The organism is Shewanella goraebulensis (assembly GCF_030252245.1).
GTDB lineage: Bacteria > Pseudomonadota > Gammaproteobacteria > Enterobacterales > Shewanellaceae > Shewanella > Shewanella goraebulensis.
Window position 1 is genome coordinate 2,883,576 of the sequence record NZ_CP126972.1, and the last position, 57,671, is coordinate 2,941,246.

Below are 57,671 nucleotides of genomic sequence, written 5' to 3' on the forward strand. Positions count from 1 at the left end.
AATAACAGCTGGGATCGCGGCGAACAAGCCCATAGCTGTTGCAATCAAGGCTTCAGCAATACCTGGTGCAACCATGGTAAGCGTGGCATTTTCAACGGCGCCAAGAGCAATAAACGAGTTCATGATGCCCCATACTGTTCCGAACAAACCAATATACGGACTTGTTGAACCTATGGTCGCTAATAAAGGAAGGTGTGTTTCTAAACGTTCAACTTCACGAGATAAACTGACTCGCATAGCACGGGTAGTGCCATCCATGACAGCTTCAGGTGATTTACTGTTGGCTTGGCTTAAACGTGAATACTCTTTAAACCCTGCTACAAATAAAGCTTCAAGTCCTGAAACACCTTCACTGCGAGCAGATAATTCTTTATACAACTTGTTGAGATCAACTCCTGACCAAAATGTATCTTCAAATTTGATAGCTTTAGCCCGAGCGCTATTTAATAACTTTCGACGCTGAATAATGACAGCCCATGAGGCAATAGATAAGCATAATAAAGTCAGCATCACTAACTTAACGAGAACACTTGCCTCTAAAAAAAGACCGATAAAAGAAATTTCAGCTTGCACGGTTGAACTCCTGCACAATATTTAATGGGATAGCTCTTGGTCGCATACGTGATAAAGCGATACAGGCAACAATAATAGTGCCCTCACAATAACAGTCGCCTTTGTCATCAAGCAATCGCTGTTTAAACACCAAAGAGGCTTTTTTTAATTCTATGACCTGTGACTCTACAAATAAGTTCTGTTCGAATCTTGCTGCAATGCGAAAATCTAATTCTGCATGCTTAACAACAAAAGCAATATCATCCGTTAATAACTCACTTTGAACGACACCCATAGATTTTAACCACTCGGTTCGGGCGCGCTCGAAGAAGTTTAAATAGTTAGAATGATAAACTACTCCACCAGCATCGGTGTCTTCGTAATAAATTGAAATAGGCCATGTAAACATAATTTGCGATTGTAAATTTTGCGTAATAAAAGATGGCTTACTATACCGAGTACCACAACGCTTGTGAATAAAAGGACTCGGGAAAGCAGGCTTTATTTTATGGTTCAACGCTTAATTTGCCATTAAAAAACGGCTTTTTCAGGCTTAATACAAAGAAATGAAGAAAGTTTAATGTTAACCATTGAAAAGTTTACATTCTATTAACCTTGATAAGTAAACAAACTGGTAGGACAGTGCCGAAATAACCACCAAATTTTGTTACTCAGCCTTTAGTTTGAATTTCATGGGCACCAAATGCTGTTTTTATACTTATATTGCTTATAGAGTCGAGCAAATTAATTCCTTTCATTTATATTTACTTTTTTAGAATAGATTGATTCACCGTAGTCCAGACCCCTTCTTCAAAGTCTTTCTTTAGCGACCACTCACCTCTTAAAAAAACACTAGCTAAAAAAACAGTAACGTTAGTAAAACAAGGCATTTAATCAGCATAATTTATAAACTAATCTTCCATATCAGTTTTGGATAAGATTATTTATTGCATATATTTTTACTTAAAGCCTGCCCCAATTTATTGATGACTTCTCAGTCCAACAGTAAAACTCACTAACACCTCCATTTATTGAGTAGTTAATAGTCAAAAAAGCTATTTAGCATTAATTATACTCATCCTAGTCAAGTTGACATGTTGAACTAGATTCCGTTATCTAAAACCAAAAGGTGATAAACATCACTATTTAAGTTAATCACCCGATATCATAGGCTTATAGAAGATAAATTTATTTTATTATTTTAGTTTTTACTGTACATAAGCTGACTTTTAACAATTGTATATCATTACTTAAAACGCTTAAATCGACTAAATATGCACTCACCATGCTTATAAAGTATGTTTTAATCCACTTTACTCACTTAAGCGTGATTACACTATAATCGAACTCAATAATTCAGATTAGTTTTACTAATGATAAATTGAAATTTTTCTAGTTTGTCAATCTAGAGCAATCTCTCTAATATGTATCTTGTTTTCAGGACATAGCTAATTTAGTTATTGAAAACCAAGAACTCCAAGATGATGTACCCCAATACCTCATCTTATCCCTGGTTCTTATGCTTGACTTCCTTCCTTGAATTTGTGAATACAAATTGTTTGGCCCGCTTACTTTAAGCGGGCTTTTTTTTATCTAAAAATTTACCCTTTAAAACCATTTAAAATCTACCGATGCTTCAAGCATAAAAAATGGCTTAGCTCATAAAGCTAAACCATTATCGCAGTTCTATTACCATCAAAAGTAACACAAACCATATTAAGGTCATCAACTTACTAACACCGGGATAAGTAACATCAAAATCAGCATCAACCAGTTGTCAGTTAACCTTCCTTATGACTAATCTTAAATGCTTTTAGAAATCTTAATCACAACTCGGCGGTTACGGGCTCTTTCTTCCATTAAGTTATTAGAAGCAACATGTCGCCTTTCACCATGGCCGGTTTTATGAATACGGCTTTCTTCAATGCCGCTAGCCACTAGAATGTCCGCAACAGAGTCCGCACGACGTTCAGAAACCCGCTGGTTAGTCGAGCGTCCACCATAACTGTCGGTATAAGCGTCCACGAAAATCAATTCAACATCAGAGTCATATGATAAATACTCTTTTACGCGATTAAGTTGCTGTTTAGAGAAACGGGTTAAATTAGTACCGCCCTCTTCATAATTTAATACTGTAAATGCAATATCGTCGAAGCCGTAAGGTAATAATGTCGATAAACATGAGCGAAACTGTCTATATTGGCCACCAAAATTTGCTGCCGATAAACCTACTGCCACTTTATCTGCCTTGTTATACCAATCAGCATAATAAAAAGTAGGCTGCATCCCCTTACTTAATTCCGATAGCATTGACCAGGCTGCTTGTTTAGGTACTTCGCCATTAAATTGCTTTTGATACTTAAGTTTAGTAATTGCTTTTTCATTAACGCCTGGACGCCATTGAGGGGCTTTGCTGATAAGCTCGGCATTAGTGACTTGATCAGGTTTATTCCACATATCTAAGGTAAAGTTTAGATTCAAATCTTTACCCGCTTTACTCGTAAAAACGGCTCTACCGTAGTCAGGGATATCATGCTCTAGTCGGCATTCAATCGGACTATTTTGGCTAATGCGCCACATTGAATCATCTAAAGACGCAACATAGTGCTGTAAATCTGCTTGCACAGAAAACACACACCCTAAGCTTGATAATAGAATTGCTTTACGCCACATAAAAACACCCTGTCAGATAGTCACATTTCTGTATCGGCAAAGTTTTATTATTCTTTAGCAGAGAAATCGCACAATCAAACATGACACTGAGCCACAGTTTTAGCATAATAGCCGACATATTAGAGAATGAGGTTTTTAATGAGCGATATCTGCGACGCAAACAAATTCAAACACCGCTTTAGAGGCTACTTTCCTGTTGTTATCGATGTCGAGACCGCAGGTTTCAATGCCGCAACTGATGCGTTGCTAGAAATAGCTGTCACCACCCTTAAAATGAATGATGATGGTTTTATTGAACTTGATAAAACCCAACACTTTCATATTGAGCCTTTTGAAGGTGCAAACCTTGAACCTGAAGCATTAGCGTTTAATGGTATCGATCCAACTAATCCTTTACGTGGCGCTGTCGATGAAAAGCAAGCGTTCCTAGAAATTTTCAAGCATGTAAAGAAAGCACAAAAAGCGGCTGACTGTCATCGCTGTATCATTGTGGCTCACAATGCTGCATTTGATATTGGCTTTGTTAATAAAGCCATTGAACGCAACGACTTAAAACGTTCTCCATTCCACCCATTCGCAACTTTCGATACCGCAACGCTAGCCGGATTAGCTATCGGCCACACCGTACTTGCTAAGGCATGTAAAATGGCAGGAATCGACTTTGACAATAAAGAAGCGCACTCAGCCTTGTACGACACAGAACGAACTGCAGAATTATTCTGTTATATCGTCAATAAGTGGAAAACTTTGGGCGGTTGGCCAATGGTGAGTGAAGAAGTTGATGAAGTAGAAGTAAAAGAAGCGTCAGAGAGTTAGCACCAATTCAATGCACTTTTAAAAGACACAAAAAAAGCTGCCTAGGCAGCTTTTTTAATATCTAACAAAAGCGATTAAAGCTTGTCAGAGTTATCTTTTAGGTAAGAAGCAACACCTTCAGTCGTTGCAGTCATTCCTTTGTCGCCTTTTTCCCAACCAGCAGGACAAACTTCACCGTGCTCTTCGTGGAATTGTAACGCATCGATCATACGTAGCATTTCGTCAACGTTACGTCCTAGTGGTAAATCGTTAACCACTTGATGACGAACTTGACCTTCTTTGTCGATTAAGAAAGATGCACGGAAAGCAACACCTGCTTCTGGATGCTCAACGTCGTATGCTTTACAGATTTCGTGCTTAACGTCAGCAACTAGTGTGTAGTTAACTTCACCGATACCGCCTTTATCTACAGCAGTATTTCTCCAAGCGTGATGAGAGAACTGAGAATCGATTGAAACACCGATAACTTCAACGCCACGTTTAGTGAACTCTTCAATACGGTGATCAAAAGCAATCAACTCTGAAGGACACACGAAAGTGAAATCTAGTGGGTAGAAGAAAACAACTGCTGACTTACCTTTAATCGCGGTAGATAGATTGAAACTATCAACGATTTCACCAGTACCAAGAACCGCTGCGGCAGTAAAATCTGGGGCCGGACGGCCTACTAATACGCTCATTTTATATCTCCATCTATGGATTGAAAAAAACTTAAAAACAATGCCTGTTAATCTGAGTAGCATTATACCCAAACTAAAGCATTATGCGAGACAGCTCACACAATTGCTTCAACTTGAAATGAATCTGTATCTTGGATAATTGCGATATACCTTACCCCTAATTGATTAAAGAAATAAGTCCTTTAAGATGAAATATGTTTTACCTGCTGAAAAAACAGTCCACTTGTCGATAAGAAAAAGGCAAATGAATAATTTGCTTTATACAAAAGATTATATTCAACATAACGACAGGCCTTGTTACATCAATGAAAAACCCTCCTTACATGAATACACTTTTTGTAAACTGAATAGAGATAAACTGGACATGACGTTTGATACGGACAAGAATGACTTCACTATGTCTATCTAATAACAAAACTAAATAAGAAAAAATTAATATGAATGCGGTCGTAATTGCTGTCACCTTAATGCTTGCATTAAGTCTCATGCGTGTGAATGTTGTCATCGCACTAACTGTAAGCGCACTTGTTGCAGGGTTAGTTGGAGGCTTAGATATTCATCAAACCATCGCAGCCTTTAATGATGGTCTTGGCGGCGGTGCACAAATTGCTTTAAGTTATGCCTTACTTGGCGCCTTTGCTGCCGCTTTATCGCATTCTGGCTTAACCACACTCATTTCTCACAACATTATTAAAAAAGTGGGTAAAGAACCAAATAGCACCAACACATTAGTTGTGCGTTGGTTATTACTTGCTTCCATTTTATTAATGGCAATAAGTTCGCAAAATATTCTGCCAATCCATATTGCGTTTATTCCAATTTTGATCCCGCCATTACTGCATGTATTAAGCAAACTACAAATCGATAGACGCTTAGTTGCTTGTATTATCACTTTTGGTCTTGTTACCACTTATATGATTTTACCGATCGGCTTTGGTGGTATTTTCTTAAATGATATTTTATTGGCTAACTTGAACAACAATGGTCTTGAAGCAGTTAAAGAACAAATTCCAACCGCTATGCTTCTACCTGCGCTAGGAATGATTACTGGCTTATTAACAGCAGTGTTCATTACTTACCGTAAACCACGAATTTATGAAGCGAAGGATATTGTTGCAGACCAAAGTGAAGAAGTGGGAATTAACAAAAAGACCATAATCATTTCGCTTGTGGCTATCATTGCAACGTTAGTGGTTCAATTACAAACTGACTCAATGATATTCGGTGCATTAACAGGTTTCATCATCTTCCGTTTCTCAGGCATTATTAAACCTGATGTCAGGCAAGATATGTTTAACCAAGGTGTATTGATGATGGCCAATATTGGTTTCATCATGATTGCAGCAGCGGGTTTTGCTGCGGTAGTAAAATCCACTGGTGAAGTCAGCACCCTTGTTACTTCGTTAGGCGACATTATTGGTGACAATAAAGCCTTAGCAGCCTTGCTCATGCTGGTTGTAGGGTTATTAATTACTATGGGCATTGGTTCTTCATTCTCAACCATTCCAATTATCGCTACCATTTATGTACCATTAGCACTCACCTTTGGCTTTTCAGTTGCAGCAACAATCGCATTAGTGGGTACAGCAGCAGCTTTGGGTGATGCAGGCTCACCTGCTTCAGATTCAACCTTAGGCCCAACAGCAGGTCTAAATGCTGACGGACAGCACGATCATATCCGTGACAGTGTTATCCCGACCTTTATTCACTACAACATTCCGCTTATCGGCTTTGGCTGGATTGCAGCAATGGTACTTTAGTAGTCGATAGCATTATCAGTCTTGAACAATATGAAGTCGTAAATACTGATTAAGACCCAATAAAAAAGGAGCCAACGGCTCCTTTTTTATTATCGGTTTACTAAATTTATTTAGTACCGAAAATCTTATCCCCAGCATCACCAAGACCCGGTAAAATATAACCCTGCTCATTTAAGCAGTCATCGATTGATGCTGTATATAGTTCGATATCTGGATGTGCAGCTTCTAAAGCCTTAATACCTTCAGGCGCAGCAACTAATACCAGTGCTTTTATTGACACACAGCCACGCTTTTTAAGTAAGTCGATAGTCGCAATCATCGAACCGCCTGTTGCCAGCATAGGATCGACCACAATCGCCACACGCTCATCAACATTGCTAACGAGTTTGTCAAAATATGGAACTGGTTCTAAAGTTTCTTCGTCACGGTAAATACCGACAACAGAAATTTTAGCACTAGGCATATGCTCTAATACGCCATCCATCATCCCCAATCCTGCTCGAAGAATAGGGACAACTGTCACCTTCTTACCTTTGATCTGTTCAATCTCAACAGGGCCGTTCCAGCCATTAATAGTGACAGTTTCTGTTTCAAAGTCTGCTGTTGCTTCGTACGTTAATAAGCTACCAACTTCTGTGGCTAACTCACGAAAACGTTTAGTACTGATTTCAGCTTCACGCATTAAGCCTACTTTATGACGAATTAACGGGTGTTTTACTTCAACGACTTTCATTTTTGCACTCCTGATGATGAGATATTTTTCGCAAATTGTTCAAATTCTAGTTTATTTATTCTCTTTATAAAACATAAAGTTTCATAATTGCAGCCAATCTCACGCTAAACAGCTAAAAGCATTACAGAAAACTGTTTTCATAATCGGATAAAGCTAAATCATGACTTTCGACGCCTACCACAAGCTGATAGAATAGCGCCGCATAAAATCCCATAAAACGATGTACCCTAGAGGATCCTCCGTGAGCACTCCTACACCACTTAGCTACAAAGACGCTGGCGTTGATATCGATGCTGGTAATGCATTAGTCAATAATATTAAATCTGCGGTAAAACGCACTCACCGTCCTGAAGTAATGGGCAACCTAGGTGGTTTTGGCGCTCTTTGCGAATTGCCAACTAAGTATAAACACCCAGTATTAGTCTCTGGTACTGACGGTGTTGGAACCAAGTTACGTTTAGCCATTGATTACAAAAAGCACGACACTGTTGGTGTTGATTTAGTTGCTATGTGTGTAAATGACTTAATCGTATCTGGTGCTGAACCTTTGTTCTTCCTAGATTACTACGCAACTGGCAAGTTAGATGTTGAAACTGCCACTTCAGTTGTTAACGGTATTGCTGAAGGCTGTCATCAATCAGGTTGTGCATTAATCGGTGGTGAAACTGCTGAAATGCCTGGTATGTATGAAGGTGAAGATTACGATTTAGCGGGTTTTTGTGTTGGTGTCGCTGAAAAAGAAGCTATCATCGACGGGACTAAAGTTAAATCTGGTGACGCACTTATTGCACTAGGTTCAACTGGCCCTCACTCAAATGGTTACTCTTTAGTACGTAAAGTATTAGAAGTAAGCAAGGCAGATCCTCAACAAGATCTTGCTGGTAAACCGCTTATCGAGCATTTATTAGAACCTACCAAGATTTATGTAAAGCCTTTACTTAAGTTGCTTGAGCAAACTGAAGTTCATGCAATGGCGCATATTACTGGTGGTGGATTCTGGGAAAACATCCCACGCGTATTACCTGACGATTGCAAAGCAGTTGTTAAAGGCGACTCTTGGCAGTGGCCTGTTGTTTTCGACTGGTTAATGGAAAACGGCAACATAGAGCAGTTTGAAATGTACCGCACCTTTAACTGTGGTGTAGGTATGATTATTGCCCTTCCTGCTGAAAAAGTAGAGTCAGCACTTGAACTACTTAAAGCTGAAGGTGAAAACGCTTGGTTAATCGGTGAAATTGCAAATCGTCAAGGTGACGAAGAGCAAGTGGAGATTAACTAGATGTCTGAATGCTGCCGCGTTCTTGTTCTTATCTCAGGTAACGGTACTAACTTACAAGCCATTATTGATGGTTGTGATGATAACCTTAACGCTGAAGTTGTTGGTGTTATTAGCAACAAACCTGATGCTTACGGACTTGTCCGTGCTCATCATGGTGAAATCAATACAAGTTGTGTTATCGCCCGTAAGGATGAAAGCCGCCAGCAATATGACATGCGTTTACAGCAAGCCATTGAGCAGTATCAGCCAGATTTAATTGTGCTTGCTGGCTTCATGCGTATTTTATCTGATGAGTTCGTTAGTCAATATATGGGTAAGATGATCAATATCCACCCTTCTTTATTGCCTAAATATGCAGGGCTGCATACTCATCAAAGAGCATTAGATGCCAAAGATACTGAGCATGGTGCGAGTGTTCACTTTGTCATTCCTGAACTGGATGCTGGGCCTGTTGTATTGCAGGCTAAAGTCCCTGTTTATGAAGATGATACAGTAGAAACCTTATCTAGCCGTGTTCATGAACAAGAGCATGCTATCTACCCGCTAGTGGTAAAATGGTTTAGCTTAAACCGATTAAAAATGGTGGATAAAAAAGCCTATTTGGATGACCAACTTATTGGTATTCACGGTTACGCACCTGATTAATTTGTTTAATAAAGCTTAAAAATTAAAAATCTCGCCTTGGCGAGATTTTTTGTTTTTATCGATTCAAACTGACCTAACAGGTTGAAATCATAAATTAGCGAACGGGTAAATCCATTCCGGCAAACATCTCATCAATCAGTTGTTGGTCCCGCAATGCTACCGCCTTCTCTACGACATCACGAGTTAAGTGCGGCGCAAAGTTATACATGAAGTCGTACATATAACTACGTAAAAAGCTACCGCGTCTAAAGCCAATTTTTGTCGTGCTATGGGCAAATAAATGTCTCGCATCAATTGCCACTAAGTCTTTATCAATCACTGGATCAATTGCCATTGAAGCGATAACACCGACACCAAGTCCTAATCTCACATAGGTTTTAAGTACATCAGCACTGGTGGCACTGAATACGACTCTTGGCTCTAGCTCAGCCTTCTTGAATGACTTTTCAATTTCAGATGCTTTGTCGAAACCAAATACATAAGTTACCAATGGAAACTCAGCCAAATCTTCAATAGTCAGGTTTTTACGATTAGCTAACGGATGATCTCGGGTAACAACAATCGAACGATTCCAGTGATAACAAGGTAACATAATTAAGTCTGAGTATAGGTGCATTGCTTCTGTTGCAATTGCGAAATCAGCATCACCTCTTGCAGCTTGCTCACTAATTTGCGAAGGCGTCCCTTGATGCATGTGCAAGTTCACTTTTGGGTAGCGCTTAATAAAAGGCTTAATGACTTGTGGAAGCGCATAACGGGCTTGTGTATCAGTTGTCGCAATATTGAGTTCACCTTGATTAGGTTGGGTATACTCTTCTGAGACTTTTTTAATACTTTCAACTTTACCTAAAATATCATTGGAAATATCGATCACTAATTGGCCAGCTGGTGTCACATGAGTTAAATGCTTACCACTGCGGCCAAAGATTTGTATCCCCAGCTCATCTTCAAGCATTCTGACTTGTTTACTGATCCCTGGCTGCGAGGTGTAAAGGTCTTCTGCTGTTGCTGAGACATTTAAATTGTGTTTTACCACTTCTGCAATATATCTTAGTTGCTGTAATTTCATGTTACTACCTTCGTGTTGCACCAGATGTGAATCAGTTTTATTTACTAGAAACTTTCGATAGAAACTAAACTGTTCAAATAAAACACAACCAAAACAGTTTATGAAAGATTTCGTTATAGCTAAATGTTATAGACGATCTAAATTATTAAATCAAATAGTAATAACGAGTTTGAGAATTTTGCATGTTATTGGCCTCTAATGGTAACCTTGCGGACTCAGTCCAAAGTTATAGCAATTCTTAACGATTTGAATGACTTTTTATACGACACTGTTCGTGTCTTGCGCTAAGATATAAACTACAAATTTAATAAAAGTGGTAACAAACCACTCTGCTGTTAATTATTGAACGGAAACCATATGACCTTTACCTTGGTATTGATACTGTTAGGTGCACTTTTTATTCTGATCATTGGTATTAGTGTTATTCAGCAACAAAAAGAACGTGCTGAAGCAGAACGTAGAATGGAATTAAAACGCCATAGAGCTATCATTAATGAAACCGAAAACGTTTTATCTAACACAGGCTTGGCATCATTTCCTAGCAGTGTAATTTTAGTGCTTTACAAGCGGATTAATGAAGCGCTTGAAATGTCCCTAACCCATCTTGAAAATCAACCACAACAAGCGGATTACCAACGTCGCTTAGTCGATATCCAAACTCAAATCACGACTTTAAGCTCTAGTCCATCACAAGCTTTAGCGATTGAAAACTTTCGCTTACCGGACAATGACAAGCAAATTTTAGAATTAGTACAGATGCTCAAGAAGCTTAAAGCTATTGTTAGAGCTGAAAACAACAAAGGTAAACTAGACCCGCAAGTGTTTGCTGAAGCAGAAAACCGTATAGATAGCTACCAATTGCGCATTAATGTTGAGTCAATGCTTTCACGTTCACGCGCTGCTAACTCGCTAAAACAATTTGGTTCATCTAAACAAATGGTGTCCAAAGCACTAGCAACATTGCAGGCTATTAAAGCTAAAACACCTAATGACCCTTTCATTAGTCGTAAAGTTGAAGAAGCGAAAGAGTTGTTAGAAGAGATTGATTCTCAGCAGAAACAGTTGAACCCTCAAGCGGTCAAAACACCTAAAGATGACGAAGATGATATCGATATGCTATTCCAACCTAAGAAGAAATGGTAAAGCGCTCATTAGGTTTTTCAAGCATATAAGTTGATTATTTAATTAAAGCCTCGAAAGAGGCTTTTTTGTATTTGTGAAAAAGTATGTAATTACTTAACAATAGATTGAATGGGTCTAACTGATGAGTCACTTTGGCTAAGTATCTATTTGGTACCCTAGTATGTTAAATGAGCCTACGAGTTAATCTTGAAAGGCACAAATCATTGATTTAATATTTTTACCTTTAGAAACAAAGATATACATCGGATCCCAGCTAAAAATCAGAAACAAAAATGGGACCCTTAGGTCCCATTTAAATTTAAAGCTTAATCAAATTAAGAGGCTTTTTTCTTGACCGCTTTTTTTGCTGGCTTTTTCTTAGTAGATTCGCTTACCCACTTGCCACCAATAAACTTCGAAGACCAACCTGTCGCTTTGCCATCAACTTCAGTCGCAACATATTGCTCCTTAGTTTTACGGCTAAATTTAACGGCGGCTTTATTACCATCATCATCTGTAACCGGGGCATCAGCTAGGTACTGATATTTTGGCCATAGTTGGTCACGGTAATGCACAAGCTCTTCAACTAACGGTGCACGAGTCTCACGGGATTTAGGGAATGTACTTGCAGCTAGGAAAATACCTGCAGCGCCGTCACGTAAAACGAAATGCGCGTCAGACTTTGTACATTTTAAATCAGGTAAGAAGATCGGATCTTCTTTTGGCGGCGCTGCTTCACCGCTCTTAAGCAGCTTACGAGTATTTTTACACTCTGTATTAGTACAGCCAAAGTACTTACCGAAGCGACCATTTTTAAGTTCCATATCATTGCCGCATTTATCACACTCAATGATTGGGCCTTCATAGCCTTTAATCTTGAACTGTCCCGCTTCGATTTCGTACCCTTCACACGTTGGGTTATTACCACAAACATGCAATTTACGGCCTTCATCGATTAAGTAGCTGTCCATTGCTGTGCCACATTTACCACAACGATGTTTGGCGCGAAGAGCATCAGTTTCAGCATCTTCATTATCACTAACCGCTTCTTCACCAGGCGTTAAGTTCATTGTCGTCTTACAACGTTCTTTCGGCGGCAATGCATAACCTGAACAACCTAGGAATACACCGGTTGTACCTGTGCGGATCCCCATTGGACGGCCACAAGTAGGACATTTAATGTCTTCAGCAAGTACCATCTCATTGAGACGCATACCACCTTCTTCAGGATCTAACTCAGCATTTTTGAGCTGCTTAGTTAATTCAGCATAGAAACCATCAAGTACGGTTTTCCACTCTAACTTACCTTGAGCTACGTCATCGAGCGTTTGCTCCATGCTAGCAGTAAAGTCAAAGTTCATAATGTCGCTAAAGCTTTCAACTAGGCGGTCACTAACGATTTCACCCATCTTTTCAGCGAAGAATCGACGGTTTTCAACTTTGACATAACCACGATCTTGAATCGTAGAAATAATCGTTGCATAGGTTGATGGACGACCGATACCGCGTTTTTCAAGTTCTTTGACCAATGATGCTTCACTAAAGCGCGCTGGCGGTTTAGTAAAATGCTGTTTCGGCAATAGCTCATTAAGGTCTAACACATCACCTTTATCTAAAGGTGGTAAAGTGTTGTCTTCATCATTCTTCTTACCCATTGGTGGCTGAACTTTAGTCCAACCATCAAAACGTAATGTGCGACCACTGGCTTTTAATTCGTAATCACCTGCGGTAACAGTAAGACGAGTTGCATCATATTTGGCAGGCATCATCTGACAAGCAACAAATTGTCGCCAAATGAGCTCATAAAGACGCTGAGCGTCTCTTTCCATATCTGTTAAAGATGCTGACTGTACGATGACGTTTGACGGCCTGATAGCTTCATGCGCCTCTTGAGCACCTTCTTTGCTACCATAACGTAATGGTTGTTCAGGTAAATACTTCTTACCGTACTCTGAACCAATCATGTCACGCACGCCTTCAACGGCTTCTTTACTTAAGTTTGTAGAATCGGTACGCATATAAGTAATATGGCCCGCTTCGTACAAACGTTGCGCCATCATCATGGTCTTCTTAACACCGAAACCAAGTCGCGTACTCGCAGCTTGTTGCAGTGTAGAAGTAATATATGGTGCAGAAGGTTTGCTTGATGTCGCTTTGTCATCACGACCAGTGACAACAAACTTGGCATCTTTTAATGCATCTAGTGCAACTTGAGCTTGAGCTTCATTAATCGGGCTAAATGCCGCTGATTGAAACTTGGCAACTTGCATTTTAAGCTTTTGCTGCTGTGAAGTAGCTAGGTCAGCATGAACATCCCAGAATTCTTCTGGCACAAATGCTTTAATCTCGCCTTCACGTTCAACCACTAGACGCACTGCAACCGATTGAACTCGACCAGCAGATAAACCGCGCGCTACTTTTTTCCAAAGTAATGGTGACACCATGAAACCCACAACGCGATCGAGGAATCGACGAGCTTGTTGTGCATTAACCATATTGGTATCAAGAGCTGAAGGCTCACTGAAAGCATCTTGGATAGCAGATTTGGTAATTTCGTTAAAGACAACTCGTTGATAACGAGATTCGTCACCACCAATGATCTCTTGTAAATGCCAAGCAATTGCTTCTCCCTCTCTATCCAAATCGGTTGCGAGATAGATGTGGTCGGCTTTTTCAGCAAGCGCTTTTAATTCTTTAACGACTTTTTCTTTACCAGGTAATATTTGGTATTTAGCGGCCCAGCCTTTTTCAGGGTTAATTCCCATACGAGCCACTAACGCACGTTTATCACGTTGTAGCTTATACTTGGCTTTCTCTTCAGGGGCCATTTTCCTAACTTCAGCAGGCGTTTTAGTCGCAACCTTGCTGTCAGGCGATGATGATGTAGGCAAATCACGGATATGACCTACACTCGATTTAACGATAAATTCTTTACCAAGGTATTTATTAATAGTCTTGGCTTTGGCCGGCGATTCGACAATAACTAGCGATTTACCCATAGTTTAATTTGCGCCAAAAAGTCTCTGATAGATTAAATTGGTTCCATATATAGAGTGTTGAGACGAATGTTTCAAGTAAATACCTCTAATATGTGTCCAGCGAGCCATTTTTTAATCAATTATAAAAAATGAAAAAAAATAATATTGCGTTAATTAAAAGTAATATTTCATTATTTATGGTCTAGCAAGTAAAAGTTGTGCATGTTTAGTCACTTTTTCAATTTTTGAGACCAAAGTCACCGCTTGTTAAGGCCTATTTCATCAGTATACTGGCTGTATTCTTGCAGTACCTAGCAGCAAATGAACTCATTTTCATAACAATATTTCATAACAATAATAAATATTTTTTAAGGATAATAAATGAAGCACTTCGAAGCGAACTTTGATGGACTTGTCGGACCAACCCACAATTATGCAGGTTTATCTTTTGGTAATGTAGCCTCATATAGCAACGCTGCGCAAGCTTCAAATCCAAAGTCTGCCGCGAAGCAAGGACTGAAAAAAGCAAAAGCACTTGCTGACTTAGGTATGATTCAAGGAGTATTAGCCCCTCAAGAACGTCCTGACCTTCACTCTCTTCGCCGTATGGGTTTTGCAGGTTCTGACGCTGAAGTACTAAACCAAGCCGCTAAGCATGCTCCTGCTTTATTAAATGCCTGTTGCAGTGCATCATCAATGTGGACTGCAAATGCGGCCACAGTCTCACCGAGTGCTGATACTCGCGATGGAAAAGTGCATTTCACACCAGCAAACTTGGTCGATAAGCTGCACCGCAGCATTGAGCCGTTAACGACAGGTAATATTCTAAAAGCGACATTTAAAGATGAGCGTTTTTTTAAGCATCATCTGCATTTACCTGAACACGCAAGTTTTGGTGATGAAGGCGCAGCCAATCACACTCGCCTTTGCCAAGATTACGGCCACTCAGGTGTAGAGCTATTTGTTTACGGACAAGAAGCAACTAATCCGAATGCAGTTAAACCGACTAAATACCCAGCTAGGCAAACATTAGAAGCGTCACAAGCTGTTGCTCGCTTGCATCAACTAGATGAAGAAAGCAGCGTCTTTATGCAGCAAAACCCAAGCGTGATTGATCAAGGTGTATTTCATAACGATGTGATTTCAGTTGGTAACCAAAATGTATTGTTCTATCACGAACAAGCTTTTTTAAATACTGAAGCCAAATTTGAAGAAATCCGCAGCAAGATGAACACCGATGTGCACTTTATTAAAGTCGCAACGGATCAAGTTTCAATTAACGATGCTGTTAAGAGTTATTTATTTAATACTCAGATTATTACCCTACCAAACGGCGAAATGGCGATTATTGCACCTACTAACTGTCAAGAGAACCCAGCGGTATTTGCTTACCTCAATGAGCTGGTGACTTTAGGTACGCCTATTAAACAAGTACAGTATTATGATGTGAAACAAAGTATGCAAAATGGCGGCGGCCCTGCTTGTTTGCGCCTGCGGGTTGCAATGAGTGAATTAGAAATATCAGCCGTTAATCAAAACACATTAATGAATGATGCATTATTTAATCGACTAAATGTCTGGGTAGATAAACATTACCGCGACAGTTTAGAAGTAAAGGACTTAGCTGACCCACAATTAATAATTGAATCACGCACCGCGTTAGATGAATTAACCCAGATTTTAAAATTGGGCAGTGTTTATCAATTCCAAAAGTAAATAATACTTCTTTTAATAAGCATAAAAAATGCCGCTCAATGAGCGGCATTTTTATATCTAACTATTGTCAGTTATAGAATGTTAATTCCGATAGCTATTACTTCAGTAAGCACTCCATTAGGAGTTTCAGTAGTTACAGAGAACACTCCTGAATTTGGCTCATCTTCACCTTTAAGTGAAACCGCAAAGTTGCGACCACCATTATGGTTAGAACTAGGCCATGTAATCGTAGAAGTACTAGTCACTGACCCTGCTGAAGCTTTAAACGTTACTGTAGTGCCTGCTGGTAATTGCTGGTTATGCAAATCAGATAATGTGAAATAAACAGTTGCAGCTCCTTTGCCCGTTATCACTATCGGACTATTTCCGTCATGTACACCATCATCAACAATTAATATTTCTGAAGGTAGTGTCGCCACGGCAGTGCTTCCTGACATGACAATAACAATACTACGTCTCACGAAAAGAGATTTAGAATCACTCACTCCATCGGCACATCCTGCGTGAACAGGATCTGAACAAAGCACACCATTATATAAACCATCTGCTTTGTCAAAAACGGTATTGACGTTGAAATCAATCAATTCTTCTAATGAGCCACCATCAAGACCTTTTAAAGCATCATCAGCTTGAGGGTTGAAAACTGTATCTTCATTGTAATCATTAAACGCATCATCTAGATCAAATTTCTCACCAGTGACATCCGTACCAGTTAAAAACTCATTCATTTCATCGGCATCAAAGCGACCATTACCATTTAAATCTGGGAATGATTCTTCACCAATAGCAGTGGCTGTAATAGTTGCTCGACCGCCATACGGTTGTCCATAGTAGTTACCGTAAACAATATTATCAGCTAAACAAGTAGGATCTTCCGATTTATCAGACAGCTTATAGCACTTTTGACTTTGAACTGGGCTTAAGATTTGGTTGCCTAAAGCATCATAAAAGCTTTTGCCTTCGGGGCGTGGAAGTTGTGAAGTCCATTTAACTGAACAAACGCCATTAACCGTTTGACATGCATCTTCAATAGAGCCACCTTCCGTTGTAAATGAAACCGTAGTTCCATCAGGCACAGGGTTATTAAAAGCATCAGCCATACGAGCAGTGACTTCGACTTCAGTTCCTTCTCTATTCCAGCCTTCAGCGTTATATATAGTTGAAGATAGGGAAAAACTGTCTTGATCAGGAATACCTGTAGAAACTACTAATTGACTAGATTGACTTGAAATAACAGGAGATGACCCCTGAATAGTACCTGTAACTCGAACAGATGTTGCGACTGTACCTGTTGTCACAACAGTTTGAACAATACCTTCATTATTGGTGGTAGCAGTAATTGGATCGATTGAAATGCCACCGACAACAGTATTTAACGAAAAATCTACAGCTTGGTTAGCTACGACATTACTATTTTTATCAAGAACTTGAAACTTCACCACTGATGATTCAATACCACCGGTACCTAAAATTCCAATATTTTCAGGCTCAGCTGATACAAACACAATACTGCCAATATCAGACTGTAAAACATTGATAGTTGCAACAGCTGATAAACTGATACCACCCGCATTTGCAGTTACATTAATCTGATCTTCCCCAACACAACCTTGTGCTAGATAAGTAGATGTGGCAACGCCGTTTGAAGATGAAACTGGAGAACTTAATTGAGCCTGTGCAGGAACCTTTGTCGCACAAGTCGATGAAAAATTCACATCAATAGGTTGTGTGAATGGATTACCTTCCTCATCTTGTATAAGAACAGTAACTGTTGCTGTGCCACCTGCAGATAAATCAGAAGTGCTGACTTCAGCTACTCCCTCAGTAAAAGGAGAACCGCTTCCCATCACAACATTTGTTGCTCCGACAACAACAATCGCTTCGCCTTTCTCACCGGTAGAAAGTGATGCGGTAACTGTTCCTGCCCCTAAAGAGCTACCTGCATAAATATCTACAGATGCTTGATTCTCACCATTTGTTACCGCTGAAGTTATTGGCAAGTCACCAATTTCAGAACTAAACGAAACAATCGTTGGCTTGCTGATACCAGTTACTGTAGCAACTAAAACACCTGGAACAAGTGTACTAATCGTTTCAACTTCTTCACCAGCAGCATTATATAACTTGAGACTTACTTGGGATCCACCGCCCGCTTCACCACCATCGCCAAGCATAGTAAATGCAACAGTACCAGCTTCACCAGATGCGATACTGGCGGTCACAGAACCTGAGCCTGCAATTTCAGCTGAAAAGAGGTTAATAGTTGCAACGCCTTCTGAATTGGTTACAGCTGTTGCAGTTGAAACATCAAAAGAACCTAATTCTTGATTGCTCAACTCAAAGGTAACTAACTCACCAGAGACTGCGCCATTTATTGAACTTTTAACCGTAGCGGTTAATAGTGCTCCGGTAGTTGCATCTACTACTTCATCGGATGCGACTGAAGAAACCAGTTCAACTGTAAAAGTTTCAGTCGGAGTCGTTCCCCCACCACCGTCATCTGAAATGCTTCCTCCACCACTACAAGCGAAAAGAAAAATTGAACTCAAAAGCGCTAAAAATAGTCTTTGTGCTGACCTCATTGTCAGTCTCCCTGTTACATTAAAATCGTACTTAAGATTTATAATAGTTACTTATATCGTGATATTACACAAAAATCTGGTAACTTTTTTGTTACTCTACTGTTTTATTCGGCATTTTTCCTTAAAAACTTTAACTTTTACACCGTTTCATAAGATTTATTTTCCTGCTAGGCTTTAAAAGATAAATATAAAAATCATTAAAAATCGATGATTGAGATTGGAAGGAAGTAGTTTTGAATAAAAATAGTAAGCTTGGTTTAACAAGCAAAATCCTCATAGGTATGGGTGCGGGTATTCTTCTCGGATTAATTCTGAGAAACGTATTTCCAGAAAGCCTTTTTGTAAAAGACTATATAACCGAAGGCATTTTACATGTTGTCGGAACAATATTTATTTCAAGTTTGAAAATGTTAGTTGTACCACTCGTGTTTGTATCACTGGTTTGTGGTACAAGTTCATTGAGCGATCCTTCTAAATTAGGGCGACTAGGCGGTAAAACCATTGCCTTTTATATGTTCACCACTGCAATTGCACTCACCGTTGCAATCACACTCGCTATTATCGTTCATCCTGGTAATGCGTCACTTGCCACTTCAGCAATGGAATTCAGTGCCAAAGATGCACCAAGCCTTTCTGAAGTAGTGATTAACATTGTGCCGACTAACCCAATTGAAGCTATGAGCCAAGGCAACATGCTGCAAATTATCATTTTTGCAGTCATCTTTGGTTTTGCCATTTCTCATATTGGTGAACGCGGCGCTCGTGTATCCGCGCTATTTAATGACTTAAACGAAGTCATCATGCGTGTAGTAACGCTAGTAATGCAACTTGCACCATACGGTGTCTTTGCTCTAATGGCTAAGTTAAGCTTAACTCTTGGACTAGAAACCTTAGGCAGTGTGGTTCAATACTTCTTCTTAGTCATTTTCGTGTTGCTCGTACAGGCATTGGTGGTTTACCCAACACTGTTGAAAACATTTACAGGCCTTAGTCCGTTCATGTTCTTGCGCAAGATGCGTGATGTTCAGCTATTTGCTTTCAGCACCGCGAGTTCAAATGCGACGTTACCTGTAACGATTGAAACATGTGAACACCGTTTAGGTGCTGACAATAAAGTCGCTTCATTTACTCTGCCTTTAGGTGCAACCATCAACATGGATGGCACTGCTATCATGCAAGGTGTTGCAACGGTATTTATTGCCCAAGTATTTGGTATTGAATTAGGTCTTATGGATTATGCCTTAGTGGTTGTAACCGCAACCTTAGCCTCTATCGGTACCGCTGGTGTTCCTGGTGTTGGTCTAATCATGCTTGCCATGGTACTTAACCAAGTTGGTCTTCCTGTTGAAGGTATTGCACTAATTATTGGTGTAGACCGTCTATTAGATATGATCCGTACAGCAGTAAACGTCACCGGTGACTCAGTAGCTACTGTCGTGATTGCTAAATCTGAAGGCGAGTTCAACGAAGAAATCTTTAATAACTCTCAAGCAGGTAAAGTTGGCTCAAGCTTTGAAGACCAAGTTAAAAATGCTTAGTTAATAATTTGTATTTTATGCGAATAAAAAGGCGCCTTGATGGCGCCTTTTTTATTTATGAGATAACCTAACGTTTCTTATTTTATACATCGCTAATATCAATTCTCTTATTTCAGTATCTTTATAACCTAACACTTCGGAATTAAAATGGACTTTACCTTACTTTCAACACTCGCCGTAATACATTGCTTGGCACTTATAAGTCCAGGCCCAGATTTTGCCATTATTGTAAAAACATCTACCCAGCAAAGTCGCCAGACTGCGTTGATGTGCGCTGCGGGCATTAGCGCCTCTATATTAATCCACAGTTTACTGTCGCTTTTGGGTATCAGCATTATGATAAAGCAATCTGAGCTGGCATACTTTACGGTACAAATTATTGGGGTGAGTTACCTTGCGTGGATGGGATTTGGGGCCTTAGCCTCTGCAGTAAAATCTTTTCAAAATAAATCGGAGCCTTCTGAAGTACTGCAAACACGTTCTGCTAAAGCTAATATTAGTTTCGATGCTATAACGCCTGCTAAAGGCTTTAAAATCGGTTTATATACTAATTTACTCAATCCTAAAGCGCTGATTTTCTTTATTACTATATTCACAGTACTGGTGACACCTGAAGTTACTGCATCAACCAAAATAGCTTCGGCCAGCTTATTGTTTATTTTATCGCTAATTTGGTTTTGCTTTTTAGCCTTAATACTGACTAAACCAGCAATACAAAATAAAATGAGTAAAGGAAGCAATATCATCGATGCAATAACAGGAGTGATATTCATCGGGGTGGCACTCACCATATTACTAAGTCTGATACAGCAACTGCTTGTCTCATAAGTCAATTACTATTACAGTCAGTTAAGGTTAAGCATTATTACTTTATTATCTACCTATAGCAGGTAGTTAACTGGTGAGTTAGAAAAGTTAACTAGACAATATTTAATAAGCTTTAAAATCATATTTCTAATTTTATAGCGATAACACCAAAGAGTATTTTATGAGAATTTTGGTAATAGAAGACGACCCTATCTTATCCCATCACTTGAATGTGCAATTATCTGATTTAGGTAATCAAGTTCAGGTTGCCTTAACAGCAAAAGAAGGGTTTTATCAGGCTACGAACTACCCTATTGATATCGCTATAGTCGATCTAGGCTTACCCGATAAAGACGGTATGAGCCTCATCTCAGACATACGTAATGCTGGCGTCAAAGCGCCGATTTTAATTTTAACCGCCCGGGTAAATTGGCAAGATAAAGTAGAAGGCTTAAATGCTGGAGCCGATGATTACTTAGTGAAACCTTTTCAAAAAGAAGAGCTAGTAGCAAGATTAGATGCATTAGTAAGGCGAAGCGCAGGCTTTGTAAAACCCACCATCAGTAGTGGCACACTGCAACTGGATTTAGCAGCCAAACAAGTGAGCCTAAATGATGAGAACATGGAAGTGACTGCTTTTGAATATCTCATTTTGGAATATTTGATGCGTCATTGCCACGAAGTCGTTGCTAAACAACGTTTACTGGACGTAGTTTATGGAGATAAAGAAGGCGATCCGAATACCATTGAGGTTATGGTCAGCCGTATTCGTAAGAAACTCAGCAAAGGTGGGATTGAAAACCCTATCGCCACTATTCGCGGCCAAGGATATAAATTTAATCTCCCATGCAGTTAAGATTTAAGCTCAAAAAGCGTCTGTTAACACGGATGTTCATTACCTCACTTTCTATCATTGCATTGGTGGGGTTTGGGCTTGCTTGGTCAGTGACCATCCTTCATGCCCAGAATAGTTATAATAAGGAAACTTCGCAGCTCATCGCAGAAATGCCACAAATCGCTGCCGAACTAAGAGAATACGATCTCATCCCAGCAGACAATGGTTGGCTTAAAGAAAATAACAAACAAAAACGCTATATGATGGCGAGTTGTACCCAGACCTTTGATGAAGTGTGGATTTCTACATTAGCCATAGACAGCGGTTTGGATAACATTTGTCAGCGCTTTGAATCAATAGCAGACACAAACCCGCCATATTACCTCACGATGTCAGATGAAAAGTCCTACTTTGCTTATATGCTGCCAGTTGAACTTAATCAAACTCAGTACAACATGGTAGTCCTCAAAGATGCTAATTCTGTTGAGGGAGAATTTATTCGCTTCAAAAAACTTACTTATCTGCGTCTCGCTGTGGTTATGCTTCTCGCAGTAGTATTACTTGTCAGTGCGGCATACTGGGGAATGCGCCCGATGGCAAGATTGAAAAGCGAATTGCAGGCGATTGGAGATGGTAAAAAAAAGGCGCTTTCGGACGGTTATCCTCATGAACTTGAAGGTGTCACTCAAGCATTAAACCAATTATTGTCGCAATCTAGTGATCAGCAAGAACGCTATCAAAATGCGATGAATGATTTAGCGCATAGCCTCAAAACACGATTAGCTGCAGTACACGCTATTACTGACGACAACTCACTGACTAAAACCGATGCGAGCGAGAAAATTATGCAGCAAGTGGGTCAGATGGATCAGCTGGTTAAATATCAATTAAAACGCGCTTTAGTCGGCAGACAAGGTTTAGTACACGAACAAACACCTGTAAAACCTATGATTGATCAATTATCGCAAATGCTGTTTAAAATTTACCGTGAAAAAGATATAAGATTTACCGTTAATGTTGAGCCAGAAGTGAGCTTCCCGATTAATAAAGGCGACTTAATGGAGCTTTGTGGCAACTTGATGGAAAACGGGTTTAGGCTCTCGATTAGCGAAGTCATCGTTACTGCCAGTATTGATCAAGACGGCAATGCAGTACTCATTGTTGAAGATGATGGCCCGGGTGTTGAAGATGCTTTAAAAGAGCGCATCATTCAGCGCGGCGTGCGCGCTGATACCCAATCACCAGGACAAGGGATTGGACTTGCAGTGTGTAACGAAATTGTCAGCAGCTACCATGGACTACTTTCTATTACAGAAAGCCATTTACAAGGCGCAAAATTTACTATCAAAATTCCGCCTCAATAATCATTGTTTAAATCACGAACTAAATGACTAAATATGTACTAACAATTTAACTTCACTAAATAATTAGCACCAATAGCAAGTAATAAAACGGGGCGAAATGCCTCGATTTTATCTAATTGGCGCATATAAGTTTTCAGCCTTGTTAAACATAATCCATGACGTAGCAATGTACTTATCACCACTAATCGGTGTATTGCCTTTATGGGTATGAGTAAAGCCTGCCGGCGCTATGACCATAGTGCCTTTTTTTGGAGAAACTGATTTATTTTGATAATAGAATTCTGTCTCTCCACCTTCTTGTACATCATTCAGATAAAACATATATAACAGCACTCGATGCAGCGCTTCATGAGAGCCTGTTTGAGGGAAATGTTCTGAATGCCAGTGAGGATATCCGCCAACATCTTGAATATACTTCTGAAGATTCACCACGCCGCTACGATACAAATACTTAGTTAATGCTTCAGCTCTTGGCTCACCAAGAGAAGAAAAATTATCAGGATTGAGGGTGACTGGTTTACCTTGCTCATCGGCTACTGAAACTGAAACTGCTCCCATTAATGCCATGGGATACTTTTTGAAATAACTTGCGGTGTGCTTTAATGTATTCTGTAATAGCTCATTCTTAAGCGAAATCATATCTTCATGATTATCCAAGGTTAAATCAAAGCTTCTCTTTTTCGTCCTATCTACGCCTTGGCCTGTTTTTCCTTCCATAACGCCTTCATGTTTCTCGAAAGCCATTATTAGCCTCTCACACAAATCATCAGGTAATGCATTCGGGATGACTTCAATAAAATCCATATTAAATCAGCACTTTTTAATAATGTAGTGATAATATGCTGCCATGGAATTGATAAATTGGCAAAAATACTCGCTTATCACTTGCTATTCAAATAATAAAAAATGCTTTAGGTATTTGCTTTAACCTATGAAAAAATCTGTAAAAGTATCAATAAATCAAATTCAAGTGGGTAACTTTATTCGCTTACCTGTCTCGTGGAAAGATCACCCATTTCTGTTTAGTAGCTTTAAAGTAAAAACAGAGTCTCAAATAGAATTAATCAAAAGCCTCGGCATTGAGCACGTTTATTTCGACAAAGAACGTAGTGATAGCCCATTAATAGATAAAGCACATATCACGCAGAAATCAGTACTCGTTCAAGATGAAGGCCTAGATAAATTAAAACTCGAAATGGATCAATACAAACAGGATCAAATCGAGTACCAGAATAAACTGCGCCGAAGCATCAAGAAAACTGAACAACAATTTGAACGGTCTTTAGCAATGATGCGCTCAACAGTATCTAAGTTAGGAAGTCGGCCACTTAACTCCGTTAATGATGCTAAAGATATGATTAGTACCATGACGAGTATGTTGCTAAATTCAGATGATTTAGTACTGCATCTAATGAGCGACGCAAAACCTGACGATCTCATTTATCATCACTCAATGAATGTATCAGTGATGTGTATGATGCTAGCTAAAAGCCTTGAATGGAGCCGAGAAGATATTGAGCTAGTTGGATTAGGTGCATTATTTCATGATGTCGGAAAACTTAAAATTCCAAGCAATATCTTAAAAAAACAAGTCCCGCTTACCAAGCCTGAACAAAACTTAATTAAGCAGCACCCGCTGATGAGTCTTAATTTCCTGAAATTAGCAGATACATTTCCGGAGCAAGCAAAACCTATGATTGCTAATCATCACGAATTCCTTGATGGCTCAGGTTACCCAAAAGGTTTAAAAGCAGATGAATTAGATAAATTCAGTCAGTTAATAACTGTGGTAAATGAATACGATGATTTGTGTAATGGTACTAAAATTTCCAAAGCCAAAACACCCTACGCTTCACTGGGTATAATTTACAAAAATTATAAGCACAAACTTAACACCGAATACGTTGGGAAATTAATTAAAACTATTGGTATTTACCCCCCTGGTAGTGTCATTGAATTGTCCAGTGGACAGTTTGGCTTGGTCATGTCAGTTAACCTAAATAAGATATTGTTCCCTCAGATTATGCTTTATGATCCTTTAGTTCCCAAAGACCAAGCGCCAATTATTGATTTAGAACGAGAAGAAATCAGTATCGTGCGTTGCTTACCCACATCAGCTTTGCCTGACAATATTTTTAAATATTTAAACCCAAGGGAACGCATCAGCTACGGCGTTGGACAAGCTTAGTAGTCTTAGCCAGAAACATTAATTCTTTAGGCCTGTTGATTTTTCGAGGGCGTTGTTACAGTGAAGGGGGTAAACTAAAAGCACTTTACTTACTGTTGAGCGAATTTAGCTTAGATTACTTGGAGGTAACCCTCTAGCCTCAATTAAAACGCTTTTATCTCGAACAAAACTTAATCAGTAAAGTTCAACATGCCCTAATGCAAAAACCATTAATAACAGAGTTATTAATGGTTTTTGTAAACATGGTTACGCTTAATTAAATAACGTTTATCTAAAACGATTATAACCAACCTTTCCGCTTAAAGAATAAGTAGGTGCCACCGGCACTGGCAAGCATCAAACCAATCGCCATTGGATAACCAAAACGCCAATCTAATTCTGGCATATTGGCAAAGTTCATCCCGTAACTACTGGCGATAACTGTTGGTGGTAAAAATACCACGGCAGCAACCGAGAAGATTTTAATGATTTTTGTTTGCTGGATGCCACTGAAGCCCATCGCGGCATCCAATAAGAAATTTAATTTATCGAAAATAAATTGGCTATGTGGCATTAACGATTCAATATCCGATAGCATTTCACGTAAGTCTTTAATGTTCTCTTCAGATAAATGATCACGATAATAACGTTGAATGTAACGCAATGAACGTTGTGTATCGAGCAAACTTAAACGAATTTTGCCATTTGAGTCTTCTTGCAGCGTGATCATTTTAAAGACTTCATCGAGCTCTTCATCATCAAACACTTTCTGGCTAACATCATCGAGAACTGAATACACATCTTCAATTAAATCAGAAAGGTAATCTACTTTAAGATGAAATAGCTCTAACATCAGTCCTTGTGGTGTTGTTGCATCTAATCGTCCTAAACGTAAATAGTTACGCAGCAAACGGATCAAGCCCACGTCATCTTCGCGAATCGTCAGTAAAAAATCTTTTCGCAAGTTGAACGAGACGTTAATCGCACGAACATCAGAGCCAACACGTTGCGGGAAAAGAGAGTTAATGTGCAACCCATCTTTGCTCTGAAAAAAACGTGCTGAAGCTTCAATTTCATTAATGTCTTCCTCTTCGGGTACTTCCTCTACCGAAAACCGACTTAACCACTCACGCTCATCGTCATTGGGTTTGAACATGTCTAACCATAATGTTTGTTCGGGTATACTGTCTTGAACATTCAGTTCATGAACAGTTAACTTGCGATTGTGATAAACATAGGCAGTAATCATGATTCCCCCAGAGTGGTCACTTTAAGGTGTCCACCTTCAATTAACTTTATACAACTGGCATAAATTTTTGGGCTAGTGTACTAAAATAATTTGATAATAAAATGTTTAAATGTAATTACGAGCAAATAAGCTCACAAATGTGCCCAAAACGTTTAATACATATAATAAATGCAAAAAAAAGCGCCCAAACGGACGCTTTAATTGAAATATGCCGCTTTATTCACCTTTCAGACGTCGGTCTAATTGATCTTTTAAGTTAGCTGGTACACCTTTAATTAATAAGGTGTCAGAAATAGGATCGTAGATAACGCGCTCACCTAAGTGACCACCATCAAAACTCAATGTTACTCCGCCACCCGTGCCCGAAAACTTCTTCAATGTGCGTAAACTAGCTTTATCAGCAGGAAACTCTTCATCTAGCTCGTAAGTGCCACCACACGCAAAATCATAAAATGAGTCCATGCCAGAGTCAGCTAATTCGTCAGCCAAATCTTTCACTTCAATATCTGCGCCTTCATCAGCACGTTCACTACAGTAATCAAATACTTTGTCACGGCACTGCTGACGCTCATCTTTAGTCAACTCGCTGCTAGCAACAAAGTCTTCTACAGCGTGCATTAAGGTTTTGTTTTGCGCTTTGGTATTCACGCCTTCTACGCAACCCATAAAGTCTAAAAAGAAATCGGCTACCTTGCGTCCAGCACGACCTCTAACAAACGAGATATATTTGCGAGATTCTTTATCAGCTTGCCACTCTGTTAAGTCGATACGAGCTGCTAATTGAACATTGGTTAAGTCCAAATGATTATTCTGCGATAGCTCCATGTCATCAAGTACCGTCATTGACGGTTTAGCATTCAGCAAAGCCACAAATAAATAATCACTTGTCATGCTGGTATAACAAGACATCAATAAAAATCCGCCTTGGCTGAAGTCGTATTTAGCGAGTTCTTCTTGTAGCAACTTACTGGCAGCACTACTGAACTCAACAAAACCTAACTCGCCACTACGATATTCATTTAATGCGTTAGAAAAAGCAGGGTTTGCTTCGCCATCTTCCCCATGAGTCCCAAAAAAGCCAAAACCTTTACCCGCTTTTCCAGTATAAGTTTGGTGTAATTCTTCCAACATAGACTCTACTGCATTGCTGTTTAATAGCGGCTGGGGTCTAAGACGACAACTTAACTGTCCCTGACTGTCTTGGGAAATTTCGTGGATAATTGCTTGTTCGATATTGATGCTCATAAGCCCTAACTGATCTCTATTGATGAAAGCGAAATAGCGTTCGATATCATAACAGACCGAGTTAAAAAGTCTCAAAAAATCTTATCGAAAACGTGCAATAACAAATCAAATAAACTTGAGAATTGTCAGCTGAACCTTCAGAGAAGAATGTGGCATAAAATCAGGATAAACAGCTAAATATTGTTGTATTTTTAGTCTTTAGAAACTTGCAGCAACCGCGCATTAAATCCGATATAATAGCCGGCTAATTCATTACTTTTTGAACTTTTCTGATTATGGCTATCCAATCTAAATATACCAACACTCAAGTTGAAGCATTAATAACTGAGCTTTTAGCAGTACTAAACAAGCATCAGGCACCAACTGATTTAAGCCTGATGGTATTAGGCAACTGTGTATCACACTTACTTGAAAACAAAGTACCGAGTGAATCTCGTCAAGCTGTTGCTGAACAATTCGCAAAAGCGTTAGCACAATCAGTAAAAGCTGACTAAGACGTACTAAAGTCATTTAAATTGTTCAAAGGTATGCTATTTTTATATTTTACTTTTGACACAATTATTTTGATTCCAGATAGGATTAGGAAAACGATACCGCATGGTTGAGCGCAAAAAACAAATGACTCGTGACAAAGTGTCGCGTCTTGTTAACTGGGGCCACTGGTTTGCCTTCTTTAATGGTTTTTTAGCCATGATAGTAGGCGCTCGCTATTTAAGCAGTGTCGGTTACCCTGAAACCATTATTGGCTGGGGCTACCTTGCAATCAGCACGATTGGTCACTTCAGTTTTTTAGCCTTTATTGTTTACGTCGTATTTCTTTTTCCTGTCACACTGCTGCTGCCCTACTCAAAAATATTGCGTGGCTATGCAGCGCTAGTGGCCACGTTAGGTCTATGTATCTTACTGTATGACACCATTGTTTATGATGATTACGGTATTCACTTAAGTCCATTTGCGTTTGACCTTGCTTGGACAGATCTTAATGCCCTTCTTAAAAGCACATCCTACATAGCGACACCGACAGCGATTATTTTAATCGAGCTAACTGCAGCTAACTTTATTTGGAAAAGAATAGAGAAATTAGAGAAGAAGCAGCTCGGTAATAAAGCGATTGCTTTCGTGGGTATTTGTTTTATCAGCAGTCATTTGGTTCACATTTGGGCTGATGCATCTGATGTTACTCAAATTACCCGTTTTGATGATACCTATCCGCTGTCTTACCCTGCAACAGCCCGATCTTTCATGGAAAGTCATGGTATTGAAGGCACAAACAGTGATGACAACAGTTATCAAACCAAAGCAAGAAAACTAAGTTACCCAGTTGCGCCACTTGAATGCAAAGCGCCAGCTGAATTACAAGAACAAGCCAATGTGCTTATCATCACTGTTGATGGTTTAAGAGCAGATATGGTCAACGAACTCACCATGCCTTTTTTAACTCAGTACCAAGCTGACAATAAGCAGTTTTCTGAGCATTACAGTGGCGGCAACCAATTCAAAACAGGCATGTTTGCTTTATTTTATGGCTTACAAGGTAACTATGGTGATAGAAAAGAGTTTTATCACACTGCGCCTATTATGACTGACGCATTGACGAAAGCAGGTTATCAACAAGCTATTTTTCTGTCAGAAGAAAACCAACGTGTGTTCGAGGGGCGTTCAATATTTGATGGCCTAACTATTTTTACCAATCATAGTGAAACAAGCAGCGCACAAACCGACATGAAAAATGTACAACAGTTTGTTGACTGGAGTGCAGAACAACAATCACATTGGTTCTCGCTGGTTAACCTATCTGCACCGAAACATTACGATACCCCAATTGGCTTTTTAGGTATTGAAACAGTTAAGCCACATATCGATTTAAAGCCTGCGCAAAGGGTCCTTTATAATCAATACCGTCAGTCACTTTACTTCATTGATCAGCAGTTACAGAAAATTGTAAGTGCACTTAGTGATGATACCGTTGTGATGATTACCGGTACCCATGGTCAGGTGTTTAATAGTAATACTTCTGAAGTTAATCAAAACCTCTCACCGGGTAACGTTCAAGTGCCTTTTGTTATGCATTGGCCGAAAGCGGGTGCTGATAATGTGACCTATCGTACAAGCCATTATGGCATTGTACCTACTGTGATGAGCCACATACTTCATTGTGACAATCCAATCACAGATTACAGCTCAGGTTACAGCTTATTGCAGCCGAGCGAGCAAAGCTGGGTCTATATTGGTGACAGCCGCACATTTGCTATTTACCAAAGTGAAGAAATAACCGTACTGGACCGTCATGGTAAATATCGTATTTATGATATTGATTATCAAAAAAGGCTCAAACACAAATTAAGTGCGCCAGAACTGATTCAAGTGATGCGTGAAGGAAGAAGGCTTTATAATCAGTAATACTGCATAAACGTATAAAATACAATCGATTGATGGTGTTTTTTAGTAAAGCTATTGCCTGAAAAATACCTTATTGATAGTCTATGCAGCATAAGATTTTAATCGGGATATGGCCTAGTCCGGTAAGGCGCTTGTCTGGGGGACAAGAGATCACAGGTTCAAATCCTGTTATCCCGACCAATTCTTATCAATGATTTAAACTTTTTGTTCAGCTTGTGGCAACCTCTCTAGCCAAAAAACAGCATGGCTCAATACTCTGTAAATTTACTAATCGACTTTACCTTTCGACTTCTACTATTCAAGTAGCGATTTCAATATTGGCTAACCAACGCAAATACATATTGCCATTTTTGACCTCTGTCACTTAATACAATGCTCGAATGTAGACTTCTGTGAGTGATGTAATAGAACAATCACATTCTAATAAGCTATATTGCTGGATTCAAAATGCATGATGACAGCTGATTAGTGAGGAACGTGGCAATGTGGTGGCGAATTATTCTAATTTCTTTGGCTTATTTACTTTTAGGTGCCCACTTTTTACGATTCGGCCAAATGCCACTGGCGATAACTTGCGTGATGCTTCCCCTTCTACTATTGCTTAAAAGTAACCTGATTACTCGAATCATCCAGCTAGGGTTAGTTGTTGCGACAGTTATGGTTTGGGGAATATCTACATACCAGTATATTGACCTCAGAATGACAATGCATGAACCGTGGTACTTATTGGCAATAATCATGGGCAGTGTTATTAGCTTCAGTTTATTCGCAAGTTACTGCATCAATGGCCTGATACATCCACCTAGAGATAAAAATTGCTTATTTAGATAATCAGATCATGGTGAACAAAATCAGATACAAAAAAGCCGAGTTTAACTCGGCTTTTTTGTATCTATTTCATAAGAGTTAAACTCTAAGCATTGCTCAACTTATCCCTAGAAAAGCATTCACAATACTGAAGTAAATCATCAAACCTGATATATCAACAATAGATGCGAGTAACGGACTAACAAGTACTGCAGGATCTAGTTTACAGGCCCTTGCAATAATAGGTAATACGCCGCCTAAAGTGGTTGATATTGTTATTTGAATAAACAACGCAACAGCTATCGCACAGGCAATGAGTTCTAAATCAAAGCCACCAGTAGACATACCATCACTAAAAAGCATCACCCTTGCCACAATAACCAGTGCGATCACCAAACCAATGACTAACGCAACTCTGCTTTCTTTCCACAATACTGACAACCACTGGCGCTTCTTAAGCTCTCCAGTGGCCAAAGCTCTAATCACTAAAGTTGCGGCCTGAGCTCCAGTGTTACCGCCAGCGGCAGCAATCACAGGCATATAAATAGCCAATAACATTAATTGACTGAGAGTATCTTCATAACTTGCAATAATTAAACCTGAAACAATGCCTAACAAAGCCAGACCAATAATCCAGCCTATTCTTTGTTGCACATGTGCAAACACCCCGGTATTTAAATAACCTTTATGGGGCTCAACTTCTGAAAGAATTATGCCTAGCTGATGTGCATAATGTCTCGCTCTAACATCTTCACCAATAATATCTAATTCAGCGATTAACTTTTGGACATGAATAACTGAACACTCACCAAGAATATTGACTGCATCCTCAATAGGCATTGAGGTTAATAATGCTACTTGTTCATTTTGAGTGTAGTGAGTAAATTCTATATGGGTTGGGCTGGTGTCTTCATTCGTTTCTAGAATTGAATCGTAAGCTAAAGCTTTATTTATAAGCTTCATGGAATATCTCTCTATCTTGCAAAGCTTAACCGACCATTTTTAAAGCGGCAGGTCTTATTCATCAGCCACCTTCAAATAAGTGTGCTAATCATTTTCTAAATACAAAAGTATTGTGAAATTAAGTAGAGAATTGGGAGAAAAATAAAAACTAACTAGTGAAATGCAATCTCAGCCACTGCAGGGCTAGACATTCATTGACAGAACGACTGTAGGTTATTTTTCTCCCTTTCTACTAGGGGGATAATCGGTCGTTTTCATTGTCGTTTCCAAATAAGACTGGTTATTCCAGTGCCGCGCAATATATCAAAGGCCTACGGCTTTGGACAAGAAGATTAATGCAGGAAAAAGTGAAAATAACAAAACTATGACACAAATTTAAAGTCGGCAAACAGAAGCGCTTTAGCCAAGCCTTTATTGATAACAAAAGATAAATTAACGTATCAGCGCAAGTAAAAACGAACTCCATATGACTCTATTATCAAGATTTAACAGCTACTTTAATTTAAACAACCATTGCTTGATGGTCTTTCTTCTGTACCAAAGTAATAAAACGAACACACCAATATAAATGCTCGGTTCAATAATTTCTGACTTTACCGACCAATAAAAATGAATTGGCGCTAACAATGCCATGACATAAACCCAATTATGTAATGACTGCCAACCTTTACCCATCTTACGTTTTATTGCCTGAAAAGAAGTTAATGCTAAAAAGGTAGCAATAATAAAGCAGGCAGCGCCAACTAAAATATACGGCCGTTTAATTATCTCTTCAAATAGAAAGCCCCAAGCAAACAGCAAATCCAAACTAATAAATGCGGCGATATGTAAACTCGCGTATGCAAATACATATAAACCCACTAACCTTCTTGTTTGCAGTAATAGCCCTTGCCTAAACCGTTTAGCAATTGGTGATATAAGCAGTGTTACCACTAAGGCGTTAATCGCACCCATGCCTGTATAATGGATAATATACTGCACCGGATCGCCGCCAGCATTATCGGTTAACACCATTACGACTAAGTAAATTATTGGGGTTAAAAAGCTTAAATGTAATAAACCTTTTAACCAAAATAAACCTCTAGGTGTCAGACGCTTCAATAGTACTTCCTTAAATCTAAATTTTTATATAAATCTGCCACTTGTTCGCCATAGCCATTAAACATTTGTGTCGGGATACGTTTTGCAGAAAATAACCCGCCCTCACCGATGCTGCGCTCTGATGCCTGTGACCACCTTGGGTGATCCACCTGTGGATTTACATTGGCATAAAAACCGTATTCATGTGGCGCTAATTGATTCCAACTGGTTGGCGGTTGCTTGTCCGTCACGCGGATTCTGACTACAGACTTGATGCTTTTAAAACCGTATTTCCACGGTAAAACCAGTCTAACTGGCGCCCCATTCTGAGGTGGTAAGGTTTTACCATAAAGGCCAACTGCTAAAAATGGTAATTCATTCATTGCCTCATTAATCGTCAATCCTTCGACATAGGGGTAATGAATGCCGCCGCCCATTAAACGATTCTTTTGCCCAGGCATTTGGTCTGGATCAAACAAGGTTTCAAAAGCAACATGAGTGGCTTTACTCGACACACCAGCCATTTTTAACAGCTCAGCTAATGAAAAACCAACCCAAGGCACAACCATCGACCATGCTTCAACACAGCGCAATCGATAAATACGTTCTTCAAGATCGAACTTAGTGGTTAAGTCATTCAAATCTAAGGTTAAAGATTTATCAACTAAACCTTCAATTCTTAGTTCCCAGGGGTTAACTTGAAACTGCTGGGCGTTTTCAAACGGATCTTGTTTGCTGGTGCCAAATTCATAAAAATTATTATGACGAATTATTTTATCTTCTGGAGTTAAACGATCAACTATTTGAAACTGGTTAGGCTTGCTGTAATCAAGACCCTGCACGGCAAAAGGAGGCTTATCTTCGCTGCCAAATAAATCAAACAGCCCAGCTTGAACTTGGCCAGGTAAGCTTGCACCCAAGGCGCCAAGTCCCATTGCTTTAATAATATTACGTCTGTCACTAAACACACTTTCTGGAGTGACTTCATTTTCTTTAAGTGACCAAGAAGGCGTATTGCTAATTCCTTTCGTAAAGCCTTTTTTTGACGCCATAAATCACCCCTTGTCGTTCAATTAGAACCAGATTAACTATCTTCGATAAACTATAAGACAGTTTAATACGAATATTAATTTCAAAAAGTTTATATTATTTATCCTTTTGAGTTTATTAATTAAGCGCTTAAGTATGAAATAGCCTGCAACTCCCTTGCGCCATCATTAACGGCATGAGAATCTTAAGCATCATTTTCAGTTGGTCGAAATCATGACGCTTCCCACTTCTTTATCTATCGCCGAAATCATCGCATTATCTGCCGCCGCTTTTTTAGGTTTACTCATTGGCGCCCTACTTAATCAACGTTTAACCCGCCAGCGATGGGAACAACATCGGGATAAAATTGCCGCTGAAACAAGCCAACTTCAAGCAGATTTAGAGATTAAACAGCAACTATTACAGCAACAAATTGATGAAAAAGAAGACGCGCTGCAACAGGCAAGAGAAAGGTCTGAAATACTGATTGCTCAGTTATCTAAATTAGAAGCACAAGCAGAACGTGTGCCGCAACTTGAACAAACATTAGCTGATGGCCAGCGTAAGTTCATGGAAACCCAGTTGGCACTCTCTAAATCCAATGCCATGCAACAAAGTATTCAAACCCAAGCTAACACTGAAAAAGCGGCGCTAAACGACAAAATTGCCCTACTAGAAAGTGCAGAAGAAAGATTAAAACTGCAATTTGAAAATCTGGCTAACCGCATTTTTGAAGAGCGCAGCGAAAATTTTAAGCAACAAAACGTCACTCAAATTGATGGCGTGCTTGGTCCCCTAAAGCAGCAACTTGAAGGGTTCAGACAGCAAATCCGTGAATCCTATACTCAGGAACAAACTGAACGTAGTGCACTTAAGCATCAACTTGATCATTTAAAAGACCTCAATCTTAAAATGAGTCAAGATGCGATTAACCTTACCAAAGCGCTCAAAGGTGATAACAAGCAACAAGGTAATTGGGGCGAAGTCATACTAGAGCGAGTATTACAAGAAAGTGGTCTACGTGAAGGTCATGAGTACGATACCCAACAAGATTTAAAAGATGAGCAAGGTAAACGCTTCAAACCCGATGTCATTGTTCACTTACCTGAGCAAAAAGATGTGGTTATCGATGCAAAAATGTCACTGGTGGCGTACGAGCGCTTCTTTAACAGCGAAGATGAAATCGTTCAGCAACAAGCAATTAAAGAGTTAGCTCTCTCAATTCGTCAACATATTAAAGGCTTAAGTCAGAAGGATTATCATAAGCTTCATGGCCTTAAGAGCCTTGATTATGTGCTGATGTTTATCCCCATTGAACCAGCTTTTTTATTAGCACTAGAATCTGATCCTTCGCTGGTAAGCTTCGCATTAGATCATAATATTATGCTCGTCAGCCCAACAAACTTATTAGTTGCACTGCGCACAATAAATAATATTTGGCGATACGAATATCAAAATCAAAATGCACAAAGCATCGCCGCGCAAGCGGCTAAGATTTATGACAAATTATGTGGCTATGTTGAAGATATGGATAAATTAGGCCGCGCCCTAGAAACCGCGTATAAAACTTATCAGCAAGCAATGAGTAAATTGTCACAAGGAAAAGGTAACCTAATAAGACAAGCTCATATCATGCAAAAACTAGGGGTTGAAACCAGCAAGAACCTAGACCCACAGCTAATTAATAAAGCTTTGGATGACTCTAAAGAGAGCTAACCCTTAACTTAAGCACTGAGCACAGCCTGATAAAAGGTTTAAGCAAATTTAACGAACCACCAATGGCTATTTGCACTATTATTTGATTGAGCAAAACTGTTGAGTTTTTTAACAGTAAATTGCTGAGTTAAAACACGAGATACGATAACAACACTACAGAGCATGTTTAAATAACAGTTCAATCAATTATTGAACTCTAAGTTAAGTTTTCGCAACGAAGTCGTACTGAGGCGGAGGTCTCATTATTATGCGTAACATGGTGCATTTTTCATTTGTCATTACCGCCCTGCTTTTGTTGCAGGGCTATAGCTACTGCGTCAGTGCTAAAGAAGCAAACTACAGCGCTGAACAGCAACTTTATTTAGATGCCCGTCAAGCGCTAGATAAAAAACAAATGAAAACCTATCAACAATTACGTACTAAACTCGGTGAGTATCCGCTAAACGTTTATCTCGATTACCATGAAAAATCTACCAGCATTTTGAAACTCAATGGCAAACAAGCTCACCAAGCCATTGAAGCATTTAACGCAACTCCCTTATATAACAACTTGCGCTACCGCTATTTAAAAAATGCCGGAAACAGAAAGCAATGGCAAAATTTTCTCACTATCTCGCCAGACTCGCCCAATGATACTGCGCTGCAATGTTATTATTTTAGAGCACAACTGTCCCAAGGAAACGACAAAGTCGCTTTTGCTGGCGCACAAAGATTATGGCTATACGGCCGCTCTCGTCCAAAAGAATGCGACGTATTGTTCAGCGAGTGGGCTAAAGCTGGTAAACGCAGCCAAGCGCTCATTTGGTCACGGATGCTATTAAGCTTTAACGAAAGTCAGTACGGATTAACTCAATACCTAGCAAGAAAAATCACCAAAAATAAAGCTGAAGCTGATTTACTTATATCCGTTTACCGCGATCCAAATAGTTTACGTCATACCCGTAAATTTTCTTCTAAGTCACCAATGGTGGCTGATATCGTTACCGTAGGGCTGAGAAAACTTGCCCGTAAGGACTTAAAGCAAGCGGTTAAACTTTACAAAAAATACGATAAAGCGAATCGATTCAATGCCATTAAAGGGCAGCAATTAAATCGCTATATTGTTCGCCGTGCACTGATTTATAAAGAAGCTGACTTACTCGAACATATCGATGCCAGTTTACCCATTTTAGATTCTGATGACTTATTTCAAATCAGGCTGCGCTGGGCGATTAGCGAGCAAGATACCGCATCCATAAAGCGCTACCTTGCATTGTTAAGTGATGATGTCATTGACGACTCACGCTGGCAATATTGGCAAGGGCGCTATTTAGATGAAAATGGGGCAAATGAAGCTGACAAACTTCAGTCTAAAAAAATTTCAACGCAACTCAGCCAAGCTCGTAACTTTTATGGCTTTCATACTGCACAAACCATTAAAGCGCCGTTAGCAATGAATGACGATAATTTACAGTCATCACCGCAGCTTGCCGCCAGATTAAATGACGATCCCGCTATGGCAAGGATTGTAGAATTAATTGCCATGGATAAAACTCGAGATGCCCGCAATGAGTGGGTACATATGCTTCGTAGGCAATCTAATCCAATGCGCGCAGAATACGGTTTGTACGCGCTTAAACAAGGTTGGTTTGATTACAGCGTTGAAGCCAGTATTCAAGCTAAACAATGGAATAGCTTAAAGCTACGCTTTCCGCCAGCGGCGCAAACAGAGTTTGAAAAAGCCAGTAAAAAGTACAAAGTGAATATTGATGAAGTGCGCGCAATCGCAAGACGTGAAAGCGCATTTTATCCTTATGCCACATCCGGTGTTGGCGCCCGTGGTTTAATGCAATTAATGCCTGCGACAGCCAAAGAAACCGCGCGTAAGAATAAGCTCAAATTCAAACGTAAAACCGATTTGTACCAAGTGGAGTACAACATTCAACTTGGTAGTGCTTACTATGCAGAGCTATTAAAGCAATTCGATAATAACCGTGTGTTAGCCTCTGCAGCATATAACGCAGGGCCTCATCGAGTTAAACGCTGGCTAAAAGAGTCCGATGGAAAATTAGATGTCATGAGCTTTATCGAAACCATTCCATATAAAGAAACACGAGAATATGTGCAGGCAGTGCTGAGCTACCGTTTGATTTACCAACAATCCCATAGCCCAGATGCCAGTATGTTTAGCCCACAAGAACTGAGTTTTTTATATTAAAACAGCTGTTAATAATGTCTTAAGCATTTAATAAACTTTTACAGCTTAATGACGTTAAGTGCTTTCCTTCTAATAAATGACAAGGTAACGTTATAGTTTCGGTGTATTTGTTAACAAACATCACTTTTTAGTTTGTTAACTAACGGAGTCCTGAGTGCCAGCGTCAAAACTAAAACAATTATTATCGCAATTAGAAAGTGTATTACTGGGTAAACCAGAGCAAATTAAACTGGCTGTGGCCTGCATTTTGGCTAAAGGCCACTTATTAATTGAAGATTTACCGGGAATGGGCAAAACCAGTTTATCCCAAGCGCTCGCTACCTCTTTAGGCATGAGTTATCAACGGATCCAATTCACCAGCGATATGCTCCCTGCCGACATTCTCGGTGTGTCGATTTATCAGCAGGAACAGCAACAATTTACTTTTCACCCTGGGCCCATTTTTAATCAAATGCTGTTAGCCGATGAAATTAACCGTGCTAGCCCTAAAACCCAAAGCGCGCTTCTCGAAGCTATGGCTGAACGCCAAATCACCTTAGATGGCACCACTCACCCGTTGCCAAAACCTTTCTTTGTTATTGCAACGCAAAACCCTATTGAGCAATCAGGTACGTTTCCATTACCTGAATCACAATTAGATCGCTTTATGATGCGTATTTCTATTGGCTACCCGAATGAGCAAGCTGAACTTGAAATGCTCAAAGGCTTAACTTCTCGCAGCGTAGCTGAACCACTGTCTCAATGCTTTACGCCTGATGAATTAATCAGCTTACAAAACCAAGTTCAGAAAGTGAGCGCATCTGATGCTGTACTCAAATACCTCATTCATTTAGCAAAATTTTCTCGCCAGCAGGCTGATGGCAACGGTCTATCTCCCCGTGCCAGTATTGCGCTGTTAGATGCCGCTAAATCTTGGGCGTTTATACATCATCGCAATTACGTGGTACCTGAAGATATTCAAGCGGTATTTCACTGCGTGGCTGAACACCGTATTCGCACGAATAGTCAGTTACAAGGTCAAGCCTTGTCTGATCATATTCTTGCTAGCGTTAACCCAATTAGCTAGCAAGTATGAATAAGAAAGTTGAACCACGAGCAAGTTTTCAGCCAAAACAAAAATGGTATTCACGCTTCATTCCTCATCGAATAACGCGCCGCTGGGGGCATTGGCTTAACAAGCGGATCCCCCCTAACAAACAGGTCACGCTGACCCATAAGAGTATTTTCATCTTACCCAGTGGCTTTGGTATCGCGTGGTTTGCACTTATTTTTGTACTCTATCTATTTGGAACAAACTATCAAAATAACTTAGTCATAGGCCTAAGCTTATTGCTGGCAAGTGTACTGCATACTTGTATTATCTACAGCTATAAAAACCTTGCAGGGCTAACACTTACATCTCAAACACCACCTGAAACTTATGCCAATCAAAATATTGCATTCCCGGTAAGTTTAACCAGCAAAATAAACAAAAATAACAGTCATACTAGCCATCAACAAATTTGTCTAAACTTTGCTGACCAGCGACATATTCGACTGACAGATGTTGGTGAGTCAATCCATGCAACTATCGCTTTCTCACCACAGGTTCGTGGCACATTTAATCCAGGGCGAATTCAAGTTTCATCCAATTTCCCTTTAGGTTTGTTCCGCACTTGGACTTATGTTGATTTGGATATCAATCACATCATTTATGCTGAGCCGCTAAACACTCAAGTATCGCTCACCAGTTTAGATGACGATAACAGCACAGAATTTGACCACGGTAAATTACAGCCTGGAGTAGACGATTACAAAGGCTTAAAAACCTATGTTGAAGGTGAGTCATTAAAACAGGTCGCTTGGAAACAGTGGGCCCAAGGTCGAGGTATGCTAACCAAAGAGTTTGCGCAACCAGAGGGTAAACCCGTGTGGTTAAGCCTTGATGACACTCGAGGTAATAGCCTTGAGCAAAAACTCAGCAAACTCGCTTGGCAAGTCAATGCCTTATCTCAAGGACAGCAAGTGTTTGGTTTAGCCCTTAATCAGCACATCATTGAACAAGACAGCGGCGAAGCACACCGTAAACAATGCCAACAACTCATTGCACTATTCGGCAAAACGAATGAATTAAACAATGGGAGTGCTAATGAAAGCTAAAAAAACAGCACCTCAAAATGCAAGTTTAACGGATTCATTTAACGATAACTTTAATGAAAACATCGGTCGTAATACCCTGTTTTGGTTACTGTTAACCAATGTGTTGGTGTTATCGCCACTTTATCAAGATGCCACGTTGTGGAGTATTGGTATTTGCGCCATTTGCTTTGTTTGGCGAGTGGGTATTTATTTTGGCAAAGTCGCCGCCCCGCCAAAGCTATTAGTCACCAGCCTTGCCATTGGCGCCGCCGCCACATTAGCTTTAGTGTCTAAAGAAATTGGCATGCTTAACGCACTCGTTAATTTGCTACTGCTGGGTTACGCGCTTAAATACATTGAAATGCGTCAAATTCGTGATGTAAAAGTCGTGGTGTTAGTAGGCTATTTTCTCATTGCGTTTGCGCTGCTTGAGCGCCAAAGCATCTTAGATACTGTGCATTTACTGTTTGTCTGCGTTATCAACGCCTGCGTCCTTATCAGTGTATATCAACATAGCAGCAGAAAGGTTAACTTAAGCTTTGGTTTAAAATTATTTTTGCAAAGTCTGCCCTTAGCATTACTCCTGTTTGTGGTATTCCCGCGCCTACCTCCATTATGGTTAGCCCCAAGTATGAACAATGCCACTACAGGCTTATCTGATGAAGTTTCACTGGGAGATATCAGTAAACTCACTCGCTCGCCAAGCCTGGCATTTAGAGTCGGATTTGATAACGAGACTCAAAATTTTTCTAAATCACAGCTTATACCTAATCAGGAACTATACTGGCGCGCGTTGGTGATGGAAAACTATGATGGAAAAACATGGAAGCAAGCAAATAAAAGAAAAAATCAACAACTTAAGATTTATGGGGAAAGACCTAGCAGACCACGTCCCCAAGGGCCTGAGCTTGATAACCCTTTAAATTATCAGGTAATTACCGAACCCACATTTCAAAAATGGCTTTTTGGCTTAGACCAATCCTTCTCTCCCACTGAGCAAGTGGTAGAAATGAGTGATTTTCGCTTATTCTCATTACGTAATGTAGATCAACGTTTTAGTTATCGAGTGACCTCTTATCCTAACAGCAAACTTGAAGCTGAATTACTACCACTGACCAGGCGGATTAATTTAACTCTGCCAACTAAAACCAATCCTAAAACTCAAGCGCTGGGGCAGCAATTTGCCAAGGAATACCCTAACCCCGTTAATCGCATTAACGCAATGATGCGTTATTTTACTGAACAACCGTATTTTTATACCTTAAGCCCACCTCCTATCGGCGGCGATCAAGTGGATGATTTCTTGTTTGAAAACAAAGCGGGGTTTTGCTCTCATTACGCGTCAGCATTAGTGTTTATGGCACGTTCAAGTGGTATACCTGCTCGTATGGTTGCTGGCTATCAAGGCGGTGAGTACAACCCTAAAGCAGGTTATTACAGTATTTATCAGTACATGGCTCATGCATGGACCGAAGTCTGGTTTGAAGGACAAGGCTGGGTTCGTTTTGATCCAACAGCTATGATAGCGCCTGAGCGAATATTAGATGGTTTTGATGCTATGTTTACCGGCCAAGATAGCTACTTACAAGACAGTCCGTTTACCAGTTTGAGATTAAAAGAAATCCCTTGGCTTAATGATATTCGACTGCAACTAGCAAGTTTGGATTTTTACTGGAGCGTCTGGGTACTTGGCTTTGATGGAGAACGCCAGCAACAAGTGCTCAGTGAATTACTTGGTGATGTAAATACCAGTAAAATGATCATCTTAATGATTATCAGCTTTAGCCTTATAGCGTTAGTGATTGCCTACTATGCGGGTGTGTTTAATTTAAGCCCCAAACAGGACCCAATCATCAAACGCTATAACCTTATATGCGCTAAGTTAGCTAAAAAAGGTTACCCACGTGAGACCATGCCACCACAAGCATTTGCAAACTTTGTACATCAAGTGCTACATCAAGAGCAACCGCAATTGGTATTCGATTTTGAAAAAATGACAGAACACTTTATTGCACTTCAATATCAGCAGTTAAGTGATAAGCAGGTTGAACAACATCAAATCTTGTTTAAGCGCTACTTTAGGAAAGTGAAAATGGGATTGTAGGGTTAACTTTTTAATTTGCTCATTTAAATGAGATTAACGTCGTGGTGCTTCGCCCACACCAGACGAAAGGGAAACAACAGCATTTCCCTTTTCGATATCCCTTACCGCCCCTACGAAATTGCTCTGAAAAGCGAGTAAGCCTCATGCTTATTCAATGGGGATTTATTCTAGCCGCAGATTCATTAGTATTAGCAAATATTCTTAGGAATTTTTTTAGGGCTGTATGCTCAATTTGAATTGAGGTAACAATAGAATTGAACATTCAAAGAAGATCATAATTATTAAAAATTTCGCAGCTTCGCAGCTTCGCTCTCCTTAATTAATCATTACTAACGTGTATCACCTGTTGCTTTTGTTTAATAATAATCCCGTTGTTAGTTGTGCCTTTAGCTATGTCTTCGCACATGTGCATTACACCGCGTTTGTTAAGCTCTTTTTCAATACCATCATGACCTGATATAGCCAGTTCCTTATAGATCCACATGTGGCATAATTCTGCCGTTGTTGCTATTGATGGAAAAGAGCTGACACAACCTGATAATAAAAAAGTTAATATAGCAATCAATAACGCTTTCATTTGTTATTTCTCTTCAAGTTTATAATTTTTATAAATACTGCACTTTTTTTTATTCTGTATTGATTTGTGTCAACAATAAGTGAGTCAAAGTAAATCCAGCATATTTAGCAAGATCAAACCTTGCTTTAATGCTACTTTAGGAATGTAAAATTCATTTAGCCACAATAGTTCGTTAGGTTATTTTTTTAAATTTGAATGAGCATAAAGTCGTGGCGCTTCGCCCACACCAGACCAAAAGGGTATCAACAGCAATACCCTCTTGGAACACCCCTCTGCCCCAACGAAATTTTCTGAAAAGCGAAATATTTCAATGGGGATTTTCATAGTGTCAAACTTCATTTTTAGTCCGCCTCGTCAATCTGAAAAAATCACTAACGCTTACGAAGGGGCGTCCCTTCCCCTCGAAAGCTAGCCAGACATCCATGTCTGGACTCACGAAATTTTCTTGATTTCCTTAATTCCAGATAAACATTCAAAGAAGGTCAAAATCATAATAAATACTAATAACCCACTTTCATATAAACCAAGTCAGGAATAACAAATGAATCTGCAGACTCGATAATCTCCGTTGGAAGTGTCCGAATGCGTTGTGCTAATTTGCGTGATGGAGGCAGGACGCCGACATAGCCTCAGATTGAGCCAGGGATGGCGAATCTGAGGCGATAGTAAATTAGCTCTATAGCATGAGGAAAAACACTTCGTCGGAGCGGCAAGGGATATCGAAAAGGGAAATGCTGTTGTTTCCCTTTCGTCGGGTGTGGGCGAAGCGCCACGACCTTAGTCCACACGGAGTTTGGAAATAAAGCAAGTCCCTTACGTCAGTGCACAAATATCACCACCCTGTACTCGTTTATCCTGACTAACTCTGATAGAGTGCTTAAAAATCAACAACTTTACTTTAGAAAAACTTAATCAACAGATTTGTAATATGATTATTCGCACTATACAAAATTTAGCTTTCAAGTAAGTTTTTTGTAAATTGGAATTTATAAAATGAGTGATACAAATTTAGTAAATTGGTACATCAAGTCTCAACCCGTATACAAAAGATTAGCAAATAAAGTTGAATCCTTTTTAATAGAATACTTTGATATGAACTCTATCGGTTATCATATTGTTACTTCTAGGGCTAAAACTATTGAGAGTGTTAGAGGGAAAGGTAACTCTGGAAAATATAACGATCCGATTAATCAGATACAGGATTTTGCAGGTATACGTATTATCACTTATGTAGAAGATGAAATTTCTCTTATACAAAAAGTGATCGAAGACAACTTTGATATTGATGTTGAGAATAGCTCCAATAAATCTGAAGCTCTCGGAATTGATAAAGTAGGCTATCAATCAGTCCACTACATTGCAAGGTTAAAACAAGATAGGCTTAGGCTGCCAGAGTATAAACAATATGAAGGTAAGTGCTTTGAAATTCAAATTAGAACAATTCTACAACATGCATGGGCTGAAATTGAACACGACCGTAACTACAAGTTCAGCGGAAAACTGCCTGATGAACTTAGTCGAAGGTTTAAAATTTTAGCTGGGGTATTAGAACTTGCAGATAAAGAATTTAATTCAATTTCAAATCAAATAGATGACATATCAGCAAGTGTAGATGAAGGCACTAAAACTGGTAAACTAGATATACCTATTTCATCTACTACCTTATCTCAATTTTTGCTTACCAGATTTAAAACGGTTATCGAAACAATGGGAGTGCCTTCACATGACAGTGAGGGTGTTTTAGTTGAAGAGCTGAATGCTTTTGGAATAACAACACTAAGTGAATTAGAAAGCATAATTCCTGAAGACATTGAAAAGTTTTACATTGCATCTTCCAACGGTTCCCTTCATGAGTGGGGAATGGTGCGAAGCTTGATGCTTTTACACGATTTTAGAAAGTATGGTGAAATAGTAAAAAGTGATGAACCTGGTGATTGGTGTAATTCAAGTTCTCATATTGATACAGAATTTGAACTCGAATATTACAAAAAGCACAATGTGGACTGGAATGAGTTAGCCCAGAAATATAACTATTGTTTTGATTTAGAATTAGAATCAGGTTTATAGTTGACTGAAAAGTAGGTTAAAAAAACCAAAACCTGACATTTTTAGCCTACCCATAATAAAATAACACTATCTTAAGCAAGCAAAACCTATCCCATTTGCTTGCTATTTTATCGTTTAACCCCACTATGTTATAAAAGCCTTTCAAACCTAATAACAACCTCTTAGAATGGTTTTTATCATCAGTTGCAGAGTCAGTAATGCTTAGATTAATTCAATCGAATCAGATGGAAGTGCTATCTGAACAGCTTTCCAAAATGTTAGCCATTCCCCTTGATAATGCTAACTTGCTGGCTAACGAGCATGTGCTAGTCCAAAGCCCAGGTATGTCGACTTGGCTGCGTTTAGAAGTGGCTAAATACAATGGTATTGCAGCGGCCCTTTCCTTCCCGCTTCCATCTAGCTTTACTTGGCAACTTTGCCATGAATTATTGCCTGATGTGCCCAAAGATAATGCTTTTACCAAGGCGGCCATGACGTGGAAGTTAATGGATTTGCTGCCAACTTTATTAACAGATGAAGATTTTGCGCCACTAAAAGCGTACCTCACTCCTGAGTTAGCGACCGATTATACAGACTCTAACCTAAACTTAGATCCTTCTGCGGTAGAAGCAGCACAAACACATACCCCTACAAAAGATAGCTTAAGTATTTTATCGGCCCAGCATCAACAGCATTTTGATGCGATGAAGCTTTATCAATTGTGTGGCCGTATTGCCGATATTTTTGACCAATACTTAGTTTATCGCCCAAGTTGGATCCTTGGTTGGGAGCAAAACGAGCACCCGATAAAACTGGAACAAAATCAGTTATGGCAACCTAAATTGTGGCGAGCATTAATTGACTACAATCAAAACACCATCAAGGGTAGCCATTATCATCGCGCCAATTTACATCAAGAATTGATTTCAGCGTTGCAAAACCCTCAAACGGTTATCGGCTCACTACCAGAGCGGTTATTTGTGTTTGGTATTTCATCCATGCCACCGCAAACCCTTGAGGTGCTTTACCATTTAGCCGAACGTATCGAAGTTATCATGTTTTCATTAAGCCCTTGCCAGCATTATTGGGGCGATATCGTTGACCCTAAAGCTCGCGCTCGTATGGCGCTGCAATATGCTGATAAAAAACAGTTAGGTGAACTGTGGGAAGAAAAGTTAGAAGTTGGCAATCCCATTTTAGCCAATAACGGCAAAATGGGACGTGAGCTTTTAGATTTAATGCTGGAGTTACCTGCTGAGCACACTGACTTTAGCTACGATTGTTACATAGAACCAGAGCAATCCCCTGATGAGCTAAACCTACTTCAAGGTTTGCAGTTCGACATTTTACAAATGGAAACATTAGGCCAAGCATTAGGGCCAGATGCGCATTTTTATCAAAATACTGAGGCGCGAAGAAGTCTTAAACCAACTGATGATTCGATTACTTTAAGAAGCTGTCATAGCCCGCTACGTGAAGTTGAAACCCTGCACGATCATTTATTAGAACTCCTTTCCAATAAAGACAATAGTGACAGCTTACTGCCTAAAGATATTGTGGTTATGATGCCTGATGTTGCAGCTTATGCGCCGTACATTGATGCAGTTTTTGGCACCAGTAATAGCCAATCAAGCTCTTTACAAGGCGCGTTAAAAGGTACTCGTCAAAGTAACTATTATATTCCTTATGCCATTGCAGATAGAGGCGCTGCGCAAGAGTCGCCACTAATTAATAGTTTCTTAAATTTACTTAATATCAATCAAAGTCGTTTTGGCTTAACAGATATCATTAGTATTCTTGAAGTGCCCGCTATTTTACGCAAGTTTCAACTCGATGATGACGGTTTACAGCTCATCAGGCGCTGGTTAGATGACGCCAATGTTCGTTGGGGGCGTGATGAACACACTCGCCTGCAACAAGGTGTTCCTGGTTTTAAACAGAACTCATGGGCATTTGGCATTAGCCGTCTTATTCAAGGTTACGCTTTCAACGACGACTCATCGATTTACCATGAAACCTTGTTAGTAAAGGGTGTTGAAGGACAATCTGCGCAAACCTTGGGTTACTTACTTAACTTTTTAGAGTCCATTGATGAGTATCAACTGCAACTTGCGACCACCTGCCCGACACTTGAGCGCATTGAACAGCTTTATCAATTACTCGATGTATTTTTTGAAGCTGATGACGATGAACGCGAACAAGTGCAAACCATCCGTGAAGCATTAACAGCATTAAAAGAAGAATTAGAAGGTGCAGGCCATCATGGCGAGCTTGATATTGAAGTGCTTAAACAGTGGTTCAATCAACGCTTAAATGAATCAAGAGTGGGTCAGCGATACCTTGCAGGTAGCGTTAACTTTTGTACCTTAATGCCAATGCGATCGATTCCATTTAAAGTGGTGTGTTTATTAGGAATGAATGACGGTGTTTATCCTCGAGTCCAGCATCCTGTGGGCTTTGACTTGATGGCGCACAATGGCGCAATAAAAGGCGACCGATCACGTAGATTAGATGACAGATACCTCTTTTTAGAAGCGCTTTTATCAGCAAGGCAGCAGCTTTATATCAGTTACATTGGCCACTCAGAGCGCGATAATGCCGAGCGAATTCCGTCGATGTTAGTGTCAGAGCTTATTGAGTATTATCAGCTGTGTTACTTTGCCGATTATTGCTTCACCGAAGGTTCAGACTCTACTCTACGGTCAAACATCAGTAATGACGCTGCCGACCAAGCTATTATTGAGCATTTGATTGTTCAGCAACCGCTGCAACCTTTCGATGCGAAACTATTTCAGTCTGAGATTTCTGACTCGCCATTGCAGCAATCTAGGTTACAACAAACTTCTTTTCAGCAAAGTTATAGCCATCAATGGTGCCCGCCTAAGTTTAATGATCCATTAACAGCGCAATGGCAATCGGCATTTATCGACTCTGCTAAACCTATTGCTGTGGATTTACAATCAGATTTAGCCGATGCAGCGACAGAACATCAACTTACTCTTGAGCTATCTGCTTTATTGCGTTTCTTTAGAAGCCCTGCGCAGTTCTTTTTAAATCGTAGCCTTAAAGTCGACTTTAACCTGCGTATTCAGGCCGACGATAATGATGAACCTTTTGGTTTAGACTCGCTTGAGCGTTACAAGCTGCAATCCGCTTTACTCGATAGCGCTATTTCAAATCAGTTAGAACATGCAGATATTGAGTTTGTCGCCAAGCTAAAAGCTAGCGGTTCATTACCGATGAAGCCTTTTGATGATTTGCTACTCAATCAATATCAAAAAGATATCGCACCACTCATTGGCCGTGTATTGTATTTAACTGCTGAAACTCAAACCACTGAAGTGGATGTGGATTTATCCTTTAACGACATTAAATTAACGCCGCAACAAACTATCGAAGTCAATTTGATTGGCCGCATTGATGATATTTACGCCAAGGGCCAAGTGAACTATCGCCCTGGGACTGCTCATGGCCGGGACTTTTTGCGGGTTTACTTACGTCACTTGTGTTTAAACGCGGCTGGAGTAGAGAAAAACAGTTACCTGCTGGATATAGGCCATTTTCATGCCTTTACTGCCATAAAAACTGATGCAGCACAGCAACTGTTGCAACTGTTTATTCAAGCTTATGTTAACGGCCAAGCACAGCCTCTTTGCTTTATGCCGCGTACAGCCCTTGCCTACGTTGAAGCGGAAGGTGAACACGATGAAAAGCTCCATGAAGCACAAAGCCAATGGATTGATGAACAAACCGAGTTTGGCGAAGGAAACGATCCACATAATAAGCGTTTATTTAGCTTCCCAGAGGATTTCACTGAGCATGGGTTTGGCCAAACAGCCATGCAACTACTTAAGCCAATGCTCAGCGTTTATCACAAAGGCACCTTGGCTGACTTAGATGAATACATCAACGAAACCTTATCGACTAGCACTGAGGGTAAACAATAATGGTCACAGTAACCAAATTAAATCCCCTCACCTTACCTTTTTCAGGCAGTAGCTTAATTGAAGCCAGTGCTGGCACAGGTAAAACCTATACCATTTCAGGGTTATATTTACGTTTACTGTTGGGTGATGAAAACAACGCGCCATTAACCTGCGAAAAAATCTTAGTGGTGACTTTTACCAATGCGGCCACCGAAGAGTTACGTGACCGTATCCGAAAACGAATTCAGGTAGCTTTTAAATGCTTTATTGGTCTTGAAACTAACGATGAGTTTGTCAAAGCGCTTTATCAGCAAATACCAGTGTCAGAGCGTTCAATCGCGTTAAGACGTTTAGATTTAGCGTTAAAGTCATTAGATGAAGCCGCCATTTTTACCATTCATGGTTTCTGTCAGCGGATTTTGTCAGACATGGCGTTCGAGTCATCATTGCTCTTTGAATCTGAATTTACCCTAGATGACAGCGAGTTTTTACACCATGCGGTAAGGGACTTTTGGCGTGAAACCTGTTACCCATTGCCACCCGTATTAGCCCAAGTGATTGCCAAAGAATTTGGCAGCCCTGATGATTTAGCCAAACAACTAAGGCAGCTATTAGGTGCAACGCAAGCTAAAACCTCATTTATAGCCAAAGACTTTAATAAGTTAACCAATGAGCTTATTCAAAGTTTATCACGCTTTAAAATGCGCTGGGCAGCCGACAGTGAAACAGCACTGACATTACTCCACAGCCTACCGCTTAATGGTGCCCGCTTTGGTAAAAAAGCCGATGACTACCCTAAACTTGCAGCAATGTTTGACCGCTTAAGCAATTGGGTCAAAGCAGATGATGGTTTGCCGCCAATTAAAGAATTAGAAATGCTGGCACTGTCAGGTCTTAAGCTCAATAAAGGCGGCACGGTACCAACGCCATCTGAAGCGCCACTATTAGATCATATTGAGCGATTGTTTGATTTAATAAATCAAATCAAACCCGCATTTTTAGTTCGGGCTAAAGATGGAATAAAATTACGTTTTGCGCTGCAAAAAGCCCAGCGTAATTTGATGACCCCTGACGATCTATTAATCACCTTAGCTGGCGCACTGAATTCTGCGCAAAACAGTCAAGCTGCTGAATCACAAGCATCACAAGCATCACAAGAGGCTGAGTCTTGCGTCTCGCAGCAGCTTGCTAACGCCATTGCCAGCCGCTTCCCGGTCGCCTTAATTGATGAATTCCAAGATACCGATCCGCTACAATTTGCGATTTTCTCGGCTATTTATCAGGAGCAAGAACAATTAGATAAACTCAGTTTGCTAATGATTGGCGATCCTAAACAAGCGATTTATGCCTTTCGCGGAGCCGATATTCATACCTATATTCAAGCCCGTAAGCAAACCCAAGCCCATTACAACCTTGAAACCAATTACCGCTCATCAACTGCGCTAGTAAAGGGTGTAAACCAGTTATTTAGCCAACATGACGATCCGTTTATTAGTGATGCGATTCCTTATGATGCAGTCAATACGCCAAAAAGTGCTGACAATAAAATACTCACCGAAGCAGAAACTCACGCTGCAGCACTGCGCATAAAGTTACTGGGTGAAGATGACTCAGGATTAAATAAAACCACTGGCCGTAAAGTATTAGCCAATGATGCCGCCAGTGAAATTAAGCGGCTATTAACTGAATCCCAAGATGGTCAGTGTTTTACGGGCAATGGTTTTACGGAAAATAGCTCAAATGGCAAATCAGCCAAACCGCTTATTGCTAAAGACATAGCGGTACTGGTGCGCGACCGAAACGAAGCGGCTGTCATGAAAAAAGCCTTAAGCGACCGTAATATTGGCGCAGTATTTTTAAGCCGTGATAGCGTCTTTAAAACCCAAGAAGCCTTTGAGCTTGCGATTATATTACGTGCTTTAGCTACCCCAAAAGATGAGCGCAGCTTACGCAGCGCCATGGCAACCGAGTTAATGGGCTATAGCGCCCAGCAAATTCATCAATTTAATCAAGATGAAGAACAGCGCCAAGATTTATTAGATAAATTCGCTGAGTGGCATCAACTGTGGAATCGTCACGGCATTATGCCAGCACTGCTTTCCCTCGCCAGTGAAACAGCACTCATCAAACGTTACTTAGCCAAAGGGAATGTGAATGAGTCAAAAGCAATCAACGAAACTGAAAGTGGCGAGCGCCGCTTAACCGATTTTCGTCATCTATCTGAGCTGTTACAACAAAAAGCCACCGAGCTTGATGGTAGCAGCGCCTTAATCAATTGGTTTGAACAACAACTGATTGATGGTCAAGGGAGCGACGAGCAGCAGCTTAGGCTTGAAAGCGAGCAAAACTTGGTACAAATCGTCACGATTCATAAGAGTAAAGGGCTTGAGTACCCAGTATGTTTTGTCCCCTTTATCAGCTTAGCCCGAGATAATCGCCGAAAACCCACACCAATGCTTTACCATCAAAACGACCAATTAATATGGGATGTAGAAGCCACTAAAGAAGGTTGGGAGCAATATAAACAAGAAAATCTTGCCGAAGATTTACGCTTGTTATATGTGGCGCTCACCCGCCCTGTTTATGTGTGTTACTTATACATCGCCAATCATAGCCGTATGTTAAAAGCGGGCATTAGTAGCCAATTATTTGAAACTGCCATCGGTTATTTATTGGGTATCACCAGTAAAGAGTGCGACTTTGAGCAGCTCAAATTAAAAGCGCAATCGCTTACGAAAGATAAAGCTGGCAATGTCATTGATGCAATTAGTATTACTGAAGTCGAAGCCATCGATGAGTCAGCGCTTATCAATATTGATAACAACGACCAAGACCTTGCACCGAAAACATTAGTGCGCGATTACCATACGCCTTGGCGAGTAGGCAGTTACTCAGGGCTAGTGAAGCATTTAGCCCATGAAAAAGTGACCCCAGGGGCAGACGATGAAGACTTCAGTCAAGAAATACAACCACAGTTTGAACCAAGCAGTGATATCAATCCGTTTGATACTGAAGCTCAAGAAGATGCCATTAACCGTTTTACCTTTGAACGCGGTGCCAATGCCGGTAGCTTTATGCACTTGGTATTAGAGTTATTTGACTTCACCAATGCCGATAATGAATTACCAGATGCGTTAATCAAAGCGATGGATCAATACGGTTTTGATAAAGAGATTTGGACAGACACCTTATTTGATTGGTATCAGCAAATATTGCATACCCCACTATTAACGGGTTATCAGCAATGCGATCAACAATTGCTTACCCCGCAAGGGATGCCGCTGACCTTAAGTGAGTTAACTGAAAAGCAAAAACTGGTGGAGATGGAGTTTTACTTACCCATTAGCCGATTAAAGTCGGAGCAATTAAACCAACTGTTAACCCATTACGGTTATGATGCAGGGCTTGAATTTGATGAGCTACAAGGCATGTTAAAAGGCTTTATCGATTTAACCTTTGAATATAATGGTCAATATTACATAGCCGATTATAAATCGAATCATTTAGGTGACGACTACCAAGATTACAATATCGACGCCATGAGCAAAGCCATCAGTAGCCACCGCTATAACCTGCAATATATCTTGTATACCTTAGCGCTCCATCGTTACTTGTCATTGCGCATGCCAACCTATGATTATCAACGTCATATTGGCGGCAGCTTTTACTTATTCCTACGTGGAATGAGCCCTCAATCGCCGCAATCTGGAGTGTTTTTCGACAAGCCACCTCAAGCGTTGATTGAGCAATTAGATGTACTATTTAATTCTTCAATTGATCCAAGTACTTCAACTGAAACGAGAGCATCAATGGAGTCTGCATCATGAGCCAATTACTCCAACTCAGCGCACCAATAAAAGATTTATTAAAACACTGGCAACAGCAAGCACTAATCACCCCCCTTGATCGCCACTTCGCTTTGGAAATGGCCAAAGTTCAAGTTGAGGCTAAAATTTCACGCCAAACAACTCAAGTCGATAACGGCTCAAACGGTGATTTTTTACTGTTTATTTGCACCCTATTGAGTCAGCAACTATCAAGTCAGCATAGCTGTTTAGTGATCAACGATATCGATTTGGCTAACCCTTTTTGCGAGCAACAAGCTTTGTGCAAGCTAACGCTCGACCACCAGCAATTAGCCAATGCCATTATCGACTTGGATTGTGTTGGTGAGCCCAATGATAATAAACCACTTATTTTTGAACATGGGCGTTTATACCTTAATAAGTACTATCACTTTGAAACCGAAGTGGCTAACCGCCTAAATCAAATGGCAGCGATTAACTTAGATATTGATTTATCAGCTGGCTCTCAAGTATTGCCCGCTTATTTAAATGACTTATTTGATGAAGTAAATCCAAGCTCGACAGCCCCGATGATCAACTGGCAAAAAGTGGCTACCGCCACTGCTTTAACGAAAGCCTTAGCGGTGATTACGGGTGGCCCTGGCACAGGTAAAACCACTACGGTGACTAAGCTTTTATTGCTTCTGCTGACTCAATCATCATTAACCATACGCTTAGTAGCGCCAACGGGGAAAGCTGCAGCAAGATTAAGTGAGTCAATTAAAGCTTCAAAATCCCGTTTACTTGCTCAAGTCAGCCAAACCGGCAAACCAGAGTTAATTGATGCGCTAAATAGTATTCCCGAAGAAGCTGCTACCTTACACAGGTTATTGGGGGTTATTCCTAACTCCCATGCTTTTCGCCATAACAAAGAAAACCCATTGCGCTTAGATTTATTGGTGGTAGATGAAGCCTCGATGGTTGATTTACCTATGATGCATAAGCTGTTAAATGCATTGCCAAATAAAGCCAGGTTGATACTTTTAGGCGATCAAGACCAGCTAGCCTCTGTTGAAGCTGGCGCAGTCTTAGCCGATATTTGCTCGGGACTTGCCAATACGGCTGTTAGTTCAACAGCTAACCCAGAAATATCCAACGAGCAATCACAGCCTTGGCGAATGCGTTATTGCGCCAAACAAGCTGAGTTACTTCATCAGTTAACAGGTGAAGATACCCATCAATTTATTGATCAAACACCGATGATTGGTGACAACTTATGCATGTTAATGCACAGCCACCGCTTTAAAGGTGATGCGGGGATTGGCTTGCTGGCTAAAGCGGTTAACACTGTCGATATCAATGGTATTCGCCGTGAGTGGCAACAAGGCCATCAAGAACTCACATGGATTGAGCATCTGCCTGAAGGCCAAAGCATACAGTTACTGCAATTGTCTGTTGCGGCTTATAGCGAATACTTGCAAATGATCCTCGATAATCAATTTGCTTATCAACAGAGTTCTGATTCTAATGCTGATTCTGGTTCACGTGAGGATATTCATCAAGCGATAGACATTATTGATAGCTTCAATAAATTCCGTGTTTTATGTGCCATGCGCTCAGGTGAATTTGGCGTCGATGGAATCAACCTTGCCATTGCCAATGTACTTAAGCAAAACCGTTGGATAAAGCCGAGCCAAGAGTTTTATCTGGGCAGACCGATTATCATCCAGAGTAACGATTACAACCTGGGCTTGTTTAACGGTGACATTGGGCTAATTTTACAAGATGAGCTTAAACCTGAGCGGCTTATGGCTTACTTTGTCAAAGCTGATGGTAGTTTACTTAAAGTGCAACCCGCTCGCTTGCCACATCATGACAGCTGTTTTGCGATGACCGTACATAAAAGCCAAGGCAGTGAGTTTGAAAAAGTAGCCTTCGTTTTACCACAAAAACCCAGTAATTCTCAGTGGCAACTGCTCACTAAAGAGTTGGTTTATACTGCCATTACAAGGGCTAAACAGCACTTTATCTGCTTAGGCTCACCTTATGTGTTCGAAAAAGCCTGTAAGCAAGTGACCTCAAGAGCATCAGGATTAGCAATGAGGTTATGGGGAAAGGCTCGTTAGCAGATTGGTATTCATCTAATGAATATAATCATCTAACAGTTAACTGATAGCTGTTAGTCTCCCCCAAATATCATGCAAGAAATAACGAAAGGGAACCCTATTCCTTTCGTTATATTAGGTGAACTATTAACAGTGACTGTGAAGATGTCATTTAGATTTATTTAAGTATGCTCAATGTGAGTGCCTTTTCTTCAAATGAATAAAATCATCATTAAAGCCAATTCTGTAGCCTTTTCCCTTTAAACAACCTATTGAGTAAACCAGCGAGCTGCATTACTGATTGCTTTTTGAAAACCGCTCATTGGCTTGATGATAAAGTGATCCATAGTCACTTCCGTAGGCTCATCCAATGATTGTAAAATCGTATTCAGCTGCTGTAAGTTTTTTACCGTTAAATCAAGGTTTGCTTCATTAGGTTGGTATGTTGAGCCAATAGGATAGTACTCCCCTAACTGCGCTTTCATTTCAATATGAGCACCAAGTATCGCACTCACTTCATGGGACTCAGCAAACTGGGTTAATCTAGCAATACTTGAGCGATATTCATCCCAATTTTTAACATAAATATATCCTGGGTATAAAGTATCTCCAGTCAATAACCATTTATTTTTATCGTCGTAAAAAGTTAATGCTTCTTCTTGATGGCCAGGAGTAGGGAATACCGTAATATCTCTGCCTCCAAGCGCAATGGTGAATTGCCCTTGTGGCCATTTATCAAACTGATAAAACTGCTGTACAGCGGATGATGAAGGCATAACTAGATGTGTATTTTTTTCCCCTTCAAAAGATTTATCACCTTGATAATGATCACTATGACCATGAGAGTGAACGATGATCAGCTCCTTGTTGGCGATCATATTGCTACCCAATACTGTTTGTATTTCTTCATAAAAACTAAAATCAGCGTCACGATTAAGTGCACCGGTATCAAGTATTAACACTTTATTTTCACCGACTAAGATATATATAAACGGCGCTTCGTATGTTAAACATTTATTTTGACGGACAATATAGCTGTTAGGATCATACTGATAAACCTCATGTGCTGGCTGATTATCAGCATTACAATCCAACGCGCCATGAGCCCAAGTGTGACCATTGAATATTGAAATTGGCTTAGCTGGCTGAGTTTGCTCGGTATCACTTAAATGTATGCTTGATTGAGCAGAGCATCCTGACGTGATGAAAACTAAAACCATTAATAACACTAATGTCAGCCAAGCTTGTCTAATAGGGGTAAAGTCCTTAATTGAAGACCTCATAAATTCACCGTCCTTGAAAAATGATTTTAAACTCAGGCTAAATACATAGCTAAAATACCAAAGTTCAGCTAGCTATATTGTTAACAGTAAAAGCTATTAAGCTTAGGAAGCAACAGAACTAGGAATCATCACTAGAGCATTAAGTCATTTATAAGTGATGTTTGTTATTCAGTAAAATCTAATAATGTAAGAAAAGGTTTTAGGTTTTATCTTGTACCACCCCCACTGCTAGGCTTATAAATATTGTGAGTAAATTACTGAAAGCACCATTAACAGAGCAAATGACACTCTGATTATCCTTGCCTGTCTCGGATGAGTAAAAAGAGGTTTTATTAAACGGCCAAACATTAACCATAAGCTATCAACGACCATAGCAATTAACATGCAAATTAAGCCTGTAGAGATATAACTTATCCACGACAGTTCAAACGGCAATAAGAACTGTGAGAATATTGCTAAAAAGGCTGCGTAAGCTTTGGGGTTAATAAGGTTCAGAATAAAGCCATCTTGAAAGCTAGGAGCATGATGTATTTCTTTATCAATAACCAAGGGCGCCGTTGCAATTTTGTAGGCAATAAAGCAGATATATAACCCACCGATAGTTTGGCAAATCACTTTGACATTGGGATAAACACTAAGCAGCGTGGATAACCCAAGAGTTGTACCTATAATGGCTACTAACAACCCTAGCAAAATCCCCATAAGAAATGGCGTGCCTTGCTTTATACCAAAGGTTGCCCCTGTAGCAGCAAGTGCGATAGGTACTGGACCTGGCGAGCCTAATAATAAGGTTGTGGCAAGCATAAGAGAAGCAATGGATTCTATCAATTTCTCACTCCATGGGATTTATAAAAGATAGCTAAATTTTGACAAAATAAAGGCTAGCAAAGGGCATTTGCTAGCCTTCTATTATTGATAGCCTAAAGATCTAGTTAACAGTACTAGTTAATAATTAGGAACAGCCTTGGTTAATTAAAAACTATTTTCAGGAATTCTTACCCAGCCTTCCATTAACACCCTTGCACTACGGCTCATACTGGCTTTGTTCACTTGCCAGTTACCATCAACCATTGTTGCCTCTGCGCCAACCTTTAGCGTACCGGACGGATGACCAAACACCACTTGAGTACGTGGAGTGCCGCCAGCAGCTAAGTTCACTAATGAACCTTCTACAGCCGCAGCAGTACCAATCGCCACAGCAGCAGTACCCATCATGGCATGATGAAGTTTACCCATAGATAAGGCGCGAACTTGTAAATCAATATCTGAAACTGTAATTGATTTCCCGCTTGATGAGGTGTAATCACTAGGGGCTGAAACAAAGGCAATTTTTGGCGTATGTTGACGACCCGCCGCTTCATCAATGTGATTAATTAACCCCATTTGCACAGCCCCATGAGCACGAAGCATTTCAAAAAAAGCTAAAGCGTGTGGGTCACTATTGACGTCATCTTGCAGTTCATTACCTTGATAGCCAATATCTGCAGCATTAACAAAAATTGTCGGAATGCCAGCATTAATCATGGTGGCTTTCACTGACTTAACGCCCTTTTCGCTAAACTCTGGAATAGATTGCGGCAATATCAGCTCATCAACCACATTACCTGTTGGGAACATCGCCGCGTCAGCATCAGCTGGTGCCATAAATTCCACAAGCACTTCGGCTGCAGGAAAAGTAACCCCATCGAGTTCAAAGTCACCGGTTTCTTGCACTTCACCATTTGT

General features: G+C 40.0%; 40 protein-coding genes and 1 tRNA gene (2 of these 41 cut by a window edge). 23 read left to right on the forward strand and 18 right to left on the reverse strand.

Annotated elements, in window-relative coordinates; genetic code table 11:
* The 3 genes from tolQ to QPX86_RS12155 all read right to left on the reverse strand — a co-directional run.
* A protein-coding gene (gene tolQ / locus QPX86_RS12145) for a protein TolQ (RefSeq protein ID WP_220755018.1) crosses the window boundary here: on the reverse strand, window positions 1–573 show its 5' portion. It extends 117 nt beyond the left edge of the window; 573 of the gene's 690 nt are visible here — the first part of the coding sequence; it begins with the start codon at window positions 571–573; the stop codon falls past the left edge of the window.
* Entirely contained in the window at window positions 563–964 is a 402-nt protein-coding gene (gene ybgC, locus QPX86_RS12150; protein WP_285165167.1) for a tol-pal system-associated acyl-CoA thioesterase, read from the reverse strand. The genes tolQ and ybgC overlap by 11 nt, the downstream gene beginning before the upstream one ends.
* 1,391 nt (window positions 965–2,355) lie before the next feature.
* Window positions 2,356–3,225: a flagellar protein MotY gene (locus QPX86_RS12155; RefSeq protein ID WP_220755017.1), complete on the reverse strand. Its 870-nt coding sequence runs from the start codon at window positions 3,223–3,225 to the stop codon at window positions 2,356–2,358.
* Window positions 3,226–3,363: 138 nt separating this feature from the next.
* On the opposite strand from QPX86_RS12155, the gene rnt reads away from it, so the two are divergent.
* Window positions 3,364–4,041, forward strand: a complete 678-nt coding sequence (rnt, locus tag QPX86_RS12160) for a ribonuclease T (protein ID WP_220755016.1) — start codon at window positions 3,364–3,366, stop codon at window positions 4,039–4,041.
* A gap of 74 nt (window positions 4,042–4,115) precedes the next feature.
* Here rnt and QPX86_RS12165 read toward each other — a convergent pair whose 3' ends face one another.
* Window positions 4,116–4,721, reverse strand: coding sequence for a peroxiredoxin (locus QPX86_RS12165; protein ID WP_102528360.1), 606 nt, complete (start codon window positions 4,719–4,721; stop codon window positions 4,116–4,118).
* A gap of 437 nt (window positions 4,722–5,158) precedes the next feature.
* Between QPX86_RS12165 and QPX86_RS12170 the strand changes: the two genes are divergently transcribed.
* On the forward strand, window positions 5,159–6,481 hold the full coding sequence (locus tag QPX86_RS12170; protein WP_285162852.1) for a Na+/H+ antiporter family protein: 1,323 nt from the start codon (window positions 5,159–5,161) through the stop codon (window positions 6,479–6,481).
* 106 nt (window positions 6,482–6,587) lie between these two features.
* Here the strand turns inward: QPX86_RS12170 and upp are convergent, their stop codons facing one another.
* Window positions 6,588–7,214 carry a uracil phosphoribosyltransferase gene (gene upp, locus QPX86_RS12175; RefSeq protein ID WP_220755014.1) on the reverse strand — a complete coding sequence of 209 codons (627 nt, stop codon included), beginning with the start codon at window positions 7,212–7,214 and terminating at the stop codon, window positions 6,588–6,590.
* A gap of 241 nt (window positions 7,215–7,455) precedes the next feature.
* On the opposite strand from upp, the gene purM reads away from it, so the two are divergent.
* Window positions 7,456–8,493 (forward strand): phosphoribosylformylglycinamidine cyclo-ligase, encoded by a 1,038-nt coding sequence (gene purM, locus QPX86_RS12180; RefSeq protein WP_220755013.1) that lies wholly within the window; start codon window positions 7,456–7,458, stop codon window positions 8,491–8,493.
* Window positions 8,494–9,138 carry a phosphoribosylglycinamide formyltransferase gene (gene purN, locus QPX86_RS12185; protein WP_220755012.1) on the forward strand — a complete coding sequence of 215 codons (645 nt, stop codon included), beginning with the start codon at window positions 8,494–8,496 and terminating at the stop codon, window positions 9,136–9,138.
* Window positions 9,139–9,232: 94 nt separating this feature from the next.
* On the opposite strand, the gene cysB is transcribed toward purN, so the two are convergent.
* Window positions 9,233–10,207, reverse strand: coding sequence for an HTH-type transcriptional regulator CysB (gene cysB / locus QPX86_RS12190; RefSeq protein WP_285162853.1), 975 nt, complete (start codon window positions 10,205–10,207; stop codon window positions 9,233–9,235).
* Window positions 10,208–10,564: 357 nt separating this feature from the next.
* On the opposite strand from cysB, the gene QPX86_RS12195 reads away from it, so the two are divergent.
* Window positions 10,565–11,350, forward strand: coding sequence for a hypothetical protein (locus QPX86_RS12195; protein WP_220755011.1), 786 nt, complete (start codon window positions 10,565–10,567; stop codon window positions 11,348–11,350).
* Window positions 11,351–11,664: 314 nt separating this feature from the next.
* Here the strand turns inward: QPX86_RS12195 and topA are convergent, their stop codons facing one another.
* Window positions 11,665–14,328 carry a type I DNA topoisomerase gene (gene topA, locus QPX86_RS12200; protein ID WP_220755010.1) on the reverse strand — a complete coding sequence of 888 codons (2,664 nt, stop codon included), beginning with the start codon at window positions 14,326–14,328 and terminating at the stop codon, window positions 11,665–11,667.
* Between the two features lie 360 nt (window positions 14,329–14,688).
* Between topA and astB the strand changes: the two genes are divergently transcribed.
* Window positions 14,689–16,023, forward strand: coding sequence for an N-succinylarginine dihydrolase (astB, locus tag QPX86_RS12205; RefSeq protein WP_285162854.1), 1,335 nt, complete (start codon window positions 14,689–14,691; stop codon window positions 16,021–16,023).
* Window positions 16,024–16,094: 71 nt separating this feature from the next.
* Here the strand turns inward: astB and QPX86_RS12210 are convergent, their stop codons facing one another.
* Window positions 16,095–18,605, reverse strand: a complete 2,511-nt coding sequence (locus QPX86_RS12210) for an Ig-like domain-containing protein (protein WP_285162855.1) — start codon at window positions 18,603–18,605, stop codon at window positions 16,095–16,097.
* A gap of 233 nt (window positions 18,606–18,838) precedes the next feature.
* Here QPX86_RS12210 and QPX86_RS12215 point away from each other — a divergent pair, with 233 nt between their 5' ends.
* The 4 genes from QPX86_RS12215 to QPX86_RS12230 all read left to right on the forward strand — a co-directional run bounded on the left by QPX86_RS12215 (window position 18,839) and on the right by QPX86_RS12230 (window position 23,149).
* On the forward strand, window positions 18,839–20,143 hold the full coding sequence (locus tag QPX86_RS12215) for a dicarboxylate/amino acid:cation symporter (protein ID WP_220755007.1): 1,305 nt from the start codon (window positions 18,839–18,841) through the stop codon (window positions 20,141–20,143).
* 147 nt (window positions 20,144–20,290) lie between these two features.
* Entirely contained in the window at window positions 20,291–20,971 is a 681-nt protein-coding gene (locus QPX86_RS12220; protein WP_285162856.1) for a LysE family transporter, read from the forward strand.
* Window positions 20,972–21,131: 160 nt separating this feature from the next.
* Entirely contained in the window at window positions 21,132–21,806 is a 675-nt protein-coding gene (locus QPX86_RS12225; RefSeq protein ID WP_220754878.1) for a response regulator, read from the forward strand.
* The gene (locus QPX86_RS12230) at window positions 21,797–23,149 is read left to right on the forward strand and encodes an ATP-binding protein (protein ID WP_285162857.1); all 1,353 of its coding nucleotides are present in this window, start codon (window positions 21,797–21,799) and stop codon (window positions 23,147–23,149) included. The genes QPX86_RS12225 and QPX86_RS12230 overlap by 10 nt, the downstream gene beginning before the upstream one ends.
* Window positions 23,150–23,257: 108 nt before the next feature.
* Here the strand turns inward: QPX86_RS12230 and QPX86_RS12235 are convergent, their stop codons facing one another.
* Entirely contained in the window at window positions 23,258–23,953 is a 696-nt protein-coding gene (locus tag QPX86_RS12235; RefSeq protein ID WP_220754876.1) for a 2OG-Fe(II) oxygenase, read from the reverse strand.
* Window positions 23,954–24,080: 127 nt separating this feature from the next.
* Here QPX86_RS12235 and QPX86_RS12240 point away from each other — a divergent pair, with 127 nt between their 5' ends.
* Entirely contained in the window at window positions 24,081–25,337 is a 1,257-nt protein-coding gene (locus QPX86_RS12240; protein WP_285162858.1) for an HD-GYP domain-containing protein, read from the forward strand.
* 280 nt (window positions 25,338–25,617) lie between these two features.
* Here the strand turns inward: QPX86_RS12240 and corA are convergent, their stop codons facing one another.
* Together corA and yejK are read right to left on the reverse strand one after the other, a co-directional pair.
* Window positions 25,618–26,565, reverse strand: coding sequence for a magnesium/cobalt transporter CorA (corA, locus tag QPX86_RS12245; protein WP_220754874.1), 948 nt, complete (start codon window positions 26,563–26,565; stop codon window positions 25,618–25,620).
* A 216-nt stretch (window positions 26,566–26,781) separates the two neighbouring features.
* Window positions 26,782–27,810 (reverse strand): nucleoid-associated protein YejK, encoded by a 1,029-nt coding sequence (yejK, locus tag QPX86_RS12250; RefSeq protein ID WP_102528343.1) that lies wholly within the window; start codon window positions 27,808–27,810, stop codon window positions 26,782–26,784.
* 275 nt (window positions 27,811–28,085) lie between these two features.
* On the opposite strand from yejK, the gene QPX86_RS12255 reads away from it, so the two are divergent.
* The 3 genes from QPX86_RS12255 to QPX86_RS12265 all read left to right on the forward strand — a co-directional run bounded on the left by QPX86_RS12255 (window position 28,086) and on the right by QPX86_RS12265 (window position 30,390).
* Window positions 28,086–28,304: a YejL family protein gene (locus QPX86_RS12255; protein WP_102528342.1), complete on the forward strand. Its 219-nt coding sequence runs from the start codon at window positions 28,086–28,088 to the stop codon at window positions 28,302–28,304.
* Between the two features lie 103 nt (window positions 28,305–28,407).
* A complete protein-coding gene (locus QPX86_RS12260; RefSeq protein ID WP_285162859.1) occupies window positions 28,408–30,210 on the forward strand; it encodes a DUF3413 domain-containing protein in 1,803 nt (600 codons plus the stop codon).
* A 103-nt stretch (window positions 30,211–30,313) separates the two neighbouring features.
* A tRNA-Pro gene (locus tag QPX86_RS12265) sits at window positions 30,314–30,390 on the forward strand.
* 744 nt (window positions 30,391–31,134) lie between these two features.
* Here the strand turns inward: QPX86_RS12265 and QPX86_RS12270 are convergent.
* The 3 genes from QPX86_RS12270 to msrP all read right to left on the reverse strand — a co-directional run bounded on the left by QPX86_RS12270 (window position 31,135) and on the right by msrP (window position 34,112).
* Window positions 31,135–31,980, reverse strand: a complete 846-nt coding sequence (locus QPX86_RS12270; protein ID WP_285162860.1) for a magnesium transporter — start codon at window positions 31,978–31,980, stop codon at window positions 31,135–31,137.
* Window positions 31,981–32,472: 492 nt separating this feature from the next.
* Window positions 32,473–33,081 (reverse strand): protein-methionine-sulfoxide reductase heme-binding subunit MsrQ, encoded by a 609-nt coding sequence (gene msrQ / locus QPX86_RS12275; RefSeq protein ID WP_220754871.1) that lies wholly within the window; start codon window positions 33,079–33,081, stop codon window positions 32,473–32,475.
* Complete coding sequence (gene msrP, locus QPX86_RS12280; protein ID WP_285162861.1) at window positions 33,078–34,112, reverse strand: protein-methionine-sulfoxide reductase catalytic subunit MsrP; 1,035 nt, start codon at window positions 34,110–34,112, stop codon at window positions 33,078–33,080. Before msrP ends, msrQ begins: the two co-directional genes overlap by 4 nt.
* A 211-nt stretch (window positions 34,113–34,323) precedes the next feature.
* On the opposite strand from msrP, the gene rmuC reads away from it, so the two are divergent.
* The 5 genes from rmuC (at window position 34,324) to QPX86_RS12305 (ending at window position 42,224) form a co-directional block, all read left to right on the forward strand.
* Window positions 34,324–35,805, forward strand: coding sequence for a DNA recombination protein RmuC (gene rmuC / locus QPX86_RS12285; RefSeq protein WP_285162862.1), 1,482 nt, complete (start codon window positions 34,324–34,326; stop codon window positions 35,803–35,805).
* A 247-nt stretch (window positions 35,806–36,052) separates the two neighbouring features.
* Entirely contained in the window at window positions 36,053–38,002 is a 1,950-nt protein-coding gene (locus QPX86_RS12290; RefSeq protein WP_285162863.1) for a transglycosylase SLT domain-containing protein, read from the forward strand.
* A 154-nt stretch (window positions 38,003–38,156) separates the two neighbouring features.
* Window positions 38,157–39,068: an AAA family ATPase gene (locus QPX86_RS12295; protein ID WP_285162864.1), complete on the forward strand. Its 912-nt coding sequence runs from the start codon at window positions 38,157–38,159 to the stop codon at window positions 39,066–39,068.
* A 5-nt stretch (window positions 39,069–39,073) separates the two neighbouring features.
* Window positions 39,074–40,141, forward strand: a complete 1,068-nt coding sequence (locus tag QPX86_RS12300; RefSeq protein WP_285162865.1) for a DUF58 domain-containing protein — start codon at window positions 39,074–39,076, stop codon at window positions 40,139–40,141.
* Window positions 40,131–42,224, forward strand: a complete 2,094-nt coding sequence (locus QPX86_RS12305) for a transglutaminase family protein (RefSeq protein ID WP_285162866.1) — start codon at window positions 40,131–40,133, stop codon at window positions 42,222–42,224. The genes QPX86_RS12300 and QPX86_RS12305 overlap by 11 nt, the downstream gene beginning before the upstream one ends.
* 319 nt (window positions 42,225–42,543) lie before the next feature.
* Here QPX86_RS12305 and QPX86_RS12310 read toward each other — a convergent pair whose 3' ends face one another.
* Window positions 42,544–42,801, reverse strand: coding sequence for a hypothetical protein (locus QPX86_RS12310; RefSeq protein WP_285162867.1), 258 nt, complete (start codon window positions 42,799–42,801; stop codon window positions 42,544–42,546).
* A 993-nt stretch (window positions 42,802–43,794) separates the two neighbouring features.
* On the opposite strand from QPX86_RS12310, the gene QPX86_RS12315 reads away from it, so the two are divergent.
* The 4 genes from QPX86_RS12315 (at window position 43,795) to recD (ending at window position 54,684) form a co-directional block, all read left to right on the forward strand.
* Entirely contained in the window at window positions 43,795–44,868 is a 1,074-nt protein-coding gene (locus QPX86_RS12315) for a GTP pyrophosphokinase (protein ID WP_285162868.1), read from the forward strand.
* A 197-nt stretch (window positions 44,869–45,065) separates the two neighbouring features.
* Entirely contained in the window at window positions 45,066–48,794 is a 3,729-nt protein-coding gene (gene recC / locus QPX86_RS12320) for an exodeoxyribonuclease V subunit gamma (protein WP_285162869.1), read from the forward strand.
* Window positions 48,794–52,600, forward strand: a complete 3,807-nt coding sequence (gene recB, locus QPX86_RS12325) for an exodeoxyribonuclease V subunit beta (RefSeq protein ID WP_285162870.1) — start codon at window positions 48,794–48,796, stop codon at window positions 52,598–52,600. The genes recC and recB overlap by 1 nt, the downstream gene beginning before the upstream one ends.
* Window positions 52,597–54,684, forward strand: coding sequence for an exodeoxyribonuclease V subunit alpha (gene recD, locus QPX86_RS12330; RefSeq protein ID WP_285162871.1), 2,088 nt, complete (start codon window positions 52,597–52,599; stop codon window positions 54,682–54,684). The genes recB and recD overlap by 4 nt, the downstream gene beginning before the upstream one ends.
* A gap of 248 nt (window positions 54,685–54,932) precedes the next feature.
* Here the strand turns inward: recD and QPX86_RS12335 are convergent, their stop codons facing one another.
* From QPX86_RS12335 to prpF, 3 genes are all read right to left on the reverse strand, one after another.
* On the reverse strand, window positions 54,933–55,946 hold the full coding sequence (locus QPX86_RS12335; RefSeq protein WP_285162872.1) for an MBL fold metallo-hydrolase: 1,014 nt from the start codon (window positions 55,944–55,946) through the stop codon (window positions 54,933–54,935).
* 234 nt (window positions 55,947–56,180) lie between these two features.
* Entirely contained in the window at window positions 56,181–56,774 is a 594-nt protein-coding gene (locus tag QPX86_RS12340) for a LysE family translocator (RefSeq protein WP_285162873.1), read from the reverse strand.
* Between the two features lie 144 nt (window positions 56,775–56,918).
* Window positions 56,919–57,671, reverse strand: the 3' portion of a protein-coding gene (prpF, locus tag QPX86_RS12345) for a 2-methylaconitate cis-trans isomerase PrpF (protein WP_285162874.1). It continues 468 nt past the right edge of the window; only the last 753 of its 1,221 coding nucleotides appear in the window; the start codon falls outside the window, past its right edge; it ends in the stop codon at window positions 56,919–56,921.

What these genes read in the sequence shown, in the direction of transcription:
- cysB (WP_285162853.1), bottom strand. Translation starts at nt 10,207, where the DNA reads ATGAAATTACAGCAACTAAGATATATTGCAGAAGTGGTAAAACACAAT.
- QPX86_RS12315 (WP_285162868.1), top strand. Translation starts at nt 43,795, where the DNA reads ATGAGTGATACAAATTTAGTAAATTGGTACATCAAGTCTCAACCCGTA.
- recC (WP_285162869.1), top strand. Translation starts at nt 45,066, where the DNA reads ATGCTTAGATTAATTCAATCGAATCAGATGGAAGTGCTATCTGAACAG.
- recB (WP_285162870.1), top strand. Translation starts at nt 48,794, where the DNA reads ATGGTCACAGTAACCAAATTAAATCCCCTCACCTTACCTTTTTCAGGC.
- QPX86_RS12300 (WP_285162865.1), top strand. Translation starts at nt 39,074, where the DNA reads ATGAATAAGAAAGTTGAACCACGAGCAAGTTTTCAGCCAAAACAAAAA.
- rmuC (WP_285162862.1), top strand. Translation starts at nt 34,324, where the DNA reads ATGACGCTTCCCACTTCTTTATCTATCGCCGAAATCATCGCATTATCT.
- topA (WP_220755010.1), bottom strand. Translation starts at nt 14,328, where the DNA reads ATGGGTAAATCGCTAGTTATTGTCGAATCGCCGGCCAAAGCCAAGACT.
- QPX86_RS12155 (WP_220755017.1), bottom strand. Translation starts at nt 3,225, where the DNA reads ATGTGGCGTAAAGCAATTCTATTATCAAGCTTAGGGTGTGTGTTTTCT.
- QPX86_RS12165 (WP_102528360.1), bottom strand. Translation starts at nt 4,721, where the DNA reads ATGAGCGTATTAGTAGGCCGTCCGGCCCCAGATTTTACTGCCGCAGCG.
- astB (WP_285162854.1), top strand. Translation starts at nt 14,689, where the DNA reads ATGAAGCACTTCGAAGCGAACTTTGATGGACTTGTCGGACCAACCCAC.
- msrP (WP_285162861.1), bottom strand. Translation starts at nt 34,112, where the DNA reads ATGGCGTCAAAAAAAGGCTTTACGAAAGGAATTAGCAATACGCCTTCT.
- upp (WP_220755014.1), bottom strand. Translation starts at nt 7,214, where the DNA reads ATGAAAGTCGTTGAAGTAAAACACCCGTTAATTCGTCATAAAGTAGGC.
- QPX86_RS12240 (WP_285162858.1), top strand. Translation starts at nt 24,081, where the DNA reads ATGAAAAAATCTGTAAAAGTATCAATAAATCAAATTCAAGTGGGTAAC.
- yejK (WP_102528343.1), bottom strand. Translation starts at nt 27,810, where the DNA reads ATGAGCATCAATATCGAACAAGCAATTATCCACGAAATTTCCCAAGAC.
- QPX86_RS12260 (WP_285162859.1), top strand. Translation starts at nt 28,408, where the DNA reads ATGGTTGAGCGCAAAAAACAAATGACTCGTGACAAAGTGTCGCGTCTT.
- QPX86_RS12305 (WP_285162866.1), top strand. Translation starts at nt 40,131, where the DNA reads ATGAAAGCTAAAAAAACAGCACCTCAAAATGCAAGTTTAACGGATTCA.
- QPX86_RS12170 (WP_285162852.1), top strand. Translation starts at nt 5,159, where the DNA reads ATGAATGCGGTCGTAATTGCTGTCACCTTAATGCTTGCATTAAGTCTC.
- QPX86_RS12220 (WP_285162856.1), top strand. Translation starts at nt 20,291, where the DNA reads ATGGACTTTACCTTACTTTCAACACTCGCCGTAATACATTGCTTGGCA.
- QPX86_RS12230 (WP_285162857.1), top strand. Translation starts at nt 21,797, where the DNA reads ATGCAGTTAAGATTTAAGCTCAAAAAGCGTCTGTTAACACGGATGTTC.
- QPX86_RS12335 (WP_285162872.1), bottom strand. Translation starts at nt 55,946, where the DNA reads ATGAGGTCTTCAATTAAGGACTTTACCCCTATTAGACAAGCTTGGCTG.
- purN (WP_220755012.1), top strand. Translation starts at nt 8,494, where the DNA reads ATGTCTGAATGCTGCCGCGTTCTTGTTCTTATCTCAGGTAACGGTACT.
- QPX86_RS12195 (WP_220755011.1), top strand. Translation starts at nt 10,565, where the DNA reads ATGACCTTTACCTTGGTATTGATACTGTTAGGTGCACTTTTTATTCTG.
- QPX86_RS12210 (WP_285162855.1), bottom strand. Translation starts at nt 18,605, where the DNA reads ATGAGGTCAGCACAAAGACTATTTTTAGCGCTTTTGAGTTCAATTTTT.
- QPX86_RS12255 (WP_102528342.1), top strand. Translation starts at nt 28,086, where the DNA reads ATGGCTATCCAATCTAAATATACCAACACTCAAGTTGAAGCATTAATA.
- corA (WP_220754874.1), bottom strand. Translation starts at nt 26,565, where the DNA reads ATGATTACTGCCTATGTTTATCACAATCGCAAGTTAACTGTTCATGAA.
- QPX86_RS12235 (WP_220754876.1), bottom strand. Translation starts at nt 23,953, where the DNA reads ATGGATTTTATTGAAGTCATCCCGAATGCATTACCTGATGATTTGTGT.
- recD (WP_285162871.1), top strand. Translation starts at nt 52,597, where the DNA reads ATGAGCCAATTACTCCAACTCAGCGCACCAATAAAAGATTTATTAAAA.
- QPX86_RS12270 (WP_285162860.1), bottom strand. Translation starts at nt 31,980, where the DNA reads ATGAAGCTTATAAATAAAGCTTTAGCTTACGATTCAATTCTAGAAACG.
- QPX86_RS12290 (WP_285162863.1), top strand. Translation starts at nt 36,053, where the DNA reads ATGCGTAACATGGTGCATTTTTCATTTGTCATTACCGCCCTGCTTTTG.
- QPX86_RS12225 (WP_220754878.1), top strand. Translation starts at nt 21,132, where the DNA reads ATGAGAATTTTGGTAATAGAAGACGACCCTATCTTATCCCATCACTTG.
- QPX86_RS12310 (WP_285162867.1), bottom strand. Translation starts at nt 42,801, where the DNA reads ATGAAAGCGTTATTGATTGCTATATTAACTTTTTTATTATCAGGTTGT.
- rnt (WP_220755016.1), top strand. Translation starts at nt 3,364, where the DNA reads ATGAGCGATATCTGCGACGCAAACAAATTCAAACACCGCTTTAGAGGC.